We start from the raw sequence: 57671 nt of genomic DNA, 5'->3' as shown, positions 1-57671 counted from the left end.
CGTACCCCGGACCGCGTCCACCAGCAGATCGAGCAGGCGGTCCAACTGCTCGCGCCCGTCGGTCGGCGAAGTCGTGGTGAACATGCCGACAAGGGCGATGACGAGGTCCTCGGCGCGGACGTCGTCGCGCAGTGTCCCCACAGCCGTACCGGCGTCAAGGATGGCCTGAGCCGCGGTGCGGAGTTGTTCGCGCGCAGGTGACGCGGGGCCCTGGTAGGACGCGAGAACCACGCGTAGCGCGTGCGCCGTCTCCCGATTCGTACTGGCGTAGTCGGCGAAGCGGTCCATCCAACTGCGCAGCGCGCGGGCCGGATCCTCCGTGGCGAGCAGGGTTTCGGCGTCGGCACGCAGCTGCGTCAGCTCCTCCTGGTAGATCGCCTCGACCAGCGCCTCCCGGGTGGGGAAGTGGCGGTAGAGCGTCGCGATGCCCACTCCCGTGTCCCGCGCGATCTGTTTCAGGGACACCGGTGCCTCGGACGCGAACGCGACACGCGCGGCGTCGAGCAGGCGGGTGCGGTTGCGGGCGGCGTCCGCGCGGACGGGTTTGGGGGTGTGGTGGCTCGGCATGGTGCGGAGGGACCTCCGTGCGCGGTCCGGCTCCGGACCCTTAAGATTACGATTGTAAGATTAAGGGGGATGGGGTGGCGGCTGCAAGACAGGAGCCGGTGATGTGTTCAGGGTGTCGACCCGGCGCCGCGGAACGTGCGCCGGTAGGCGAGCGGAGAGACGCCGATGGCGGCGTGCAGGTGCTCTCGCAGGGATGTGCCGCCGGCGAAGCCGACCCGGCCGGCGATCTCGTCCACCGGCAGGTCGGTGGTTTCCAGGAGGTGTCGCGCCCGCTCGATGCGCTGCTGGATCAGCCAGCGTCCCGGGCTCGTGCCCACCTCCTCGGTGAAGCGGCGGACAAAGGTGCGCAGGCTCATGTGGGAGTGCTCGGCCAGGTCCGTCAGGGCCATCGGCTCGTGGAGGTTTTCCAGCGCCCACTGGCGCGCGGTGGCCGTACCGCTGGTTGTGGCCTCGGGGACCGGGTGGCGGATGTACTGCGCCTGCCCGCCGTCGCGCCAGGGTGGGACGACGCACATACGGGCCACGTGGTTGGCGACCTCGCTGCCGTGATCCTTGCGGATGATGTGCAGACAGACATCGAGCCCGGAGGCGGCGCCGGCGGAGGTCAGTACATCCCCGTCGTCGATGAACAAGACGTTCGGGTCCAGTGCGACCTTGGGAAACCACGAGCGGAAGAGGTCGGCCACGACCCAGTGGGTGGTGGCCGACCGCCCGTCGAGGAGCCCGGCCGCGGCGAGGACGAAGGCGCCGGTGCAGATCGACACGAGGCGAGTGCCGGGAGCGACCGATCTGAGCGCCTCCACCACGGCCTGTGGCACCTCCGGGGTGACGGCGGTGGTGCTGAAGGGCGGGATGACGACGGTGTCGGCGGTGCTCAGCGTCTCGGGGCCGTGCTCGGTGGTGATCGAGAAGTCGGAGTTGGTGCGGACCGGGCGGCCGTCGACGGTGCAGGTGAGGACCTCGTAGTGGCCCTCTGTCGCCCCGAACACCCGGCTGGGGATGCCCAGTTCGAATGGATATACCCCGTCGACGGCCAGAACGGCGACTCGGTGAACGGATGTCATGGCGTGATCCCGTCGATAGTTGGCATTCATGCCATGGTATCGCTCTGCGGCGGCGGCCACGCTGGACGCACGGCGAACGCCGCCGCCAGGCGCGTGACTCGTCAAAACACCCGCGATTAAACCGAGTTCGGAGAACAGACCCCCGTGAACCCCACAGCACCCGGCCGCCGCAGTGTCCTGGTCGCCGCACTCACGGCCACCGCCCTCACCGCGGTCGCCGCCGCCCCCTCGGCCGTCGCCGGCCCGCTGTCCCGGGCGCCCGAGAGCGCCGGAGCGGCGCGGACCTCCGTCGGCGGACATGGTGACAAAGCCCGCCTCACCTACCAGAAGACGGTCGCCGTCAAGATGATGAGGGGCGTTTTCGAGCAAGGCGACATGTCGGTCGTGGACCGCTTCGTGCGGCCGGACTACATCCAGCACAACCCGCTCGCCCCTGATGGCGCGGAGGCGCTCAAGGCCTTCGGTACCGCTTGGCGGCAGCAGTACCCGGACGCCACGTATGACATCAGGCGTGTCATCTCCGAGGGTGACATGGTGCTCATGCACTCCAGCATCGTCCTGGTTCCCGGCACCCCTGGATTGGCCGCGTTCGACATGTTCCGGTTCCAGGGCGGGAAGATCGCCGAGCACTGGGACGTGCTGCAGGACGTGCCTACGACCACGGCCAACGGCAACGACATGTTCTCCACGATCAGCCGCCCGCGGACCGAGGAGCCGGGCCCCGCGTACCTCACCGCGCGCAACGAGAAGCTGGTCACCGCTTTCGTCGAGCAGTACCTGGTGAAGAAGGACCTGTCTGCCATCGACGCCTACGTAGGCCCCGAGTATCACCAGCACAACCCGTACATCCCCGATGGTGTGGCGGGCGCGAAGGCTGGACTGGGCGCCTACTACGCACAGTTTCCGCAGCTGGTGGCAACACCCCCAAGCGGGTGATCGCCGAGGGTGACCTAGTGGCCGTGCACAGCCACACCGTCAACGTCCCCGGAGAGCGAGGCCAGGCGGTCGTGGACCTCTTCCGGGTGCGCGGCGGCAGGATCGTCGAGCACTGGGACGCCGTACAGGACGTGCCGGAGCACTCCGCCAACGACAACACGATGTTCTGACGTGCGACGAGGAGATATCACATGTCCGATCACAGCGACATCCAGCTGAGTCGGGAAGCGGTCGAGTTCGCGGAGTGGATGGCGGGCTTGGTCGTCCCCGAGCCGGAGCTGGACGCGACGCGCACCCGTGTGGAGAGCGTGCACCTCAGGGCGCGGGAGCCGGAAGGCGTCACGTACCGGGAGGTGGACGCGGGCGGGGTCCTGGGCATCTGGTGTGAGCCGGTCGGCGCCGACACCGGCCAAGTTCTGCTGCACGGTCACGCCGGAGGCTCCGTGCTGTCGTCGGCGTACGTCGACCGGAAGCTCGCCGGCCACATCGCCAAAGCCGCCGGGGCCCCCGTCCTGGTCCTGGACTTCCGGCGGTCGCCGGAACACAAGTACCCCGCCCAACTGGACGACGTGGAGGCCGCCTTCAACTGGCTGGTCTCCGAAGGTTACGCGCCGGGGAACATCATCACGGTCGGCCACTCGATCGGCGGGTTCCTCGCCGTCGCGCTCGCGCTCCGGCTCCGCGACAAGGGGCAGCCGATGCCCGGCGCCATCGTGTCGATCTCCCCCTGGTGTGACCTGGAGATCGGCAACGAGACCATGGAGACCAACGCCGGGACCGACAAGATCCTCAGCAAGAGCCTGCTGGAGTTCTTCCGGGAGTCCTGGGTCGGCGGCACGGGCATCGAGTTCACGGATCCCAGGATCAATCTGAACCGGGCGGATCTGACCGGTCTCCCACCGACCTTGGTGTCATGGGGGACCTACGAGGTGCTGGCCGGCGAGGACGAGGAGTTCGCCGCGCGGGTCAAGGCCGCCGGGATCGACACGGCGACCGTGGTGGTGCCGGGCGGTCAGCACTCGTACGTCTTCGGCGCCGGCCGCGTTCCGGAGGCCGACGCCGCGATCGCGCGGATCGGCGCGTGGGTCCGGGAGAAGACGAAGATCTGACGGCGGGACCGCGAAAACACAGGGCCGGGGCGGCAGCCGCCCCGGCCCTGTGGCGATCAGGAAACCGCTTCGGTGGTCAGAAGACCGGGTTCCGGCCGTCGGTGCCCGCGAGGTACTTCTGAGCGGTGTAGTCCGAAACCCGTCGACCCACGGGTTGAGGGAGTCGACATGGCCGCCACCGAGATCTCGCGTACCGCTGTCTGGGGCCAGGCCGACCGGGCAGTCGGGCGTTGGCCTCCGTGGCCCGGCGGCCCGAAAGGAGGTCCTCCGGACCTTGGCGTGATCCCGTTGGAAGTTGGCATTCATGCCATGGTCTCGGAGAGCGGTCCCTTGCCACGCTGGACGCATGGCCAATACCACCACACCCACCATGCGTGCCATCCGCCAGGAGATCCACGGTTCCCCCGAGGTGCTCAAGGAAGTCGAACTTCCCCGTCCCGAGCCTGGGCTGAGCGAAATCCTGGTCGCCGTCCGAGCCGCCGGTGTCAACCCGACCGACTGGTGGAACCGCGCCCAGCCCAGGACCATCGACCGTCTGCCGCTCGTCCTGGGCTGGGACGTATCCGGAGTGGTCGAGGCCGTCGGTGTCGGCGTCACCCAGTTCAAGCCGGGCGACGAGGTGTTCGGCATGTTGCCGTACCCCCACGGGGTCGGCGCGCACGCCGAGTACGTGACTGCCCCCGCCCGCGCCTTCGCCCACAAGCCCGCCAGCATCGACCATGTCCAGGCCGGCGCCCTCCCGCTCGCCGCGCTCACCGCCTACCAGGCACTCGTCGACACCGCCGACGTCCAGCCGGGACAGCGCGTCCTCATCCACGCGGCCGCCGGTGGGGTCGGTCACCTCGCCGTCCAGATCGCCAAGTCCCGTGGCGCGTACGTCATCGGCACCGCCAGCGCCGGTAAGCACGAGTTCCTGCGCGGCCTCGGCGCGGACGAGGTCGTCGACTACCGCACGGTCGACTTCGCCGAGGCTCTCTCGGACATCGACGTGGTCCTCGACCCGATCTCGCTGGACAGCGCTTCCCGGGCCCGTTCCCTCGCTGTCCTGCGCCCTCGGGGCACTCTCGTCTCGATCCTGCCGGTACCTGTCGACGCCGACGAACTGGCGAGCATCGCCGAGCGGGGCATTCGCTACGAGTCTCTCCTCGTCGAGGCCGACCAGGCGGGCATGCAGGCCATCAGCGCCCTCGTCGAGAGCGGTTCCCTGCGCGCCCACATCGAGGCCACCTTCCCGCTAGCTGAAGCGGCCAAGGCCCACGCCCTCGGTGAGACCGGCCGTACGACGGGCAAGATGGTTCTGACCGTGGAAGGCACCAGGAACACGGAGCTCGCCGTCCGCGTGCTCAGGGCCGCGTTCGAGGGAGGCGACACGGCCGTCATCGACCGTTACGTGCGGCCGGACTATATCCAGCACAACCCGCTGGCCCCCGACGGCCCCGATGCGATGAAGGCTTTCGGCGCCGCCTGGCGGCAGCAGTTCCCGGACGCTGCGTACGACGAACTGCGGGCCGTCTCCGAGGGCGACCTGGTGCTCCTGCACTCCAAGGGAGTCCTGGTCCCCGGCACTCCCGGGCTCGCCGTCTTCGACATCTTCCGTTTCCAGGACGGTCGGATCGCCGAACACTGGGACATCCTTCAGGAGGCGCCGCAGACCACGGCCAATGGCAACGACATGTTCGCCACGCTCAGCCGGCCGGGGGGCGGGACTCCGGGGCAGCGGTGGTTCACCGCGTATAACAAGAAGCTGGTCAGCGACTACGTCGACCAACTCCTGGTCCGCAAGGACCTGACCGCCGTCGACGTCTACCTCGGCCCTGAGTACCACGAGCACAGCCCGAACATCTCCGACGGCGCGACGGGTGTGAGGGCCGGGCTGGGTGCCTGGTTCGAGAAGTTCCCGCAGTTGAGCGTGGTGCCGAAGCGGGCCATCGCGGAGGGCGACCTGGTGGCTGTGCACAGCCACTACGTCGACACGCCCGGCGAGCGTGGACGAGCGGTCATCGATCTGTTCAGGGTGCGCGACGGGAAGATCGTCGAGCACTGGGACGGCTCGCAGGACGTGCCGGAGAAGGCCGCGAACGGCAACACGATGTTCTGACGGCCACGAGGGCCGTAGCGGAAGGACGAGGAGAGACACATGACCGCACTGCGGTACGAGGTGTTCGTCACGCCCGCGATCTCGCAGAGCAGCGGCACCCTGAACCTTCCCGACGGGGAGCCGATGGTGTGGTCGCCCATCTCGACAACCCTGATCTGCGGCGACCGTGACGCCGTCCTCGTCGACCCGCCCTTCACCACCGACACCACGCGCGAGGTGCTGGCCTGGCTGGAGAAGAGCGGCCGGCCCCCCGACCCCGTAGGCCGGTGGCTCGTAGGTGCGCAAAGCGGTCGCCCGCACATGCACGGCAAGGCCCTGGCGGTTAGCCCGGGATCGATCCTGGGCGTGATGAGGAGGCCCCGGTCGGCGTGCTGCCGAACACCACCCGTAGTTCAGGGCCAGCGCGGATGCGACGAAGAACGGGCCCGCCGCTCCCCGGTCGGCGACGGCCGGGGAGCGGCGGGCCCGTCCGCTGTGCTGGTGCGCCCGCGTCCAACGGGCGGCTGTGACCGGCGCGTTCCCGACGGACTGCGGAGGCTCAGGCGGTCAGGTGGTCGGCCAGCTCCGTCAATGAGGCCACCGAGACATCGGCTTTCGGGTCGTTGCTCGGCGGCCGCAGGACAGCCTTCGAGCCGTATTCCTGCGGACGGTGTACGTAGGCGGTACGCAGACCGCACGCCCGGGCCGCGGCGAGGTCGTCGACGTGCGCGGCGGCCATCATGACCTGCTCCGGCTGGAGGCCGAGCAGACGCGCGGCGCCCAGATAGGCCTCGGGGTCGCCCTTGTAGTGCCCGAAGAGCTCTGCGGACAGCACGGTGTCCCAGGGCAGCCCGGCGTGCTTGGCCATGTTCACGAGCAGCGCGACGTGCCCGTTGGACAGGGACGCGATGACGAACCGCTTCTTCAGCCGCTCCAGGCCAGGCACCGAGTCCGGCCAGGGGTCCAGCCGGTGCCAGGCCAGCACGAGCTCGGCGCGCACGCCCTCGGGCGTATCCGGCACCCCGTATTCGGCAAGCAGTTCGTCGAGTGACGCCCGGTGCAACTCGTCGAGGTTCGTCCAGGGCAGCTCGCCACGCCGCACCCGGTCCAGCGATGGGAGGTACTGGCTGCGCCATGCATCGGCGAACGCCTCGGCGTCCACGTCGGAAACCAGCCGACGGATGTCACGTGCGACGCCCGAGCGCCAGTCCACGACAGTGCCGAACACATCGAATACCAGTGCTCGAATATTCATATGATGACCGTAATGCTTTGCCCCTGGTGCACGTCAAGCAGTGTCGTTCACGTACTCGGGGCGCAGGTGTGTGAATCGATCGCGAGTGTTGTGCCGGCGGAGGTGATGTCCGTGAGGCGGCCGGCGGACTCCGTCCTGTGTGTCGCGGCGAGCCGGCGGGCGGGGTGCTCGAGGTCGGGCCCCTCGGTGGCGGCGTTCGCCAACGGGCATCTCCGGAGCGGGGCGGTTCCGGCCCGTTGTCTGCGTGCCGTCGGCACACCCGAGGAGAGCGGTACGGTCACGGCTCGGCCGTGATCTGAAACGGAATACAGCTCATGTGGCGAAGCGAGACCTCAAGATCAACTCATCGGGTCCTCTGTCGCTGACCGGCCGCCGTCTCCGTGGGCCAGTGACGCGAGGATTGCCCCACGGCAGACGTCGAGGATCTCGTCCGTCAACGGAGAGTCGTCCGAACATGCCCGTGACAGCATGATTGCGCCGACCGAGTGGGCCAGCACGTTGATCAGCGTGGCGCGGGTTGTTCGCTGGTCCGTGTCCGGCGACGCGTCGCCTCCGGCCTGAAGGGCCGTCATCAGGCTCTCTATGCCGACTGTGAACTCCGTCTTGATGCCATCGGGTTGACGTGCGGCGTCGCCGCTGAGGGCCGTGATGGTGCAGCCCTCGCCGCGCCCGTCGCGGTGTTCCCGAGAGACGTAGGAGTCGACGAACTCGGCGACGTCAAGGGCTTCTGTCAGTGACGCGGTCCGTGAGAGTCCGTTCGCGGATGCCTCGGCCATCAGGTCGGTCTTGGAGTGGAAGTGCTTGTAGAACCCGCCATGGGTGAACCCGGCCTCTGCCATGAGTTCCGCCACGCCGACACCGTCGTAGCCGCGCTCACGAAACAGCCGGGCGGCTGTCGCGACGATGTGCGCGCGGTTCTGCTCGGCCTGTGCCTTGGTGACCCGCATGTTCGGCCCGTCCCTCCTGCCGGTGCTCGGCTGTTCATCATACTTAGATGTCGATCGACATCTAAGCGGTTGACTTTTTAAATTACGACCATCATTGTAAGGCTCACCGACTACAGAAAGGCGCGGCAGTGAGTGACACGCATGTGACCGCCCCGACTCAGTACATCGAGGTCGACGGAGACCGGTTGGCCTACCGGCGCTGGGGGAAGCCCTCCGGTGTTCCGCTCTTCTTCGTCCAGCACTTCCGCGGGGGCCTGGACCACTGGGATCCGCTGATCACCGACGGCTTGGCAGAGGGCCGTGAGGTCATCCTGTTCAACGGTCGCGGCCTCGCCTCGTCGTCCGGCACGCCACGCAACCGGATCGAGGACATGGCCGACGACATCGCCGCGGTCATCCGGGCGCTGGGGCTGGAGAAGGTCGACCTGCTCGGCTTTTCGATCGGAGGTATGCAGGCTCAGGAGGTCGCACTGCGCCATCCCGAGCTGGTGCGCAAGCTTCTGCTGATCGGCACCGGCCTGCGGGGCGGGGAGGCGGCCGCCGACCCCAAGGCGTTCGCGGAGGTAGCGACGCATCCGGTCCCGACCCTGGAGGACTTCCTCTACCTGTTCTTCGGCCGCTCGGAGGCGGCGCAGGAAGCGGGCAGGGCCTTCTGGGAGCGGCGTCACCAGCGGGTCGACCAGGATCCGCCGAGCTCGCCCGAATTGATGATGGCTCAGGTGGAAGCGGCCGTTGCCTACTCGCCGCTGCGGCCGGGCGAGACGCCCTTCGTCTACCTGAACGCGATCACCCAGCCGACGCTGGTCCTCAACGGCGAGGACGACGTGATGATCCCCACGATTCATTCCTGGCACCTCGCCCAGAACATCCCCAATGCCCAGCTGATCATCTACCCCGATGCCGGGCACGGAGCGCAGTTCCAGTATCCCGAGCGGTTCCTGAAGCACGCTGCCCAGTTCATCGACGAGTAGCGTCAAGGGCGCACGTGCCACTCCTGCGGGCCGTGGTGGTTGGCCATGCCGCCACGGCCGTCCGGGGTGTTCCAGGGCGGGGCTCCGGCCTCGTCGTCGCGCCGGGCAGGTGCAGGGTGCCAGGAGTAGCCGCAGTGGCGGATCGTGAACGCCTTCAGTCGGCACCTCGACCGGACATTCCGGGCCCGCGAACTGCGTGAACTCCTCGGCGGCATGAAGATCCTCACCTTCATCTTCATTGGGCGGGCTCCCGGGGCTCTCGGCACCAGGGCGCGCCGGTTCGTGGAGCCGGAGAAGGTCACGCCCCTCATCGTCATCCTCCTGCTGCCCGGCGCCACCGCCAGTGCCGCGGGCGCGGGATGAGCGCGAAGTCGGTGGCCGTGGGTGCTTGTACGCGGCGATGCGGGATGTCGGCCGCAGCCAGTGCTGGGGTGCCGTCGATTGCCGTCGACGGGGTCCCGGGTCGAGGTCATTATATTATGTTCATAACCTAAAAGGTTCAGGAGCTACTCATGGCAGCGGATCGGCAGGTGGCGCTCGTGACGGGCGCCTCCTCGGGAATCGGCAAGGCGACGGTGCACGCGCTCGCCGAGGCGGGGTTCGACGCGATCGGGACGAGTCGGAAGGCGTCGGGAAGCCCGGCTCGCGGCGGTGTGACGCTCCTCGGACTCGACGTGACCAGCGACGACTCGGTCAACAGTGTCGTCCAGCAGGTGATCGAGGAGTTCGGGCGTATCGACGTCCTGGTCAACAACGCCGGGATCGGGACCAACGGTGCTGCCGAGGAGGTCTCCGTCGCCCAGGCGCAGAGCGTCTTCGATGTGAACGTCTTCGGCCTCATGCGCATGACCAAAGCCGTCCTGCCATACATGCGTGGCCGGGGTTACGGACGCATCGTCAACATCTCCTCCGTGGGTGGGTTCGTCCCCAACCCCTTCATGGCTGTTTACGTCGCCTCCAAGCACGCGGTCGAGGGCTACTCCGAGTCCTTGGACCATGAGGTCCGCGAGTACGGCGTTCGGGTGCTGCGCGTCCAGCCAGGCCCCGTTAACACCCCGTTCGACATGAATATGCTGCACGCGGACACCCCTCTGTCGCTGTACGCGCGCCGACGAGCCGTCTTCGACGAGGTGGTGGAGGAACAGATGCGGAGCGGCGATGATCCCACTGTCATCGCCAAGGCGGTCGTCGCGGCAGCGACCGACCCCAAACCGAAGCTGAGCTATCCCGCCGGCTCGATGGCCGCACGCGTCAGCGTGCTGCGCCGCATCGTCCCCACCCGGGCCTTTGACAAGAGCGTCCGCAAACTCAACCGGATGACCGACTGACAGCCACGTGCGGGAACTCGCCGACGGTGCCTGTGCCCGCGGCGAGTTCCCGCACGGCGCACTCAGCGGGAATGGTTCAGGCGAGGAACTTCCGTCCGCGAGCGTTGACGAGGAACATCAGCCGACTCCGCGCGCTGCACGACGGCGCCGCCCGTCCCGGGCCGTCACGCCCCGGCGGAGGCAGAGGTGTGGCTTGCTCGCAGCGCGACCTTGTCGATCTTGCCGACAGCGTTCTTGGGGATGGCCTCCACCACGATGTACGAGGTGGGACGCTTGTAGCCGGTGAGATGCCGTGCGCAGAGCTTTTGGAGCGCCGCGGGATCGACCGTCACGCCCGGCCGCGGCTGGACGTACGCGACGACCACTTCGCCCCATTTTTCGTCCGGTACCCCGATCACGGCGGCCTCCAGGACGGAGCGATCTCCCGTCAGCACGTCCTCGATCTCCTTGGGGTAGATGTTCTCCCCGCCTCGGATGATCATGTCCTTCGACCGCCCGACCAGGGTCAGGTACCCTCCCTCGTCGAGATGACCGATGTCGCCCGTGTGCAGCCAGCCGTCGATGACGGTTCGCGCCGTCTCCTCGGGACGGCCCAGGTAGCCGCGCATGACGTTGGCGCCGCGCACGATGACCTCGCCGTCCAGTCCCTGTGCCACCTCGGCACCGGCCGCGTCGACGATCCGTATCTCCTGCCCGGGGAAGGGCAGCCCCACGGTTCCGGCGCGTCGGGGTCCCGAGACCGGGTTGATCGTGGAGCCGCAGGTTCCCTCGGAAAGGCCGTACCCCTCGACGAGGGGGAACCCGTACCGCGCCTCGAACCGGGCCAGCAGGTCGGCGGAGGCGGGTGCGGCACCGCAGACCCCGAACCGCAGCGACGACGTGTCCGGCTGAACACTGTCCGGAAGTGCCGCGAGCATCCCGTAGATCGTGGGCACGGCACTGAAGAAGGTGGGTCGCTCCCGCTCGACGAGGTCGAAGAAGGTGCGGGGATCGAACCGGCCGGCGATGACGACACTGGCTCCGACGAGCAGCGGCGTCAGGACGCTGACGATGATGCCGTTGACGTGGAAGAGCGGCAGGATCAGCAGGCAGCGGTCGCTCGGCCCCAACTCCAGGGCCAGGCGCCCCATCTCCACCATGGCGTCGATGTTCGCGTGGTCGAGCATCACCCCCTTGGGCACCCCGGTCGTACCGCTGGTGTAGATGAGCAGGGCCAGAGCGGACGGGTCCGGCTGCGGCGCCTCGTCCCACCCCGGAGCCTGTTCGCGCAGGCCTCCGACGGCGAGCGTGACGAGGCCGGCCACGGCTTCCGTGCCGTCCTCGACCACCAGCAGGCGTGCGCCGGAGTCGACGAGCTGCCGGGCGACCTCGCCGTCGGTCATGCTCGGATTGACCGGGGTGACGGTGGCGCCGAGCCGCCAGGCCGCGAACAGCAGCAGGACGAATTCCACGCGGTTGGTCAGTTTGAGGGCGACGACGTCACCGGGACCGATGCCGAGGTCTCGAAGGTGGTGCGCCGCCGCGCGGACACGGTTCAGCAGTTGGGCGTTGGTAAGCGCCTGGAGCCCGTCCGAGACCGCGGGACCGTCCGGGTCCAGGGCGGCGCGGCGATCGGGCAGTGAAGCGAATTTCATGGCGTGCGTACCTGTTTCGGTGGGCGAGCCGGTCAGGAGGCCGAAGAGGCGGGCAGCGGAGCGAGGTGCCGGGTCAGGAACTCCACCTGGTCGCGCGCCAGGGCTTCGAAGGTCTCGCCGGTGTAGAAGTCGAAGTGGCCCGCGGCGTACCGCTTGACCTCGCCGTGGGGTGCGGTCCGCGCGTACCGGAGTGTCTGTGCGGGAGGCGTGACGGAGTCCGTGTCGCTGACGCAGAAGAGGATCGGCATGACGACCTTCTTCGCCGCTCGGCCGGGCCGGTAGGCGGCGATGGTCGGGATGACCCGCGCCGCGACCTCGTTGCGGAACGTCTTCCCCTTCGGCACGAGCGCCTGGTAACCGGGCAGCGCGTCCGCGGCGTTCATCAACGCGGGCGAACCGGGGGAGGCGGCGATGGGGACCATCACCGGTGCCTTGCCGCGTATCCTGGCCGCCAGATCCCGGGCGAGTACGGGCGTCATCCTCAGTGAGGCCACCGGGCCGAGGGCGAGCGCCGAGGCCAGACCGTCGGTGAACGGACACTGGGCCACGGCCGCGCACAGTTCGGGATGACGCGAGGCCACGGTGATGGCATGCCCCCCGCCGAACGAGCTGCCCCACACCGCGATGCGTGAACGGTCCACGTCACGGCGGGCCTTGACCCAGTCGAGGGCGGAATCCCAGTCGGTGAGCTGGCGCTTGATCGACAGCAACTGGCGAGGGTGGCCGCCGCTGTCGCCGAAGTGCCGGTAGGTGAAGGCCAGGGCGGCGATGCCCGCCTGGGCGAAACGCTCGGCGAAGGCGTCCAGGCGCATGTCACGGGTGGCACCGAGGCCGTGGCCGAGGATGACGACCGGCGGCGAGGCGACGCCGGAGGGGAGGTAGAGCCATCCGGCGCAGGAGCTGTCACCGGAGGGGAACGAGACGTCGTGACGGACGAAGGGAAGCCGCGTGGTCATGGCCGGCTCACCTTCCGGTCGGTCGTCGAGCGGGGCCCGGGCACGGTGCCGGACGTGAGCGCCTCGGCGTAGGTGTCCGGCCGGTACAGCGGAAGCTCCCCCGTCGCGTCCGTCGTGTCCATGTAGTCGAGCATCAACTCCTGGCCCTCCCGCGACAGAACTCTGGTGAAGAACTCGGTGCGTTCGACGTGCAAGCCGTCCGCCAGGGACATCGAGCCGCCGAAGTACACCGACCTCTTGGCGGCGGCGACCGAACCCTTCGGCCGGGCGCCGAAGTGCCGGGCGAGTTCGACCGCCCGCGTGACCACCTCGCCCTGCGGAACGACCTCGTCCACCGCCCCGTTGGCGAGAGCCTGAGCAGGGGTGAACGGTTTGCCTTCGAGGATCGCGACGAGAGACCGGTGGGTGCCGATCAGGCGGGTCAGCCGCTGGGTGCCGCCACCGCCCGGAATGATGCCGAGAAGGATCTCCGGCTGGCCGATGAAGAACTCTCCGTCGGCCATCACCCGCAGATCGCACGCCCAGGCGAACTCCGCACCGAGGCCCAGAGCCGAGCCGTTGAGGGCGGCGACGAAGAGCACCCCGCTGGCGTTCATCTTGAGGAAGGTCGTGTGCAGGGCTTCCAACTGGAGTGCTCCCCGCAACGGGGTCCTGCGCGCCACAGGCTCCAGGACCCGGGCCCGGTCCACACCCTTCGCCACACGAACGACGGCGGCGGCACCGCGTCGGCCTACGGTAGGGCTCGCGGCGCCCTCCTCCTGAAGCCACCGGACCTCGGCGTGGCTCACGAACCGCTCTGGGTGCGCGCCCGTGAACACGACGGCACGGACGCCGGGATCGCGGTCGACCCGGTCCACCAGCTCCTTGAGCCGGTCGGCGATGTCGGGGCCGAACACGCCGTGCGGCCCGCCGTCGACCCGGACGGTCAGGACGGCTCCGTCGTCCTGGATCTCAAGATGGCCCTTTTCGGGTTTTCTCATGGAATCTGCTCCCGTGCTGAATCCGTGGTGAGGGGAGGGCGGTACGAAGGGAACGGCGTGTGCCCAGGCGGGCGGGGATCGCCGCGGAGGTGCCTCGACCCGCCTGCCGCTGTGGGGCGCCGGTTCGGCGGGGATACGACCGTGAGCGGTCCCGTGACCTGCGTCGGCTTTGGTGCGTGAGGCCCGGGCCTGCTGTGATGAGCGCCCCGAGGGCTGCTGCAGTGCTCGCGACGCCGTGCAACTCGTGATGTGTATCCTGGCGTGGAGAACTCGTATAACCAAGTTATTTTGTGTGTGGCAACCGTCACTCCGGTCGGCGTTACGCCTCCGGTGAGAGGTCGGTTGCGGAGGCGGGTGGATACATGGGAGACGCGTCAAGAGCGTCGGCGCCCCCGGGGGTGCCGCAACGGCTCATCAGCGCCACGATCGGCCTCCTGGCCGAGCAGGGGCCTTCGGCCATCAAGGCGCGTACGGTGGCGGCCGCCAGCGGCCTGTCGACGATGGTGGTCTACAGCCACTTCGGGGGCATCCCCGAGCTCGTCCGGGCCGTTGCGGATCACGGGTTCGAGGAGCTCGGCAAGGCTTTCTCCCAGGTGCCGGTGACCGACGATGCCGTCGCGGATCTCTTTGTCATGGCGTTGACCTGCCGACGGGTCGCCGGTGAGAACCCTCACCTGTACGACCTGATGTTCGGGCTGTCCACTCGTGCCACCTACCGACCGCTGTCGGATGCCGACCTCCGGTTCAGCGGACGCTCGCCGGCCTTCCGCAAGGCCTACGCGGTCGTCACCGAAGCGTGCGCACGGCTCGTGGGTTCCGGCCGGGTGGCGCAGCAGGACCCCGACGTCGTGACGGCCCAGCTCTGGAGTTACGTCCACGGCTACATCACCCTCGAATTGGCCGAGCACTTCACCGAGTTCGAGGACCCGGTGGTGCAGGTACTGCTGCCGATGGGCGTGGGTTTCGCCGTAGGGCTGGGTGACGAACGGGAGCGCGCGCTGGCCTCGCACGAGGAAGGACTGCGTTCTTTCGGCTCGATGGCAGGGAGTTGACGGAGGATCAGTCCGCTATGCGTCTCAAGTGCCCGGCCGGGAAGGTCCGGTACTCCTGGTGGGGCTGTCGACGCCAGGTACCAGCTGGTCATGCCGGCCCAGTGCCTCCACCTCGCGTTCGAGGGTGGGCACGGCTCGGGCCGCGAAACGCCGCGCCCAGGGCCATGCGAGTGGTGAATTGACGGCTGCCTTCGCCCAGTTGGCCGCGGCGATCGCACGTGGCACGTACACCCTGCTGCGCCGGCGGACGACTCCGTCGACGATCGCCGCGGCTGCCTGGTGGACGCTCGTGGTGACGTTGCCCGGGTACGGCAGCCGTCTGCGCAGGTCCTGGAAGGAGGGGAGGTCGCCCTCGGCGCCCCGGACGATGTCCGTGTCGATCCAGGAGGGGTGCACCAGACCGACCGTGACGCCGAGATGGGCCACCTCCTGGCGGTAGGCCAGGGCCAGCATCTCCACCCCGGCCTTACTCGCGCCGTAAGCGGCCATCGAGGCCAGCGGCATGAAGGCCAGCGCGGAGGACACGACCATCGCATGGCCGCGGCTGCGCTCCAGGTGGGGCGTCGCGTACTTCAGGGTCCGGAAGACACCGTTGAGGTTGATGTCCAGAACCCGCTCGAACGACGCGTCGTCCGTCTGCCGTACGGTCCCGTAGGCCGCGACCCCCGCGTTGGCGACGATGATGTCGATGCCGCCCATGGTCTGCGCACAGTCGTCGATCGCCGACTTCAGGGCGGCCCCGTCGCGTACGTCGGCCGTCCGCCAGGACGCGTCAGGGCCCAGGGTGTGGGCGAGCTCGCGCAATCGATCGGGTTCGAGTCCGAGGAGGGCCAGTCGGGCGCCGCGGGCGGCGGCGACCCGTGCCACCTCGGCCCCGATCCCGCGCGCGGCTCCCGTGACGACCAGCCTTCGGCCTGCCAGGTCTTGTTTCATGGCCCGTAACATAACTTCGTTATTGGGGGAGCGCAATAGGTGGTAGGTGCCGGGGCCGAGGGGGGAAGTGTGCGGGTGTGCCCTGCTCGGCCGCCGTCGGCCCGGGGCGGGCGGAGAGCGGTCCGACGGGGCGAGCGGCGGACCGTTGCTCCGAGGAGTGCCCTCGGGGCCGAGGAGTGCCCTCGGGTATCAGGCCACCGGTGTGGCCGGCGGGGTCACGCGGCGGGCGTCGCCTCCCTGGACGGCGTCCCGGGCGCCGGCGGCGGCTTCGTGGGGTACCCCGAGGGGGATCGCGCTGACCTCGGACAGGTGTGCGAACTGCTTCGGTGTGAGCCGGACGTCCAAGGCGGCCAGGTACTCGTCCAGCTGGGCGGGGTTCCGCGGGCCGATGATCGGCACGTATGAGACGGACGCCTGGGCGGCACGCTCGCGGAGCCACGACACCGACACCTGGGCGGGGGTCGCGCCGGTCTCCTCGGCGACGGCCAGAACGGCGTCGACCACGGCGGTCTTCTGTTCGGTGCTCTCGGTGTGGATGACCGCCTTGAGGTCGGTCAGCCGCCCTTCGGCGCTGCGGCGGTACTTGCCGGTGAGCAGTCCGCCGCCGAGCGGGGACCACAGGGCGGCGCCGAGTCCCAGGCTCTCGGCCATCGGCAGCAGCTCACGGTCGGCGGTCCGCTCGACGAGGCTGTACTCGACCTGGATGCCCGTGACCGGTGCCCAGTTCTTCAGGTCGGCGAGGGTGACAGCGCGGGAGACCCGCCATGCGGGGAAGTTGGAGAGAGCGACGTGGAGGATCTTGCCGGACGTGACGAGGTCGTCCAGTCCCCGCAGGATCTCCTCCATGGGGGTGAGGTCGTCGGGGAAGTGGACCCAGTACAGGTCGACGTAGTCCGTCCCGAGGCGCCTCAGGCTCGCCTCCAGTGACGCGACCATGTTCTTGCGGCTGTTGCCCGTCCGGGAGATGCCCGGTTGCGGGGCGGCCCCGTTGGTGAACTTGGTGGCCAGGACGAAGTGGTCACGGTCGGCGGCGACGAACTTCCCCACCAGCTCCTCCGACTCGCCGAACTGGTAGCTGTCCGCCGTGTCGAGAAACGTGCCGCCGGCCTCGGCGAACCCGTCGAAAATCTGGCGTGCCTCGTCCGGCTCGGCGCCGGCGCCCCAGCGGGTGCCGAAGTTCCCCGTCCCGAGTGCGTACTCGGATACGCGCAGTCCTGTCCGTCGTCCGAAGGTCGTGTAACGCATCAGATCTCCTTCGTGCTGATGACCCGTCGAGGTCGAGATGAGCGGTGGTGGGTGAGGCGCCAGGCGGGACGGCGGCCCGGCCGAGGCCATCGGGGGCCGCCGGGCGCGGTGCAGCCGATGCGCCGATCCGCGTGCGGCGTGATGCCGGACGTGGCAGGTGTCGCTAAGTAAGACGATCGGTGTACTTGATGCTTCACCATAGCTGCCGCGATCGCCCATGTAAAACGATCGGTATCCTTGAGGGCGTGAACGAACCCACCGCTGTACGCCGACGTCAAGGCCGCGGTGCCCGGGAGCGAATCCTCCGAGCGGCGACTGAGCTGTTCACGGCACAGGGGATCAACGCGACCGGGATCGAGCAGCTGTCGACCGTCGCCGAAGTGTCCAAACGCACGCTCTACCAGCACTTCCGCAGCAAGGACGAGCTCGTCGTGGCGTATCTGCGGTCGTTGGACGACGCCCCCCAGCCCGTCGCCCCCGAGCAGCCCACACTGGCGGCGGCGAGCCCGCGGGAGCAGCTTCTGGCCGTCTTCGACTGGAAACCAGCGGAGACCATGGCCCCGTTCCGGGGATGCCCGTTCTTGAACGTCAGCGTCGAAGTGCCGGACCCCGGCCATCCCGCCCACGAGCTGGCCGCCGCGAAGAAGAAGAGGTGTGCCCGCCGCCTCGCCGACATCGCGCGGCAGGCCGGGGTCGCCGACCCGGAAACCCTCGGTGAGCAACTGGCACTGCTCTTCGACGGTGCGGCCGCGCGTGGCCTCGCGCTGAACAATCGTCATGTCATGGCGTACGCGCGATCCATCGCAGAGACGTTGGTGGATGCCGCCCTCGCCGACGCCGGTCGAGGGTCTCCGTGACGAGGTTGGTTGTCCCGTGCGTGACGTCGTCGCGATTCCGTGGTGGATGACGGGGCGGGTCGATCTCCTTGAAGCCATGGACGGGTCGGATGCCGGTGCCGGGCCGAACGGTTTTCAGCCGCGGAGGGGCTGGAAGAGGGTTTGGAGGTTGTCCGGTCAGCTGCGGCATGCTCCGGTTCCGAGACCGTACGACAGGCATCGGCCGCCGCCTGCGTATGTGCTTGCGTCCCCTCCCCGCGCGACGAAGCGGGCGTCCACTACCCAAACGGACAGTCGTGCTTGTCCGGGCAGGTCAGAGCCCTACGCCTGTGGGGCGCGGTTCACGGACGACCCGGAGCCGCACCGTCGTCAGCGGCGCCACGGTCCCCGGTCACCCCTCTCTCTGCCGTCCCACTCCCAAGATCACGACTGGATGCGGCCGCCGCGACAGCGCGTCCCGGTACACGTCATGCCGTGGAGACAGCCGAAGCCGGGGCGTCGGCCTGCCGGTCCGCGGCCAGCCGGGACTGCCCGGCCAGGAGCATGAGAGCGCTGACCGTAAGCCCCACCACGCCGCACCCCGCCGCCCGACTCGGACCACCGTGTTCCAGGACGAGCCCGACGGCGGCAGACCCGAGCGCCATGCCCGAGGTCATCAGCGTGACGAGCCAGGCGAACGCCTCCGTGACGGTGCCCGCCGGGGCGAGCTCTCCGACCAGGACGAAGGAGACGGTCAGCACGGGTGCGGGGAACAGCCCGGTCAGCACCAATAGGCCGGCCATCAAGGGGGACCGAGCAACAGGCACAGGAGCGCGTAGCCCGGTGCCAGGCAGACGGTCAGCAGCAGAGCCCGCCGCGCGGCGGGAGCGCCCAGTGGCGTACGGCGCCGTAGACGAGGGCACTGAAGGCATTGAGGGCTAGGAGTGCCGGAGCACCCCTGGGCACGCGGGGTTCCTCCGCGTGGGCCACGACGACGACATCGAGCGTGCCGAGCGCGACGCCCCGCGGGTGAGGCTGACCAGCAGGACGACGAGTTGAGTGCTGTCGCCGGGCCGCCACGGATCAAGTGTCGTGTTGGTGGCACGAGTTGAGTCAGCCATGGCTGACTCACGCTCTTCCCGACTTGCCCTGGGTTGTCGAGACTCTCAGTTCAGGATGCTGCGGGGGAGGTCGAAATGGCTGTTCGACGTGGACGAATGTCGGCTGGTCGTCGTCGGCGGATAGCAGAGGCGAAGCCCATAGTGCTCGGCAGTGGCGGGATGCTGATCGTGCTGGTGGTGTTCTGGTCGGCGGTGCTGCCCTACGTCGTAGGAGGCGCGCTCCTTGGCGGCACTGGAGCGGTGAGTTGGTGGCTGTGGCGTACGGACCGGATGGTGCGTGCCCGAGACCGCCGTTGGCGGCAGGGAGATGCGGTGGCGGCGGGGCGGCGAACCCTGGCCGAAGTAGATGCGATGACCGGGACGGAGTTCGAGGAGCTGGTTGCCGCGCTGTGCCGCCGTGACGGGTGCACGGGGGTCCGGCGGGTGGGCGGTGCGCACGACAACGGTGCTGATGTCGTCGGTCGGCTTCCTGACGGCCGGACGATGGTGATCCAATGCAAGCGGTATGCCCCCAGCAGTACCATCGCCAGCCGTGAGTTACGTGACCTGCTGGGAGCGAAGGTGCACTTCCGGGCCGACGTGGCGGTGTTCGTGACGACCACACGGTTCAGCCGCCCCTCGGAAAGGTTCGCGGTGGAGCATGGCATTCTCGCCGTCCATCGCGATCATCTCGGCTTGTGGAACAACGGGGCGTACCTGTGGTCGTTGAGCCGTGTGAATGGTCGCGGTCAGGGGGACTCCCGTCACCGGGCGCGTTGGAAGCAGGTCTACGGGAAGTGATCGATCCCGCGGGTCCGGGTCACCCGCGTCGACTACCTCTGCTGACGTGTGATCGGTGCTGAGTGCCCGTGTGCAGTGCTGCCGGTCGCCCGTCGAACGGGTCCATCGGGTGGCCGAGTCGGGTGAGCAGGATGGCGCTGTGTGTCCGGAAATGGCCTCAGCTGGGGTCTGCCGTATTGCCTGACTTGTGGCGGCCATGGACTCTGGAAGGCTTGCCAGGGTGGCAGGCGTTTGGGGGATGTGATGGCCCGCCCAGCGGTACGCGATGGCAGTGATCCCAAGGCCATTCGCGATACTCGTGTGTTGGTCGACTGTCTGCAGGAGCTGGTGCGAGGTGCCTACCGGCCCGTCAGGAACTGTGCCAAGTATTCAGAGGTGGTGTGGTTCGCGGATGTGCCCGAAGGGCTCGTCCGCCGCTCTCAGGATGCCGACTCTCGGATCATGGTGGTCAAGCACCGTCCGCCACTTGAAGCACCACGGTTGCCCGCGATCCTCCACGGCCGCGTGTCGGTCGAGGCCGCTGCCACCGCTGCTGCGGAGGCTCCCGAGCTGATTGACGGCACGTCAATCGACGACGAACAGGCGGAAGTGCCTGCTGACCAGGGCGAGAATCCCAAGGCGCTGGAGATCGGTACTGCGGAGCTACGCAAGACCTACGAGGCCTGGGCCGGCCGATGGAGGCGGTGGGCGCAGGAGGAGCTGGCGGCCGAGCCGCAGCGCCGTCTGCATCAGCAGCTGTACCGGATGGCCAAGAAGATCCAGCAGGACGGTGACACGTTTGAGGTCGTCCTGGCAGTAGGGCTCTTGCAGATGGGGGCCGAGCGAGCTTCGGCTCGGGTGCGCAGGCACATCGTCACTGCCCCCGTTACCCTCACGGTTGACTCGAATTCGGTCAACATAACGGTGTCCCTGGTGCCGGGGCAGTCCGGCCGTCTGGAAGACACGGAGTTCCTCAGCGAGTCCGATGGCTACACCTCGGAGCTGCTGGGGGTCGTGCGCTCCGATGTCGATGACGTCGCCTTCCACCCGCTGTCGGACCGGGCGAAGGAAGCCTTGCGCTCCTGGTCACAGCGAGCCTTCGGAGTCGAACGAACGCTTCCGTTCGACCCGGGCAGGGAGCATCGCGACTTCACCGCAGATCCGCAGGCGCGCTCACTGCATCACGCGCCGGCGCTCATCCTGCGCGAGCACGGCCAGCGTTCGGTACTCGGCTTCTTCGAAGGCATCGCCCGAGCCTTGAAACGCCCAGGAACTCAAGCTCCCTTGGGATTGGCTCAGCTGCTGTACGACCTTGAACCGGCAGAGCGTATGGCCTGGCGGAGCAGGAGCGGCTCCGTCCCTCCGGCACTGGGCCCGGAACCGTTGTTCCCGATGGTCACGAACGCTGCCCAGCTGGATGTCCTGGACAGACTGCAGCACGACACCAGTGTGGTGGTCCAGGGACCGCCGGGGACCGGAAAGACCCACACGATCAGCAACCTCATCGCAGCGCTCCTCGCGGACGGGAAGCGAGTCCTGGTCACCAGCGAAAAGGGCCAGGCGTTGAAGGTGCTGCGAGACCAGCTGCCCGCCAGGCTGCGCAGCATGTGCGTCATCCAGCGTGACCATTGGCAGGGCGGCAGCAGCGACCTGCGCCAGTCGCTCGGAGCTCTGGCCCACCTGAGCGCCACCACGAATCCCGAGCGGCTTCAGCAGCGCATCGAGGCCCAGCAGACCCAGCGGCACCAGCTCATGGCTGAACAGGCCAAGCTGCGTGAGCGCCTGCGGGCGGTGCGAGAAGTCGAGTGGTACGAGCACCCCGAGATCGCGCCGGGATACCGTGGCCGACTCGACGAGATCGTGCAGGCAGTCGAGCACGGCACAGCTGAATACCAGTGGCTGCCACCCCTGCCCGCCCAGCCGGAGCAACTGCCGCCGTTGACCACGGATGAGGCTCAGCGGCTCTGGCTGCTGGTCACCATGCATGGCCCGGGAATCCTCGACACGCACATCCACCACTGCCCCGATCCCGCCACTCTGCCGAACCCCACGGATGTCGCCGGCCGCATCAGCGAGCTGGAAGCAGCCGAGGAAGCCCTTGGGCCCGAGCCCGTCACGCCATTGGCCCAGACGCTGGCTGACCACGGCGACGCGGAACTCACGGTCCTGGAAACGCTGCTCGACCAAGCCCAGCACGCTCTGCAGAGTGTGGGTCTGTCCGCGGATCCTGCGTCATGGCACGAAGAGACGTGGTCCACCCGTGCACTTCAGGACGGCATCGCATGCCGATGGCAGCAAATGTGGGACAGCATCCGAAACGCCTCACTGCGTGCCCAGCAGACACAGCAGGAGATAGCGGCAGCCTCCTTCCCCGAGGTGGAAATACCGCAGCTTTCCGAAAGCGAGGAGAAAGAGCTCCTGATCAGCGGCCGCAACGTGGAGCAGTACGTCCTGAAGGGCGGGCAGTTGAACAAGCACTGGCCCCGGCCGGCCGTTCTCAAACAAGCCCGTGTCCTGCTGGAACAGTGCCGTGTGGAAGGCATGGCTCCCAACGGCCGAGAGCAGATCACTGCGGTGGTTCGCCATCTGGAGATGCGCGCCCACGCCCTTACCCTGCGCGGGCGATGGGCAGGCGTCGGATCGACCGTCGGACAAGGCACGGCCGAGTTGCTGGTAGCCGAACTCCTCGACAGAGCAGCTGTCTTGCAGGCCGTCGACACGTGCGTCGAAGTAATCCGCCAAGTCCACACAACCCTGCTGGCTAACGGCATCCCGGCATCGGTCACCACCTCTGAACAATGGCAGGACATCCGCCACGCCACGGTACGGGCCCGGCAGCTGTCGCAGGTCAGGAAGGCAGCCCGGCAGCTCGACGAGCTCCTTGCCGGCCTTCCTCAGCCACAGCCACACGCTGTTGAGGAACTCCAGCATGCGGCTGATGCGGCAGCTGCGCGCGACGCGCAGGCCTACGCACTCGCAATGGACGCATTGGCTGCGGCATTCCAGCGCGAGGCGGACCGGCGCGAGACCGGCAAACTCTTCCAGCGCCTCAGCGAAGCCCATCCAGAGCTGGCACAGGCATTTGCTGCCGAACCCCTCGGGGTGCACTGGCGCGCCCGGTTCACCGCATTGCCACAGGCGTGGGCATGGCGGCAAGCGCAGGACTTCCTCGACACGTATCTGCTTCCCGGGCGAGAGGAGCAGTTGGAAGGGGAGCTGGCACAGGTCGAAGCCCGACTCCACGATCTGGTGGAGCAGCTTGTCTGTGACCGTGCGGCCCTGCACTGTGTAAGGCGGATGACCACGAAGCACAAGCAGGCCCTGGCCGCCTACGCCACCGCTATCGCCAACGCCGGTCAAGGAACAACGGAGTACGGCAAACGCCATCAACGCCACGCGCGTTCAGCCATGCAGACAGCTCAGGGCGCGGTACCGGCATGGGTCATGCCGCTGAGGCAGGTAGCTGAAACGATCAGCCCGGAACCGGACTCCTTCGATGTGGTGATCGTCGACGAAGCAAGCCAGGTCGGTCTGAACGGCCTGCTGTTGCTCTGGCTCGCCCCGCGGATCATCGTCGTCGGAGACGACCGCCAGTGCGCGCCCGCCTACACCGGCAGCAAGCACGACCGGATCACCCAGATCTTTGACGAACGCATGGCCGCGCTCGAACCCTGGCAGCGCGAAGGCTTCGACCCCAAGTCCAACCTCTATGAACTGCTGTCATCTCGCTTCACCGAGGTGATCCGCCTCACCGAGCACTTCCGCTGCATGCCCGAGATCATCAAGTGGTCCTCGATGCAGTTCTATCCCGACAACCAGCTCATCCTGCTACGTCAGCACGGCTCGGACCGGCTTCCCCCACTGAAGGTGGTCCACGTTCCCGAGGGCCACTGCGAAGGGCGCAGGGACAAGCTGATCAACCGGCCAGAAGCAGAGGCTGTCGTTGACCAACTCCACCGCCTCACCCAGGACCCGGCCTACGCCGACCGCACCATGGGCGTCATCATCCTGCGCCAAGGCGATCAGACGCGGCTCGTCCAGGACCTCGTTGACCAGCGCATCGACATGCCCGCCCGTGAACGCCACAACATCCAGATCGGGACCCCCGAAGAATTCCAAGGCGACCAACGCGACGTCATCCTGCTGTCGATGGTCGTTGACGGCCGCAACGTCATTGCCGCGACCGGCCGCCAACACGAGCGACGCTTCAACGTCGCAGCCAGCCGAGCCCGTGACCAGATGTGGCTCTTCCACTCCATGACCACCGACCAGCTCAGCAGCAAGGACCTGCGACACTCCCTGCTCACCTACATGCAAAGCCCGCCCCCGCCCTACAGCCACGCCCACCAACCGGCCAACGTCAGCCCAGACCAACTCTGTGCGCCCTTCCAGTCACTCTTCGAACAGCGCGTCTTCCTGCGCATCAAGGAACGCGGCTACGACGTCGTGCCGCAGTGGGAAGTCAACGGCAAATTCATCGACCTCGTCGTCACCGGAGACCACGGGCGCCTCGCCGTCGAATGCGACGGAAGCCCCTACCACTCCGACAGGCAGCAGATCCACGACGACGCCGAGCGGGAACGGGAACTGCGACGTGCCGGCTGGACATTCTGGCGCGTACGCAGCAGCGCCTTCGCGCTCTCACCGGAAGAAGCCCTGGCCCCCCTGTGGAAACGCCTGACCGACCTCGGCATCCACCCGCGTGCCACGCCCGGGACATCCAGGGAGGACACCGAACCTCACGCGCCATGGACTCCGGCCGGACTGGCCGAAGCCGAGCCCGACGACGAAGACATGGACCCCTACGACGGCGAACCGGACGACGACAGCAAGGCAGCCTGACATGGAGAACTTCGACGACAGCACACTCGACGAACTCGCCGCCATGATCTGCGGCGATGAGCCCGGCATGAAACGACGACGTGGCTGGGAGCTGGCGCTCTTCCTCCGGCGGGCTGGCTTGGAAGACGTCCCCGATCATGACGGCAGTCCGCGCCAGCGCTGGATCCTGGACCTCCTGCGCGAACGGAAGGAGGACGACACCGGAGAAGTCGAACGCGTTGTCCTGCGCCTGGCCGACCGACGGGAGTACCAGCAGCAGCCTAGCGAGTACGGCCCCGTCATCGAACGCCTCCAGGAAGTCCTAGCCCTGGAAGGCCGCCGCATCGACTACCGCAACGGCCAGCCCGTCCTCGTTGAGTACGACCCCGACAACCCGCCACGCCCCCAGCGAGTGGAACTCAAAGTAGCCATCACCGACATCGTCACCGACCCGGACCTGGCTCGCGCCGTTCAACTACGCCTCGATGAAGCACGCATTTGCCAAGAACACGGCGCCTACACTTCCGCGGTCATCATGCTCGGCAGCCTCCTCGAAGGCGTCCTGGTCCACGCAGCCGAAGCCAGGCGAGCAGACGTCCCGTTCCCCAAGCCACTACGCGCTGCAGGGTTGCAGGATCTTGTTCAGCACGCCCACACCAATGGGTGGATCGACCAGGACGCGAAGATGGCCTCGGAGTTGCTGCGGACCTACCGCAACCTGGTCCATCCTCTTGCGGAGAAGCGAGCCAAGCACAGCGCAGACTTCGACACAGCCGATCTGTGCTGGTCGACGGTCAACGCTGTGCTCAACGACCTAGCGGCAAGCAAACCCCAATAGATAGCGGGCCTGCGCCGTCCGGATCTGCTGCAGGTTTGGGTGACATCTTGACCTGCCCCACCTCTCAGGTTCCATTTCTGGTGGCTAACTGACGGCCTTCACGAAAGGCTGCCGGACATGCCCAGCGCCTGCCCCGCTGAGTTCCGCGCCCGCGCCATCGTGTTGGTGCGGGCAGGAAAAGAACAGAAGCAGACCGCCGTTGACCTCGGCATCCATCCGGTCACGTTGTCGAAGTGGTTGCGCCAGGACGACATCGGCAACGGACGGCGCCCTGGCATGGTCTCGGAGGAGTCCGCAGAGCTGCGTGCAGCGCGGCGACGGATCCGCGAGCTGGAAGCCGAGCTTGAGATCGTCCGCAAGGCCGCCAAGTTCCTCGGCGAGGACAAGCCGGCCCCAAGAGGCTCTACCCGGTGATCGACCGTCTCGTCGATGCCGGGGCACCGGTCGATCGATGCTGCCGGATCCTCGGGGTCGCCCGGCAGAACTACTACAAGCACAAACGCACCCCCACCACAGCGCGGCAGCTGCGACGGGAGTGGCTGACCGGGCTGATCCGCGAGGTCCACGTCGCGTCACGCGGCACCTACGGCTACCGCCGCATACATGCCGAGCTCACCCTGGGCATGGGCATGAGCATCCAGGTGTGCTCGAGGACCGTGTCGGTGCTGATGACACAGGCCGGGATCTACGGACTGCCCGGACCGGTGCGGATCAAGCGCCTGCGGGGTGTCGTCACTGCCGAGGACCTGGTCAACCGCAAGTTCCATCGGCTGCGTCCCAACGAGCTGTGGGTCTCCGACATCACGCAACACCGCACCAGGGAAGGGTGGGTGTACTGCGCGGCGGTCCTGGACGCGTTCAGCCGCAAGATCGTGGGCTGGTCGATCGACTCCCGACAGGACGCCACCCTTGTGGTCAACGCGTTGGACATGGCCCTCCGCAACCAGCGCCCCGAACCAGGCGGGATAGTGCACGCCGATCACGGCACCCAGTTCACCTCCTGGGTCCTCGGGGAAAGGATCCGCTCCGCCGGGCTCCTGCCATCGTTCGGCACCGTCGGGGACGGCCTCCATGACCAGGGCATTCCCATCGGAGCAATCTCTTGACACACGGCATTCACGAGATCGCTGACAGAACCGCTTTCAACGAGCGCCATCAGCATTTCGTGGATTGCCCCCCACTACCCGAGAAGTGCAACAGCACTGTTGCTGCCACCTGCGGAACCGATGCCCTCCTGGCCTGGGGCGTCACAGTGAACTCGACGGAGCGCATCAGCTCTGATTTTGCGGCAGAACCGGCAGCTTGTAGGCGATCGCCCACCGGGGGGCGCGGGAGCCGGATCCGGCTGCCTGCTGGTCGGCGGCGAGGTCCGCTTTGATGACGATGCCGTCGATGCCGAACGGAAGCTCCGCACGCGTCGCGGCGATCTCCTTGACCCGGGCCAGGACCGCTTCGGGGTCGTGGGCGACCACGTCCGGGACGGCGGTCCGGCCGCTGGTGTGCACGCCGAGCTCGGTGGCCAGATGCATCAGGTCGCTGTGGGCGGAGGTGGTCAGCCGCTCGGCAAGGGCCGGCTCGGTGTCGGATACGGGCAGCAGGCCGTAGCCGAAGAACGTCATCGGGACCGTGTAGGCGCGCTCCTTGGCTCGTAGCGTGCCGGCGGCCGCGTTGCGGGGATTGGCGAACGGCCCTCCGCCGTGAGCCGTGCGCACTTCGTTGGCGTGCTCGAACTGGGCAGTGGTCATGAGGACTTCGCCGCGCACCTCGACGGTGGCCGGCTCGGCCAGTGTCTCGGGCAGCCCCTCTATGGTGCCGATCGCGTGCGAGACGTCCTCTCCGGCAGTGCCGTCCCCACGGGTGACCAGTTGGGTGAGGCGTCCGCCGCGGTAGCGGGCGGCGATCGCCAGCCCGTCCAGCTTGGGCCCCACGCTGAACTGTGTGACCTCACGCCCGATGCGACGGGCCAAAGACGCCGTCCAGGCGGTGAACTCCTCCGGGGAGAACACGTTGTCGAGGCTGAGCATCGGCACCGTATGCGGAACGTCGCCCTCGACCGCGCCACCGGCGACCTTCCCGGTGGGGGACCCGGGCAGCACCTGGTCCGGGTGCTCGGCCTCCCACGTGGCGATCCCGCGCACGAGCAGGTCGTAGGCGTCGTCGTCCAGCGGTGAGGTGCCGCCTGCGTAGTAGGCAGCCGCCGCACCCACGGCATCCTCGACCGCCTGTGCGTAGGCGGCGGCATCCACGATCACTGCTGCAGAAGTCGTCATGTCCGGCATCATGCCGCCCACCACTGACAATGGGCCCGGCCGCGCTGGTCACCCGTACGGGGTCTCGGCTGCCGTCGCCCTGACGGCTCGGCCCGTTTGCGCTGTCAGCTCGTGCGGGGACGGATCAGTCCGCTCTCGTAGGCGAGGATGGTGGCCTGGACCCGGTCGCGCAGGCCGAGCTTGGACAGCAGGCCGTTCACGTGGGTCTTCACGGTGCCCGTGGTCACGCCGAGTTCGGCTCCGATCTCGGCGTTGGTGAGGCCCGAGGCGATCTTCAGCAGTACTTCCCGTTCCCTCGGGGTGAGGTGCTCGAAGACCCCGGTCACCGTGGGAACTTGCCGGGCGCCCTGGGCGAAGGTGCGGATGAGGCGACGGGTCACGGTGGGGGCCAGGATGCCGTCGCCCGAGGCGACGACGCGGATCGCGGTCAGCAGATCTTCGGGCTGGGCGTCCTTCAGCAGGAACCCGGACGCTCCGGCGCGCAGGGCCTCGTACACGTACTCGTCGAGGTCGAAGGTGGTGAGCACGAGCACCCGCGGCCCGTTCTCCGGCGCGGTGATCAGGCGGGTCGCGGTGAGTCCGTCCATGCCCGGCATCCGGATGTCCATCAGGACGAGGTCGGGAGCCTCGGCGGTGGCGAGCGACACCGCCGTCGCTCCGTCTCCGGCCTCGCCGACGACGATGAGGTCGGGTTCGGCGTCCACGATGGCGGCGAAGCCCGCCCTGACCACGGCCTGGTCGTCGACGACGATCACGCGTACGGCGACGGGGACACCTCCTGGACGGGGGCCGGAGCGGGTCCGGCCGGCAACGACACCCGTACCTTACCGATCGGTTCGAACGCGATGCGGCCCTCGCCCGCGGCGACCTGCACACGCAGGCGTTCGGCGACCGGGCCGGCGCCGGCGAGCGGTACGCCCGTCAGCGTGATGTGCACGGTGCCACGGCGCCGCCTCAGGGTCACCCGGGCCGGCCCGTGGTCGCCCGCGCCGAGTGCCGCTTCGACGATCCGGTACGTCGAGACGTGCACGGACGGCGGCAGGTCCCGCGCGGCTTCCGGCAGGCCCCGCAACCGCACGTCGCGGCCGGCGGCGCGCAGGGTGCGGCACAGCGTGTCGAGGTCGGCGGCGGTCGGGGACGGAGCGAGGCGGCCCTCAAGGTCCGCGCCGTCGCCGAGGCTGTGCAGCATGTCCCGCATGGCGGCGAGGGCCGCCCTGGCCGTGGCGGCCACGTCGTCGAGCCTTCCCTGCCGGGCCAGTTCGACGAGCGAGGCCGTGTGGTGCAGTACGGCCTCGCGCAACGTGACCGCCAGCCGGTGCCGTTCGGCCTCGGCGGCCCGCTCCGCATGCCACATCGAGCGGGCGAGCGCGAAGTCGTCGTTCGCCAGAAGGCGCAGGCGTCGGCGTCGTACGACGAGGCCGGCGCCGCACACGGCGGCGAAGACGGGAGCCAGCAGGACGCCCAGGACGACCACCATCACGACGGTGAGCCCGCCGATCGGATCGCCCTCGAACGAGCCGTCGGCAGCGGCCGTTGCCGTGACCACCGAGGCCGTGCCGAAGGTCCCCGCGATCGCAGCGGGCCAGGTGCGGGAGGGCCCCTGCCCGTACGCGGCGACCGCGTACACGGCGAGCAGCTCCACGAACGTGCCCATGACGAGGAACTGCGACACCCGTGACGGCAGGGGCAGCACGGCGACGGTCACGGGCCACAGCCAGGCCGTGGCCAGCACGGCGGCATAGGAGGCCAGCGGGGCACGTCTGCGCCACACCAGAGGCAGCGCGTGCAGGACCAGCAGCACCGTCACGGCGATCAGCTCCGGTACCGAGTCGCGCCTGGTCCGTTCCGACCAGTCCTCCGTGGCCGCGAGGGCGGTGACCACCGGCAGGACCATCGCGGTCAGGGCCAGGGCGGGATCGGCGAGCCGCTGCTCGCGCAGGATGTCGCGCCGCCATACGGGCCGGGGCGGCTGCCGGGGCCCGGCGGTGTCGGGCAGGGTCGCGCGGACCAGCCAACCGCCGTCGGGGCTCGGGCCGGCGGTCAGCTCACCGCCGGCCGATGCGGCCCGTTCCCGCATGCCGGCCACGCCGCGTCCGGCGCCGAGACCGCCGGCGTCGTGCGGTGCGGAGGTGCGCGGCGGCGCGTTCTCCACGGTCAGTTCCAGCACGCCGTTCTCCCGGCGGACGAGCACCCGGGCGGCGGCGCCGGGAGCGTGCCGCAGGGCGTTGGTGAGGGCCTCGCGGACGATGCCGTGGATCGCCTCGGCCACGGGGCCGGTCAGGTCGTCGGGGAGGTGGGCTGCGACGGGTCGGCCCAACCGGCCGAATCCCGCGACCAGTTCCTCGATCTCCGCGCTCGTGGCCTCCGGGCCCGGACGGTCGGTGTCCCGCAGGAGACCGACGAGCCGCTGCAGCGCCGCCACGGTCTCGATGCCCGTGCGTTCCGCGAACGACAGTGCCTCGGCGGCCAGCTCCGGCCTGCTGTCCTTGAGTCTGCGCGCGGCGTCGACGGTGACGACGACCGAGGTGAGGTGATGGGCACTCACGTCGTGCAGTTCGCGCGCGAGTCGCCGGCGTTCGTGGTCCCCCGCCGTCCGACGGGCGTGCTCCGCTCCGGCCAGCCGGCGGGCCGCGGAGAGCCGCCCGCCGAGCCACTGGCGCCGCGCTTCGCCGAGTCCCGCGCACAGGACGTACACGGACAGGGCGATCGCCATCGTCAGGAGCGAGACGCGGAGGCCGTCCTGCACGGCGGCCAGCCCCCACTCGACGCCCACGGCCCCGGTGACGGCCCGGACCGTCACCGGTACGGGGCAGCGGGCGGCGACGGAGTACACGGCGACCAGCGTGCCGAGGCCGAGGTAGCCGTCCGGCCAGGCGACCGTGCCCAGGACGAAGGCGACCAGCGTCCCGGCCAGCGCCCGCACGGGGGCCTGCCGGCGCCGGCCCAGCGCGGCCGTCTCCACGGAGAGGGCGCACACGGCGCCGATCAGGCCCGGCAGTCCGGGCGCACCGTCCGGGCCCAGCACCGGCAACCCCGGCCACAGCAGGGCACTTTGTGCGGTGGCCAGCACCAGGGGCAGAAGCCAGTTGCGTATCGTCTCCATCTCGCCGACGAGCGTAGAGGGCGGCCCGAACGCCGGGCACCGGCCCTGGGGTGGAGGCCGAACCCCACCCAGCGATAGAGGCGCCGTTCGTGCCGCAGGACGACGGCAGGGCCGGATGCCACCGGAGAAGGTGATGCCATGACGATGCCACCGCTGCCCGAACCCCTGCCCCACCACCGACTGGCCCGGCTCTCGGTGCGCCACCGCTGGTGGCGCCCGCTGGTGGGGACGTTGGTCGTGGCCGTGGTCTACATGATCGCCGTGGGCGTCCTCTACGTCGTCCTCGAGGAGTTGGGCTCCCGGAAGGGGTACCCCGAGGGCCCCGACGGAGCGGTGGAGTTCGGTCCCGTGTCGGGCACCGCCGTGGACCTGCTGCTCCTCGCCGTGGCGACCCCCGTCGTGCTGCTGGCCGTGCGCTGGATCGGGCAGCGGCCGGCGGGCACGGTCTCGTCCGTGACCGGGAGGCTCAGATGGCGCTGGCTGATCCTGTGCATGCTGACGGCCCTGCCGATCGTCGCCCTGGCGATGGGCGGCATGTTCCTGCTGCCCGCCGACGGCGACGAGGAGTTCCGGTGGGCGGGATGGGCGGTCTTCGGGCCCGCGCTCGCCATGCTCGTCGTACTGGTTCCCGTGCAGGCGGCCGCCGAGGAGTACGTCTTCCGGGGCTGGCTGACGCAGGCCGTCGGCGCCTTCGTGCGCTCGCCCTGGTTCGCGTTCCTGCCCCAGGCCGTCCTGTTCGCCGCCGCCCACGGCTGGGGCACTCCCTGGGGATTCACCGACCTCGTGGTGTTCGGGGTCGCGGCGGGCTGGCTGACCTGGCGGTCGGGCGGTCTGGAGGCGTCCATCGGGCTGCACACGGTCAACAACCTCCTTGCCTTCGCCGGCTCGGCGGCCACCGTCGACGGGCTCAGGAGCGACGAGACCGCGGCGGACGCGTCCTGGCCGCTGGTCGCTCTCGACGTCACGAGCATCGCGCTGTACACGGCGGCCGTGGTGTGGCTGCTGCGCCGCCGCCCACAGGCCCGGACCGCCCCCGCACCGCTCCCGCCCGGCCCGCCACCCGCCTTCGCCACCCCGTACGCACCCGTCACGGGCACTCCCGCGACACCGCCCTGGGCAGGCCGACCGACACCCGGCACACCTGTTCCGCCCCCGTATCCCGGCACACCTGTTCCGCCCCCGTATCCCGGCACACCCGTTCCGCCCCCGTACCCCGGCGCCGAAGCGGGCGCCGCCGACCAGCCGTGAGCGGCCCCTGCCGGTGCGCGCATCGGCACCGGGCCGTGCGGAACCGCAGGGCCCGGACCGCGACCGCATCCGGTCGATAGCCTGCTGACACGACCGACGTGCGCAACAGTGAGGTGAGAGATGCGGTTCACCACCCGGCCCACCCTTCAAGGCACCTTCGGCATGGTGTCCTCCACCCACTGGCTGGCCTCCCAGTCGGCGATGGCGGTCCTGGAGGGCGGCGGCAACGCCTTCGACGCGGCCGTGGCCGGCGCGTTCGTGCTGCACGTGGTGGAGCCGCACCTGAACGGGCCCGCCGGCGAGGTGCCGATCCTGCTCGCCCCGGCGGGCGGCGAGGTGCGCGTGCTGTGCGGTCAGGGCGTGGCCCCGGCGGGCGCGACGGTCGCGCACTACCGGGGGCTCGGGCTGGACCTCGTACCCGGCACCGGACCGCTCGCGGCCGCCGTGCCCGGTGCCTTCGACGCCTGGCTGCTGCTCCTGCGCGACCACGGCACCAAGTCCCTCGACGACGTCCTGAAGTACGCCATCGGGTACGCCGAGCACGGGCACGCGCCCGTGGAGAACGTCGGCGCGACCGTGGAGAGCGTCCGGGAGCTGTTCGAGACCGAGTGGACCTCCTCGGCCCAGGTGTACCTGCCGGGCGGCAGGGCACCCCGGCCCGGGGAGCTGCTGCGCAATCCCGCGCTCGCCGCCACCTGGAAGCGGCTGCTCGCCGAGACGGCCGGGGCCGGCGACCGGGAGGCGCGGATCGACGCCGCGCGCGAGGTGTGGCGCTCCGGCTTCATCGCCGAGGCGCTGGTACGGCAGTCCCGGCGGCCCACCCTGGACACCAGCGGCGAACGGCACACCGGCACCCTCACCGAGGCCGACCTGGCCGGCCGGTCGGCGAGCTACGAGGCGCCGGTGACGTACGACTGGAACGGCTGGACCGTGTGCAAGGCCGGCCCCTGGAGCCAGGGCCCCGCCCTCCTCCAGCAGCTCGCCCTGCTCCCGCCCGAGCTGCCCGCCCACGGCTCGGCCGACTACGTCCACCTGCTCGTCGAGGGCTGCAAGCTCGCCATGGCCGACCGCGAGGCCTGGTACGGGGACGCGGCCGAGGTGCCGCTCGCCGAGCTGCTGTCGGACGGCTACAACGCCGGGCGGCGGGCCCTGGTCGGCGCCAAGGCGTCGTACGAGCTGCGCCCCGGCAGCCCCGGCGGACGCACCCCGCGCCTTCCCGAACAGGCACGCGCGCGCGTGGAGGCCGCTCAGGGCACCGGCTTCGACCCGATGGGTGCGGGCGAGCCGACCGTCGCCGAGCACCGTGTCGCCGCCGACGGCAGCACCCGGGGCGACACCTGCCACCTGGACGTCGTCGACCGCTGGGGCAACATGATCGCGGCCACGCCGAGCGGCGGCTGGCTGCAGTCCAACCCCGTCGTGCCGGAGCTGGGCTTCCCGCTCGGCACCCGGCTGCAGATGGCCTGGCTGGAGGAGGGGCTGCCGAACTCCCTCACCCCCGGCCGCCGCCCCCGCACCACCCTCACCCCGTCCCTGGCGCTGGGCGACGGCGTCCCGGTGCTGGCGTTCGGCACGCCCGGGGGCGACCAGCAGGACCAGTGGCAGCTGCACTTCCTCCTCGCCGCCGTCCTGCGCGCCCCGGTCCGCGGCGGCCTCGACCTGCAGGGCGCCATCGACGCCCCGAACTGGCACAACGACAGCTTCCCCAGCTCCTTCTACCCGCGCGGCCGCCGCCCCGGCAGCGTGACCGTGGAGTCCCGCATGGACGCGGACGTGGTCGAGGAGCTGCGGCGGCGCGGCCACGACGTCACCGTCGGCCCCGGCTGGTCGGAGGGCCGCCTGTGCGCGGTGGCCCGGGACCCGGAGACCGGCGTCCTGTCGGCCGCGGCGAATCCGCGCGGGATGCAGGGGTACGCGGTGGGCCGCTGACGAGCGGTCCGGCACCGGTTCTTCATCCCGATTCCACCCGGCATCCACCGGACGGGCGGGGATTGTCAGTGGTGCGTGTTCTCATGGGGGGCATGACGCAAGACACGGAAACCATCGACGAGTTTCTCACCCGCTGCTCGGGCGACGTGGAGGAAGCGGTCCGCAAGGCGGCCGCTGCCGAGATCCTGCCCCGCTTCCGCCGCCTCGCCGACCACGAGGTGGACCAGAAGAGCGGACCGCACGACCTGGTGACCGACGCCGACCGGCTCGCCGAGCGCCAGCTCACCGAAGCCCTCGGGGCGCTGCTGCCCGGCTCGGTGGTGGTCGGCGAGGAGGCGGTGCACGCCAACCCGGCGACGTACGAGGCGATCCAGGGCGAGGCGCCCGTCTGGATCATCGACCCGGTCGACGGCACCCGGCAGTTCGTGCACGGCGACGACGGCTTCTGCACCCTGGTCGCACTCGCCCACCGGGGCACGGTCCTGGCCTCCTGGACCTACGCCCCCGCCCGCGACCAGCTCGCCACGGCCGTCCGCGGCCGGGGCGCCTTCCTCGACGGCGAGCGGTTGTTCGCGGGCCCGCCCGCACCCGGCCGCGACCTCACCGTCGCCACGTCCCACCCCGACTTCACCACCGACGAGCAGAAGCACGCGCTGCGCGCCCTGTGGACCGACGGCCTCGCCCCGCGCCCCTGCGGCTCGGCGGGCCTGGAGTATCTCGCCATAGCCCGGGGCGAGTTGGACGCGGTCGCGTTCTCCTGGGAGGCCGCCTGGGACCACGCGGCGGGCCTGCTCCTGGTCGAGGAGGCGGGCGGCGCCCACCTCACCCTCACCGGCGAGCCGTTCCGTGTGACCGGCGCCAACGCGCTGCCGTTCACCGCCGCCCGGGACGCCGCCACCGCCCGCCGGATCGTGGACGTGCTGCGTACGGGCGCCTGAGCCACCCGGCGCCGGGGAGTGTCGGTCCCCCGGCATATCCTGAACCTGAGTGGCCATCGGCTGACGAAGGGGTCCGAAGGTGCCGTCGATGCTCGATGCGGTCGTGGTGGGTGCGGGACCGAACGGACTGACCGCTGCCGTGGAGCTGGCCCGCCGGGGCTTCTCGGTGGCCCTGTTCGAGGCGCGGTCCACCGTCGGCGGCGGCGCCCGCACCGAGGAGCTGACCCTGCCCGGCTTCCGGCACGACCCGTGCTCGGCCGCCCACCCCCTCGGCATCAACTCGCCCGCGTTCCGCGCGCTGCCCCTGGACCGCTACGGCCTGCAGTGGCTGCACGCCGACCTGCCCATGGCGCACCCGTTCCCGGACGGCACGGCGGCCGTGCTGGCCCGTTCCGTCGCCGAGACGGCCGCCTCCTTCGGCCCGCGCGACGCGGGCGCGTACCGCAGGCTGGTCCGGCCGTTCCTGCCCAAGTGGGACACGCTCGCCCGGGACTTCATGTCCCTGCCGCTGACCGCGCTGCCGCGCGACCCGGTCACCCTCGCCCGCTTCGGCCTGGCCGGGCTGCCGCCCTCCACGGTGCTGATGCGCCGCTTCCACGACGAGCGGTTCAAGGCCCTCTTCTCCGGCCTCGTCGCCCATGTCATGGCCCCGCTGAACGGTCTGGCCACCGGTGCCATCGGCCTGGTCTTCGCGCTGGCCGCGCACGCCCGCGGCTGGCCCGTGGCCCGCGGCGGCTCCCAGGCGATCTCCGACGCCCTCGCCGCCTACTTCCAGGACCTCGGCGGCGCCGTGCACACCGACTACGAGGTCAAGCGCCTGGACGACCTGCCGCCCGCGCGCGCCTACGTCTTCGACACCTCACCCGCCGCGCTCGCCCGCATCGCCGGCTTCGGCGGCTACTACGACCACTACCGCTACGGCCCCAGCGTCTTCAAGATCGACTACGCGCTGGACGGCCCGGTCCCGTGGACCGCCCCCGAGGCCCGGGTCGCCGGTACCGTGCAGATCGGCGCGAGCAAGGCCGAGATCGGCACCGCCCTGCGGGCCGCGTCCCGCGAGGGCCGCGCCCCCGACAAGCCGTTCCTGATCACCGTCCAGCCCAGCGTCGCCGACCCCAGCCGCGCCCCCGAGGGCAAGCACGTCTTCTGGGCGTACGGCCACGTCCCCAACGCCTGGACCGGCGACCTCACGGACGCCATAGAACGCCAGCTGGAGCGCTTCGCGCCCGGCTTCCGCGACCGGATCCTCGCCCGCGCCACCGCGGGCCCGGCCGAGATGGCCGCGCGCAACGCCAACTACGTCGGCGGCGACATCGCCTGCGGCGCGGCCTCAGGACTCCAGCTCCTGCTGCGCCCCAGACTGTCCCTGTTCCCGTACCACACCCCCCATCCGGCCGTCTTCATCTGTTCCTCGGCCACCCCGCCGGGACCCGGCGTGCACGGCATGTCGGGGCACAACGCGGCGAAGGCCGTGTGGAGAAGACTGAGGCAGACATGACCACCATCACCCTCGTCCAGGGCGATATCACCCGGCAGAGTGCCGACGCGATCGTCAACGCGGCCAACTCCTCCCTGCTCGGCGGCGGAGGTGTGGACGGCGCGATCCACCGCCGCGGCGGCCCCGCGATCCTGGAGGACTGCCGCAGGCTCCGCGCCTCCCACTACGGCAAGGGCCTGCCCACGGGCCGGGCGGTCGCCACCACGGCGGGCAACCTGGACGCCCGCTGGGTCATCCACACGGTGGGTCCGCGCTTCACCCGCGAGGAGGACCGCTCGGAGTTGCTGGCCTCGTGTTACCGGGAGTCGCTGCGCGTGGCGGACGAACTCGGCGCCCGCACGGTCGCCTTTCCGGCGGTCTCCGCGGGCATCTACGGCTGGCCGATGGACGACGCCGCCCGGATCGCCGTCGAGACGGTGCGGGCGACGGAGACGTCGGTCGAGGAGGTCAGGTTCGTCCTCTTCGACGAGCCGGCGTACGAGGCGTTCGCCCGGCAGGTCGGCTGACGGAACGCGGTTGCCGCCAGGCGCCGGACCGTACGGGCTGAACAGAGTCGCCCTGTTATCGTGCGCCGATGTCATCGATCAAGCAGTTCCAAGTCACCTTCGACTGCGCGGAACCTGAGCGCGTCGCTCGGTTTTGGTGCGAGGTGTTGGGGTACGTCGTACCGCCGCCACCGAAGGGGTTTGCCACTTGGGACGATTTCGATCGCTCGCGGCCGCCTGAGGATCAGGGTTCATGGTTCGCCTGCAGTGATCCCTCAGGTGTGGGCCCGCGACTGTTCTTTCAGCGCGTTCCCGAAGGCAAGGTCGTCAAGAACCGGGTGCATCTTTGCGTGCGGGTCGGCACCGGCCTCGTGGGGGAAGAGCGTCTCGCCGCGCTCGAAGCCGAGTGCGCACGGCTGGTCCCGCTCGGCGCGGTACGCGTGCGGCTGCTGTATGACGGCAACGATTCGTGCATCGTGATGCAGGACATCGAGGGCAATGAGTTCTGTCTCGACTGAGCGTCCTCCGAGCCGGCGAGGTCGTGAAGTCGGGTGATGCCAGGACAGGCAGGCGAAGGGGGAGTGGCCTGCCTGCCCTGGCTCGCGATACCCGCCCGCTGGTCAGGGGCAGGAGGGATATCGCCGGCCCTGGGGAGGGGTCATCCCCTACAGCGCAGCGGGCGGCCAGGGTGTCACCCGGGGGCAGGAGGCCGGGGCGGTGTCAGTCGCTTCCTGTGTGCAGCAGGGTGCCTTCGGCGCGTTCGCCGTGTTCGCGCAGCGCGATCCGGGCCAGCTTCGTCAGCATCATGCCGTTGCGGATCCGGACGATGTAGTCGACGGGGAGTCCGTGCATCCGGGTGCCGGGGCCGCGGAGGGGGTGCCAGTCGAGGACGAAGAGGGTGTGCTCGCCCCAGGGGATCAGGTTCATGGCGATGCGGGCCGCGCCGAAGGGATCCGCCTTCGCCTCCAGTTCCAGGCGGTGCCGCGGCTCGCAGACGCGGACGACGCAGGTGTCGTCGAGCGTCAACGGGCCGGCGCCGACCCGGACCCGCAGGCGCGCGCCCACGGCCGGCCAGTGCGGGTCCGCCGCGAGGACCTGTTGGGTGCCGGTCACCCACTCCCCGTAGCGATGGCCGTCGGAGAGCAGGCTCCAGACCTCGGACGGCGAGCTCAGGATCAGACGACGGTTCCGGGCCACGCCGACCACGCTCCTTCTGGAGGATGGGGACAAGGGAGGCGCCCTCCCGACACTAGCGGCGCGGTACACCACGGGCATCCGGAGGCACAGTGCTTGACGCCGTCCTCGTTACCGGTGATCAGGCAGCCGCCGACGCGGCCGTAATAGGCGTACCCAGCCGTACTCTCTCAAGTCGGGCCAGATGGCGGTGCTCCGGTCGATCAGCCCGGTCCACTGCGCCATGAACGTGCAACCCCGAACACCGGTAGGCCGGTGGCGCGGCCGGTCAGGGATGCCGCGCGGGGTCGCGGACATGCTCGTACGGTGAAAGGCTCGAAAAAGGACGCCCTTGTCATCCGTACGGGCGTGTGCCTGAGGAGGTTGAACCGATGACCACCGCCGCAGAGATCATGCATTCCGGGGCCCAGTGGATTCCGGCGACCGAGACCCTCGACCGGGCCGCGCAGTTGATGGCGCGCCTGAACGTGGGTGCGCTGCCCGTCAGCGACGCCAACGAACGACTGTGCGGCATCGTCACGGACCGTGACATCGTCGTGCAGTGCGTGGCCAAGGGTCGTGACCCGTCGAAGGTGACGTGCGGAGACCTGGCCCAGGGCACGCCGCGCTGGATCGCCGCGGACGCGACCGTGGAGCAGGTGCTGGACCAGATGGAGACGCACCAGATACGCCGGCTGCCGGTGATCGAGAACAAGAAGCTCGTCGGCATCATCAGCGAGGCCGATCTGTCCAGGCACCTGACGGACCGCCAGATCCACGACTTCGTCGAGAAGGTCTACGCCTGACGCCGACCGGGCTCAGCCCAGGAGCAGGCGCTTCTGGCTCTCGAACTCCTCTTCCGTCAGCACATTTTGTGCCTTCAGGTCGGCCAGCTGCTTGAGCTGGTCGATCCTGTGGGTCATCTCGTCGGGAGCGGCGGGCTGCGGTGCGGGAGGAGCGGGCGGCGGCGCCTGCTCCTGCGGCTGCTCGTAGGCCGGCCGCTGCTGCTGTTCGTAGTCCTGCTGCGCCCATCGCCCCGCCTGCCGCCGCGAGACGCGGTTGGACACGGCGGTGGCGGTTCCGGCGACGACGGCGGTGCGTGCGACGCCCCGAAGCAGTCCAGGCATGTTCGGTCATCTCCCAGGGGTCGGTCCGCCCGTTCGGGCGACCGGTGTCGGTACGGCTGTTTCAGGCGACTGCGGAGCCGCCGAGGGGAGCCGTCTACTCCGTGGCGTCCAGGGACGCCAGCAGGGCCTGCACCGGGATACGGCCGCTCGCCACGAGCTGGGCGCCGCTGCGCCTGAGCGCGCGGGCCAGGGGAGCGGCCCACACGTTCTCGTACACCAGCACCGCGGCCGAGTTGCCGGGCTCCAGCGCATTGCCGGCCTCGTCCAGGTCGCCCTGGTCCAGCACTCCGGCCGAGGCGCCCTCGAAGACGGTCAGATCGACCTCGTCACCGAGGTCCCGCAACTCCAGTGCGACGACCGAGCCGTCGGTCTCCTTGCGGAGGAAGGCGAGGTCGATGATCCGGACGAGGCCGCGCTCGACCAGATCCACCAGCAGGGGGAACGCCTCGCCCGTCATACGGTTGCCGGGGAACTCGATGACCAGGTAGTCGACGGGGCCCATTTCTTCGATGTCGTTCATGGCCACTCCTCGGGAACGGGGGCCGTCCGCGCAGCTCGTTGGCAGCGCCCCCGCGTCGGCGGTCGTCAGCCCTCCCGGCCATTCCAGCACGCGCCCCAGTGCCTCGCACATCCGCGCACGACGCCCTCTCCGCCCCGGCCTCCGGGTGCCGCCGGGTGCCCCGGCCGCCACTCTGGTCGGAGGGATCGGAAGGAGAGGAGCGCCGAAGGGACATGAGCTACGCCATGCGACGGTCGTACCGCCGAAGCGCGCTCCCGGGACCCTGATGGCGCGGCGCGGGCACGGCAAGCGGCGTCCCGGGCCGGGGTGGTGGAAGCGACGGACCACCGCGCTCACCACCCGGGCGAAGTCGCTGCACCGAGACGCGGAGATCCGGTTCCCCGTCGTCACACATCTCGCGGACCGCATGGTGTCCGTGAACATCTTCGACTCCGCCACCCGGCTGGCCGCGCAGTGCTTCCTGACCGCCGTCCCGCTGCTGTTCGTGGTCGCGGCCTATGCTCCGAAGCCGCTCAGGCAGCAGCTGTCCAATTCCGTGCACTCGCTGCTGGGCCTGACGGGTGCCGCCCAGACCCAGTTGGAGCAGGCGCTCCAGCCGACCACACAGGATCTCCGGCAGGCCACGGGCATCGTCGGCGGACTGATGGTGCTGCTGTCGGCCACCGCTGTCAGCCGGGCGATGCAACGGCTGTGCAAACGCGCCTGGGAGATCCCCAGGGCGGGCACCCGCGTCGCCCCCTGGCGCTGGGTGGCCTGGCTGGTCCTGTGGCTCGGCGCGCTGCTCGTCCAGGGTCCGATGCGCGACGGGTTCGGCCTGGGCCCCTGGCTGGGCATCCCCCTCATCCTGATCACCGCGGTGGGCCTGTGGTGGTGGACGCAGCATCTGCTGCTCGGCGGCCGGATCCCCTGGATGCCCCTGCTGCCGGGCGCCGTCATCACGGCGGTCGTCGTGACCGTCCTGACGAGCACCGCGCCGCTGTACATGCCCCGGGCCCTCAACCGGGCCCTGGCCGAGTACGGCTCCCTCGGTTCCGTGTTCCTGCTGCTGTCCTGGCTGATCGTGGTCTGCGTCGCGGTCGCCATCAGCATCAGCGTGGGCGCCGTCGCCGCACAGGAGCCCGCGCTGGCGAAGCGCCTGGGCAGCCCGCCGCCGCGGTGGAGCCGGGAGATCTAGGGGCTGTCCGACCCTTCCGGCCCGCCCTCCGAGCGGACGACCGGAATGTGACAACAGGCTCTAAGGCGTCCTCCATTCGGCCTGCCCAGCGCGCGGGGTGCCCGTGGGGCTGACGCAATGGGGGTTCAGGCACCCACACCGCGCCGGAGGCACAGTGACCGAGCCGCCCGCCCCGCACCCCCCGAGCCCGGACCACGAGCCCACGGCCGGCGGCGCAGCAGGGGCGCGTCGGAGCGGGGGCGGGGCGGCCGCGCGCGCCGCGCGCGGCACCGCCTCGGCCGTACTGATCGTGCTGACCTGCATCCTCGTGCCCGTCGCCCTGCTCGCGGTCTGGGTGGAGGACATCGCCCTCGACACCGACCGGTACGTGTCCACGGTCGCCCCGCTGGCCACGGAACCCGCCATCCAGGACGCGGCGGTCCACCGGATCACCGAGGCCGTGGGCGCCCGGGTGGACGGCCCGCAGGTCGCCTCCGACATCGCGACCTGGCTGCAGTCCCAGGGGCTGCCGCCCCGCGCCGCCGACGCGCTCAAGAGCCTGGGGCCGCAGATCGACTCCGCCGTGAACCAGGCGGTGACGAAGATCGCCACCCGTGTGGTCGAGAGCGACCTCTTCGCGACGACCTGGCGGACCGCCAACCGCGCCGCCCACCAGGCTGTCGTGCACGCCCTGACCGGCGAGGGCCGGGGTGCCTTCGGGGTCAGTGACGGCGAGGTCACCCTGAACGTCGGTACGGCCGTCGACGAGGTGAAGAAGGAGCTGGTCGACGCGGGTCTGAAACCCGCCGAGAAGATCCCGGACGTGGACAAGCAGATGGTGCTCTTCCACTCCGACCAGCTCGCCAAGGCCCGTAAGGGCGCGCACCTGCTCGACATCGTCGGGAACTGGTTCCCCGTCCTCGTCGTCGTCCTCGGCGCCCTGGGAGTCTTCCTGGCCCGTGACCGACGCCGGGCCCTGGCACGCACCGCCCTGGGTGCCGCCTTCGCCTGCCTGGTGGTGGCCGTCGCGCTGGTCGTGGCCCGCCGCTACTACCTGGACCACCTGCCGCCCCAGGTGCAGTCGAAGGCCGCCGCCGCGGCCGTCTTCGACACCCTGCTCCGGTTTCTGAAGGTCAGCCTGCGGACGGCCGTCGTCCTGGGCGTGGTCATCGCGCTGGGTGCCTACCTCGTCGGGCCGGGCCGCCTGCCCGTGGCCGTCCGGGGCGCCTCCGAGAACACCGCGGACTCCGCGGCCCGGTGGGCGGCCGCCCACCACGTCCGCGCCGGGCGCGCCGGCACCTGGGCGCTGGCCTACCGCCGGGGCCTCACCCTCGCCGCACTGCTGGTCGTCGCGCTCGTCTTCGCGCTCTGGAACCACCCGACCGTGCTCACCATCCTGCTCCTGGTCGTCGTCCTGCTCGCCGTCCTGGCCGTGCTCGCGCTGCTCGCCGCGGGCGGCCGCACCGAGCGGGATGCTACTCGTCCGGCGGAGGGTCCGTCCGCTGACCGGTCTTGACGGGAAGCGCGGGGCCGCTGGCGGTCGCGCCGAGCGGGAGGCGATCCGACTGGCGCCGAATGTGTCCGCCGACCGGCCCTGACCCGAAGCGCGGGTGGGCTGTCGCCGGCTGTACTGAGCGGGAGGCGACCCGACTGGCGCCGGATTCGTCCGCCGACCGGCCTTGACGGGGAGCGGTGGGCTGCTGGCAACCGTACCGTGCGGGAGGCGACCCGACTGGCACCGGATCCGTCCGCCGACGGGCCCTGACCCACAGTGCGGGCGGGTTGCGGGCGGTCGCGCGGTGTGGGACGTGACCCGTCCGGCGCCGGATCCGTCCGCCGGCCGGCCGTGATGAGAACCGGGGGCGAGCTGCTGGCGGCCGTACCGAGGGGGACGTGACCCGCCTGGCGCCGCATCCACCCGCCGACCGGTCCCGACCCACAGCGCCGGCGGGCCGCCGGCGGCCGTACCAAGCGCGACGCGCCCCGACCGCCGCCGCATTAACCCGCCGACCAGCCCTGCCCCACAGCGCGGGCGGTCCCCCGGCCGCCGCACCGAGCAGGACGCGCCCCGACCGGCGCCGCATCCACCCGCCGACCAGCCCTCCCCCACAGCGCCGGCGGCCCGCCCGACCCGCGTGAACTGCGCAGGATCGCGAAGGCTGCGATGCTGATCGAGTGGAGCGTCGTCCAGTGCTTCACGGAGCGTGGTGGTGACCCAGTGGCCACGAGCAACGGGAACACGCGCGGACCGGCCGTCGCTGCCGCCGATCCGCTGGGCGAGCCGTTTCTGCAGACGCGGCTCGCGCCGCCGGGCAGGCCGGCCACCTTCCTGCGCCGCTCTCGGCTGCTCGAACACCTCGACCAGGCCCTCGACACGCCGCTGACGATGGTCAACGGCTCGGCCGGGGCGGGCAAGACCCTGCTGGTCGCGGACTGGGCCGCCGGGCTCGGGCAGCCGGTCGCCTGGTTCACCAACGAGGCGGGGGACCAGGGCGCCGGCGTGTTCTGGGCCTATGTGCTGCACGCCCTGCAGGCCGCCGGCGTACCGCTCTGCGCCGACATCGGCTGCCCCGCGGACGCGAGCCGGGTGGACCACAAGCTGCTGGCACGGCTGGCGGACGAACTGAGCGGCCATGACCGGCCCGCGATCCTCGTGCTGGACGAGTTCGACCGTCAGACCGCGCCCCAGACCGCGGAGCAGCTGGAGTTCGTCCTGCACCACGCCGGGCCCGGACTGCGGCTGATCCTGGTCACCCGTACCGAACCGCTGCTGCCGCTGCACCGCTACCGGGCGGCCGCGGCGATGACCGAGATCCGCGACGCCGAGCTGGCCTTCACCCCCGACGAGGCGGCCGACCTTCTGGAGCTGCACGGCCTGCGGCTTCCGGCCGAGGCCACCCGCGCCCTGGTGGAGCGCACCCGGGGCTGGGCCGCAGGACTGCGCCTGTGCGCCATGGCCGCCCGGGAGAGCGAGGATCCCGAGGCGTACCTCAGGGAGTTCGAGGCCGGCCGGAGCGCGGTCGCCGACTTCCTCCTCGCCGAGGTGCTGAAACGGCAGACGGCCCGCACCCAGGACCTCCTGCTGCGGGTCAGCGTCGTGGACCGCTTCTGCCCGGCGCTCGCGGAGGCGCTCACGGGCCGCAGCGGTCTCGAACCGGTGCTGGCCGGGCTGTACCGGCAGAACGCGTTCGTCGAGGACGTCGGGCACTCGTGGTACCGGCTGCATCCGCTGTTCGGTGAGATCCTCCGGGCCCATCTGCGGGCGCGCCACCCGGGCCTCGAACCGGAACTCCACCGGCGGGCCGGGCAGTGGCTGCGGGCCACCGGGGCCCTGCCGGAGGCGCTGGCGCACGGCGCCGCCGCGGGCGACTGGGAGTTCACCGCCGGCGCCTTCGTCGACGACCTCGCGATCGGGCAGCTCTTCACCGGCCTGCGCGCGGACGACCTCGCCGAACTGTTCGCCCGGATGGGGCCCGAGGTCACGGGCGCGGCGCCGGATGTCGTACGGGCCGCCCGCGACCTGGCCGAGCACGATCTCGAACGCGGCCTGAACCATCTGCGCCTCGCCGAGGAACACCTGGCCGAGGAGGCGCTCGATCCCGCGCTCCGGTTGAGCTGCGTACTGCTGGAATCCCTGGCGGCCCGGCTGACCGGCTCTCCCTCCCGGGCCGAGAAGGCCGTGGCCACGGCGGAGGAACTGCGCCACGAGGTCCCGGCCCACCTGCTGGACAAGCACCCCGAACTCACCGCCCTGCTGCTCACCCATCTGGGGTCGGCCCGGCTGTGGGCCGGCAGCTTCGACGAGGCGCGGGCCGCCCTGTCCGAGGTGGCCGGCTGCCCCAGCGGCGTCGCGACCGCCCTGCCCCGCCAGGACTCCCTCGGACACCTGGCGCTGATCGACTACCTGAACGGCTGGCTCGGCAGGGCCGAGCGCAAGGCGCTGGCGGCCCTCAGCGAGACCGAGCAGTTCGGTCTGCACCGGCCCCCCGGCGCGGATCTCGGGCGGCTGGTGCTGGCCGCGGTGGCCGTCGACCGCGACGACCTCGGGCAGGCCCAGGCCCTCCTGGAGGAGGCGGCCGACTCCGCGCCCGCCGCGCTCGACCCGGTGACAGCGGCGGGCAGATCCCTCGTGGCGGCCCGGCTGCTGCTGGCGCGGGGCGACCCACGGGCCGCCGCGGCGGCCGCCGACCCCGCCGTCCCGGCCGACGTGGCCTCCCCGTGGGCCGAGGTCCACACGGCCCTGGTCACCTCCGCCGCCCATCTGGCCGAGGGCCGGCCGGACACCGCCGCGAAGGTGCTGGACGACGTGCCCTACGGCACCGAGCCGGCGTACGCGGCGGAGCTGGCGTGGGCCCAGCTCGCCGCGGGCAACCGGGACGCGGCGCTCGACCTGGTGGACCACCTGCGCACCCGGAGCCGTACCGGCCCCGGGGTGAGCGTCTGTGCCGCGCTGGTGCGCGCCCGCGCCGCGCAGGAGGCCGGGGACGAGGCCACCGCCCGCAAGCTGCTCGCCCGGGCCCTGCTGGAGGCCCGGCGGGAGCGGCTGAGACGCCCGTTCCTCGATGCCGGACCGCGTCTGAGGCACCTGCTGGACACCCCGCCGCTGCAGAGCCTCGCCGCGGGCTGGCTCACCCCCGGCGGCCCCGCTCCACGCGCGCCCGAGGAGCGTGCGCCGCTGGTTGTCGAGGAGCTGAGCGGACGCGAGCGCGAAGTGCTGGTCCGGCTGGCCCAGATGATGTCCACGGAGGAGATCGCCGCCGACCTGTACGTCTCCGTGAACACCGTGAAGACCCACCTCAAGAGCGTCTACCGGAAGCTCGGCGTGAACCGGCGCGGCGAGGCGGTACGGCGGGCCCGTGAGCGCGGGCTGATGTGAGGCGAGGTGGCGGCGTGGCACATTGGCGAGCCCTGATGGTGCTCGGGACGGCCCAGTTCCTGATGGTCCTGGACACGTCCGTCATGAACGTCTCCATCAGCCAACTGGTCGAGGACTTCCACACCGAGGTCACCTCGATCCAGGCCGTCATCACGCTGTACGCGCTGGTGATGGCCGCATTCATGATCATCGGGGGCAGGCTCGGCGACATCCACGGCCGCCGTCGCCTGTTCCTGCTCGGCCTGGTCGTCTACGGCATCGGGTCCGCCCTGACCGCCCTGGCGCCCACTCTGTGGGTCCTCGCGCTGGGCTGGTCCGTCATCGAGGGCCTCGGCGCCGCGATGGTGCTGCCGGCCATGGCGGCCCTGGTCGCCGAGTCCTACCGGGGCAGGGACCGGGCGGTCGCCTACGGCGTGATCGGCGGGCTGGCCGGTGCCGGCATCGCCGTCGGCCCGCTGCTGGGCGGCTGGGTGACGACGTATCTGACCTGGCGGCTGGTCTTCGCCGGCGAGGTCGTGGTCGTCGTCGCCGTCCTGTGCTGCCACCGGGTGATCGGCGAGGCCGCGCGGACCGGACCGCCGCCCCGGCTGGACGGCGTCGGTGCGGTGCTGTCGGCGGCCGGACTGGGGCTGGGCGTGCTCGGGGTGCTGCAGAGCAGCACCTGGGGCTGGGTGAAGCCGCGTAACCCGCCCTTCACCGTCCTCGGCTTCGCACCCACCCTCTTCGTCGTCGCCGCCGGGGTGGCCGTCCTGGCCCTCTTCGTGCACCGGGACCGCCGACGCGAGGCCACGGGCGCCGACCCCCTGGTGCACCTGTCCCTGTTCCACGTACCGCCCCTGCGGTCCGGTCTGCTGACCCTGCTGAGCCAGAACCTGATCCTTCTGGGCCTCTTCTTCGCCATCCCGCTGTATCTGCAGGTGGTGCAGGGCTTCGACGCCTTCCAGACGGGGCTGCGGCTGCTGCCGGTGTCCGTCACGATGCTCGTCACCTCCCTGACCGCCGCCCGCCTCGGCCGGACCGCTGGGCCGCGCCGGGTCGTACGGCTGGCGCTGCTGATGCTGGCGGCGGCCATCTTGTGGCTGCTGGCCACCATCGATCCGGTCATCGACGACGCGCAGTTCGCCGGGGCCATGGCGGTGCTCGGCATCGGCATGGGACTGCTCGCCTCGCAGCTGGGCAACGTCGTCCAGTCCAGCGTGGGCGAGGCGGAACGCAGCGAGGTCGGCGGCCTGCAGTTCACGGCGCAGAACCTCGGCTCGGCGCTGGGCACCGCGTTCATCGGGTCGATCCTCATCGGCGCGCTGGCGCACGCGTTCACGGCGCAGGTGCAGGACAACCCCCGGCTGTCGGACGAGGCGCGACAGCAGACCGGTGTCGCCCTGGAGGCGGGCGTCAGCTTCGTGCCCACCGACCAGGTGCGCTCGGCGGCCCAGCAGGCCGGACTGCCGCCGTCGGAGGTCGACGCCGTCACGGAGTCGTACGCCGAGGCACAGCTCGACGGCCTCAAGGCGGCGATCCTCGCCACCGGCGGGATCACCCTCGCGAGTCTCCTCGTCACACCCCACCTGCCGACCGCGCCGGCCCGGCGCCCCCGGCCGTCGCAGGGCGGCGCCCCGGCCGACGCCACCGAGTGAGTGCGAAAGGCGACGGCGATGTCCTCGACCGACGACACCACAGTGCGGGCGGGCCGTACCGCGCGCCGAGCCCACGCCGACTACACGGGCGCGGTCTACGGGTCGATGCTCGCCGCGTCCGTGGTGATCGGCGCCGGCAGCCTCGGTCACTTCCCCCGGCTGCAACTGGTGGTGCTGCTGGTGCTCACCGGCCTCGTCTTCTGGGTCGGGCACGTCCATGCGCAGCTGTTCGGCGCCCGCCTCGCGCAACGGCCCCTGGACCGCCCGACGATCCTGCGGGTGTGCCGTGAGGAGTGGCCGATCGTCGAGGCGGCCGTCCCGCCCGCCCTCGCCGTCGCCGTGAGCCCGCTGCTGGGCCTGGACGTCGAGGGTGCCGTCTGGCTGGCGGTCGCGGTGGCCGTGGCCGGGCAGGTGGGGTGGTCCGCGGCCGGGGCACGGCAGGCGGGGGCCTCCTGGCGGCTGGTGTCGGCCACCGCCACGATCAATCTGCTGCTCGGCCTGGTGATCATCTCGTTCAAGATCGCCCTCACGCACTGAACCCGGCCCCCGGATCACCTGCGCCGGGTGAGGCCGCGCGACGCCGTGCGGAGCAGCATCGCAAGAAGACCGCAGCAGGCCCGCGGCGGGAGAACGGCACATGCGCTACGAGATCCGTATCGATGGACTCATGTCGGAGACGCTCACCAAGGCCTTCCCGGAGCTGGACCACGTGAGGATGTCCGGGCAGACGGTGCTGTTCGGGCGCGTCATCGACGAGGCGCATCTCTACGGTCTGCTGACCCGCTTCCAGTCGCTGGGGCTGCGGGTCGTCGAGATGCGGCAACTGCCCGAGTGACCCTCACGGATCTCCGCAGTGACGCTCACGGATCCGCCGTAGTCACCTTCGCCGCTCCACTCTCACAGCTCCGCCACCTTGATCCGGCCCGAGCGCGCCGCCTCGCCCAGTGCCGCGAAGTCCCGCTCGTTCTGGTCCGCGTACGCCTGCGCGAAACCGGTCAGGGCACGGTCGAAGCGGTCGCCGCCGCCCAGGTACGCGGCGAGGGCGACGGGATCTCCGGAGCGGGCGTGGGCCCGGGCCAGCGAGGCCCCGCACACCTGGCCGAACAGGTTCAGCAGAGCCGGCTCCATGGTGTCCGGCCGGGCGATGCCCTTCCAGTCGCGCAGCTGGCGTACGTAGAAGTCCCGGTCACGCCCGTCGAAGCCCACCACATGCGTCCAGCCCAGGAAGATGTCGCTGGTGGTCTGGATGAGCCGCTGCCCGGTGACCACCCTGCGGCCCTGGTTGTCGTACCGTTCGCCGCCCGTGTGCGCCGCGAGCACCGACTCCTGCGCCTCCTTGGCCTGCAGCAGCAGCGGATCGTCGTCGTCCCGGCCGAGCAGGAGCAGGATCCAGCACCGGGTGCCGACGCTGCCGACGCCCACCACCTTCCGGGCCAGGTCCACCAGCCGGTAGCGGCGCAGCAGGTGCCGGCGGTCCCAGGGCAGGGTGCGCGCGTACCCCTCCAGCAGCGTCTGCAGCTCCTTGTCCTCGCCCTCCCGGGTGGTCCGGTCCTGCAGATCCCGCAGCGGGATGATCAGCGGCGGGTCCGCGGCGATCCGCCGGCCCTCGGGCGTGCGCCGGGTGAGCTGGGCAAAGGCCTGCAGCGAGGTGCGGGTGCGGGCGCGCGCGGTCGCCTCGGCGGTACGGCGCCTGCCCTTCTTGTCCATCGCGTAGGCCAGCAGCGCGCGCATCTGGTCGGCGTCGTCCTGGGCGTACCAGACGTCCAGCGTGCGCATGCCGGCGAACTCCCGCATCCGCTCCCGGTAGGCCCGTACGCACGTGCGCACCGCGTCGTCCTGCTCCCTGGCCGCGAAACCGTTGGCGCGGGCCGCGATGACGAAGCTGGCCGCCAGCCGTTTGACGTCCCACTCGAACGGCCCCGGAAAGGTCTCGTCGAAGTCGTTGATGTCGAAGACCAGATGGCGTTCCGGCGAGGCCAGCAGCCGGAAGTTCAGCAGATGGGCGTCTCCGCACAACTGCACCCGGAGCCCGGTGTCGGGCAGCGGGCCGAGGTCCGTCGCCATGACCGCGGCCGCGCCCCGGTAGAAGCGGAACGGGGATTCGAGCATGCGGCCGTAGCGGATCGGCACCAACTCGGGCAGCCGCGTGGCCGACTGCCGCTCCAGCACCTCGATCACATCGGGCCGGTCCGGCGCCGGCGCGAACACGCCATGGCCCGAACGCGGGGCACGCGTACGGGCGTTGCGGCCGTGGGCCGCTCGGTCGGCCAGTGCCGCAGAGCCGGTGAGGGCGTTCGGTGCGGTCATGATCCAGCCTCCTGGTCCGGCGGCCCGCCGTCCGCTCCCGGAACCGGCTGCCGCGGCGGCGGGAGGACCGCGGGCCGTCCGCCCGTGGACCCACCCCACCGCCCCGGCCGGGTGCAGGGATCACCCGTGGTGGGTGACCCGGCGCACCGGCCGGGCGCGGCACGCTGTCCCGGTGAGGGGTTGCACACGCCGCCCCCGCCGGCGGTCCGGAGGCGACCCGTTCGATCGCGCGAGGAGGAGCCATGACCGAGTCGCGTGGTCCGGCACCGCGTACCGGACCGCCACACCTGTCCGCCGGGACGGCAGCCGGCCCCGGGGACGCCCTGACGGCGCTCGCCGGGTCGTGGACCTGGATCCTGTGGTCGGCCGTGGTCACGTTCGTACCGGGTGTGCTGATCCTCGTCTGGCCGGACGAGACGCTGCACGTCCTGGCCGTGGTCATCGGCCTCTACCTGCTGCTCGCCGGCGCGCTCCGGTTCGTCATGGCCTTCGCCCGCGAGGGACACGGCGAACGGCTCGCCGGACTGCTGATCGCGGTCCTCTACGTCCTGGCCGGCGTGCTCTGCCTGCGCAACCCGCTGCAGACCATCACCGCGCTGTCGCTGATCGTCGGGCTCGCCTGGCTGGCGTCCGGCATCGTGACCCTCTACACGGCGATCGCGGCCGAGGACCTCCCGCACCGTGGTGTCGTCCTGGCCGCGGCGGTGCTCGGCATCGTCGCCGGGATCGTGGTGCTGGCCCTGCCCACCGAGTCGGCCCGGGTGCTGACCCGGCTGCTCGGTCTGTGGCTCGTGCTGCTGGGCCTGGTCGAGCTGGCGGTCGCCTTCTCGTGGCGGCACGCGCTGCGCAGAAGCGGCGTGCTGCCGGGCACCTCCGACTCGGCGGAGTGAGCGGACGAGCCCTGTGGGTGAGCCGACGAGCCCTGCGGGGTGAGCCGATGAGCCCTGCGGGGTGAGCCGACGAGCCGCCTCACCGCCGTCGTCACCCCCCGCCGTCACCCGCCACGATCACCCGCCTCGGGTGAGGCCGCTCCGCCCTCGCCGTGTGCACGCTGAAAACGGCAGAGACCGGCCTGGAGGAGCTTTACCGGGCCGGTGCCCCGGACGGAGGAGAGAGCATGAGCGCGCAGAACTACCTCGCGTACGACTATCCGCTGCTGAGCGCCTTCTGGACGATGCTGTGGTTCTTCCTGTGGATCCTCTGGTTCGTCCTGCTGTTCCGGATCATCGTCGACATCTTCCGGGACGATGACCTGAGCGGCTGGGCCAAGGCCGGCTGGACGCTCTTCGTGATCTGTCTGCCCTTCCTGGGCGTCCTCGTCTACGTGATCGCCCGCGGCAAGGGCATGGGGAAGCGGGAGATCGCGCAGGCACGGGCACAGCAGCAGGCCTTCGACTCCTACGTCCGGGAGACCGCGAAGAGCGGCGCCCCGACCAGCAGCGTCGACGAACTGGCCAAGCTCTCCGAGATCCGGGCCCGCGGCGACATCACCGACGACGAGTACCGCAGGGCCAAGGAGCTGGTCCTCAGCGGCGCCGGACCGGCACAGCGCCCCGGCTCCACACCCACCTCGTCCGGACACTGAGCACGACCCACGGATACGAATCGAGGCAGCCTCATGGCCGCGACACATCCCACACGCCCCACCCAGACGACGCGCGCGGCACGCACGCACACCGCCAAGCAGCAGTGGGCGGGCGGCCTGACGGCCTTCGCGGGCGTCATGCTCCTGCTCGCCGGACTGCTCGGTGTGTTCCGGGGCATCATGGCGATCGCCCATGACAACGTCTTCGTCACGACCCCCAACTACGTCTTCAAGTTCGACCTCACCAGCTGGGGCTGGATCCACCTGGTCCTCGGCGCGCTCGCCGTCGTCGTCAGCTTCGGCCTGGTCCGGCCGGCGCCCTGGGCACGCGTCGCCGGTGTGGGCATCGCCGGGCTGGTGATCATCGCCAACTTCCTGTCCCTGCCCTACGCCCCGGTCTGGTCGGTCGTGATGATCGCGCTGTCCGGCTTCATCATCTGGGCCCTGTGCGTGGTCCAGGGGGAAGAGTCCGCCACCGGTTCATAGAGTTCGCCACCAGCTCATGGAGAGAACCCGCAGCTCCCGGCGGTAGGAGAATCATGGACCGCTATCCGCCCATCGCCGACCACGGCATGGTCGGCGACCTCCAGACAGCGGCCCTGGTGTCGTCCGACGGAACCGTCGACTGGTGGTGCACTCCCCGCTTCGACTCGCCCAGCGTGTTCGCCTCGCTCCTCGACAGCGAGCGCGGCGGACACTGCCGGCTGGCGGCGGATCTCCCGGACGGGAACGGCGACGGCATGTCCGTCCGGCAGCTGTATCTGTCCGACACGGCCGTCCTGATCACCCGGTTCATGGGACCCGGCGGCGTCGGCGAGGTCGCCGACTTCATGCCACCCGTCGACGCCCCGGCGCCCACCGACCGGCACCGCCTGATCAGGGTGGCCCGGGTCGTGCGGGGCAGCCTGCCCTTCGCCTTCGCCTGCCGGCCGCGCTTCGACTACGGCCGCGCCCCGCACACGCTCGGCCTCCTCGACGACCACGCGGCCGTCCTGCGTGGCCCGGGCCAGGATCTGCACGTCCGGTCCACCCCCGGGATCCTCCTGCGGGCCGACGGCGACGACGTCACCGCCCACTTCACCCTCTCCGCCGGACAGGCCGCCGCCGTCGTCCTGACCACCACGGCGGAGGGCGGCCAGGCCCCGCCCGCGCCGTCCCTGTACGACATCGCCGAGGACGTGGAGAAGTGCCGCCAGTTCTGGCTGACATGGCTGCGCTCCTGCACGTACCGCGGACGCTGGCAGGACATGGTCAACCGCTCGGCGATCACCCTCAAGCTGCTCACCTACGCGCCGACGGGTGCACCCATCGCCGCGGCCACCATGGGACTGCCCGAGCAGATCGGCGGCGAGCGTAACTGGGACTACCGCTACACCTGGGTCCGGGACGCCTCGCTGTCCGTCGGGGCCCTGATCGAGCTGGGCTTCGAGGCGGAGGCGTTCGCCTTCCGCCGCTGGCTGCGCGACCGGGTCGAGGCGGGCGGCACCGCCTCGGGCGACCCGCTGCAGATCATGTACCGGGTGGACGGCGACCCCCACCTGACCGAGGAGATCCTCGACCACCTGGAGGGCTACCGGGGATCACGGCCGGTACGGGCGGGCAACGCGGCCGCCGACCAGCTCCAGCTCGACATCTACGGCGAGGCCTGCGACGCCCTGGCGGTCGGCGGGGACATCGGGGCGGTGCGCGGCTGGAAGGCGCTGAACAGCGTTCTGGACTGGCTGGCCGACCACTGGGACCGGCCGGACGAGGGCATCTGGGAGACCCGCGGAGGCCGGCAGAACTTCACCTACAGCCGGCTGATGACCTGGGTGGCGTTCGACCGGGGCATCCGCGCGGCCACCCGGTTCTCCCGCCCCGCCGACGTCGCGCGCTGGGCGGCCGCCCGGGACGGGGTCTTCCGCCAGATCACCGAGCGGGGCTGGCACGAGAAGCGGCAGGCGTTCGTGCAGCACTTCGACACCGACGTCCTGGACGCCTCGCTGCTGCTCATGCCGCGGGTCGGTTTCCTCTCCCCGCACGACCCGGACTGGATCAGCACCCTGGACGCCATGGACGAGGAACTGGTCAGCGACAGCCTGGTCTACCGGTACGACCCCGCGGCCTCGCCCGACGGACTGCGCGGCTCCGAGGGCACGTTCAACCTGTGCAGCTTCTTCTACGTCGAGGCGCTCGCCCGCAGTGGCCGGCTCCACCAGGCCCGGCACGCCTTCGACAAGATGCTCACCTACGCCAACCATGTCGGCCTGTTCGCCGAGGAGATCGGGCCCTCGGGCGAGCAACTCGGCAACTTCCCGCAGGCGTTCACCCATCTCTCCCTGGTCACCGCGGCCATGGCGCTCGACGAGGAGCTGGGCCGGGCCACGACACGGCCCGAGACCGGCGGCACCCGGCACCCCGTCGTGCACGGCCTCACGGCGCCCCTCGAAACCACGGGCGGGGGCACCGGAGGTGGCTGACCGGGCAGGGCCGACGCAGGCGCCGCCGGGGCAGCGGCGGGTACTCGCCGCGCTGGCCCTCGCCCAGTTCATCTGCAGCTTCGCCGGCTCCAACATGAACGTGATGATCAACGACATCAGCAAGGACCTGGACACCACCGTCCAGGGCGTCCAAGTGGCCATCACCGTCTTCCTGCTGGTCATGGCCGCGCTGATGATCCCCGGCGGCAAACTGACCGACCGCTACGGCCGCAAGCGGTGCTTCGTCGTCGGTCTCGTCGTCTACGCCGTCGGCGCGCTGCTGAGCGCGGCGGCACCGGGACTCGGCGTCCTCATCCTGGGCAACTCCATCCTCGAAGGAGTCGGCACCGCCCTGCTCATCCCGCCCGTCTACATCCTCACCACACTGCTCTACCGCGACCTGACCTCCCGCGCCCGGGCGTTCGGGATCATCATGGCGCTGGGCGGCATCGGGGCCGCGGCGGGACCGCTGATCGGCGGGCTCATCACGACCGCCATCAGCTGGCGCGCGGCCTTCGTGTTCCAGGCGCTGGTCATCGCGGTGATCGTCTGGCTGAGCCGCCGTATCGAGGACCCCCTGCCCCCCGACCCGACCCGCTCCTTCGACACCACCGGAGCGATCCTGTCCGCGGCGGGCCTGGTCCTGGTCGTCATGGGCATCCTGGCGGCGGACAACAACATCTGGCTGATGATCGCCCTGATCGTCCTCGGCGTCCTCGTCCTCGCGTGGTTCTTCCGCTCGGCGCGGGCCAAGGAAGAGGCAGGCCAGGAACCGCTGCTCTCGCTCAGCCTGTTCCGCAACCGCACCTCCAACCTCGGACTGGTCACGCAGAACGTGCAGTGGCTGCTGCTGATGGGAACGTCCTTCACGGTGGCCGCCTACCTCCAGGTCGTCCGCGGCTACGACGCCATCCAGACCGGAGTGATCTTCACGGCGGCCACGCTCGGCCTGCTCGCGTCGTCGCTGTCCGCCGAGGCCCTGGCGCGCCGGCGGTCCCAGCGGACGCTGATCATGACTGGCTTCGTGGTCTCTGTCGTGGGCGTGGCGGTACTGGTCGGCCTGGTCGGCGGCTACTCCACCGCCTGGGCCTTCGTCCCCGGGCTCCTCCTGATCGGGCTCGGCCTGGGCGTGATGCTGACCCCGTCGGTGAACGTCGTCCAGTCGGCCTTCCCGGAGGAACAGCAGGGCGAGATCTCCGGCCTGTCCCGCAGTGTGTCCAACCTCGGCTCGTCCTTCGGCACGGCGATCGCCGGCACCATCCTGGTCTCCGGCCTGAGCAAGGGCGCGTACGCCGCCGCGATGATCACGCTGGCGGTGATCGGCCTCGGCGGCCTTGCCGCGGCGGCGCTCCTCCCACGGAAGCCGGGCGGCCCGGCGACCCGCGACACCCCTGCCACGGCACCGGGGACCCACGCCTAGGGCTCCGCCGGACAGGACCCGGACCCGCTCCCGGGTGCGCTGCCCAGGTGCGCGCGTGGCATCATCGGCCGAGGTAAGGACCGTAGCCGTACGTAGCCGATGACGCCCGTATGCGGTCGCAGGCAGTCGTACAAGGAGCACGATGAACCCCACCGCCACCGTCCCGCCCGCGGTGGGCACCTCGCTGCTGGACGACTTCTCCCTGGAGATGACCGGCAAGGACGTGCCGAAGCTGGAGGAGGCGCACGCGGGCATACCCCGGGGCACGCGGATCAACGTCACCTTCCTCGCCGGCGAGGACCCCGGCATGCGGTTCGCGGCCGCCCGCGCGGTCAAACGGCTCGGCTTCGTCCCCGTCCCGCACATCTCCGCCCGCCGGCTGCCCTCGCAGCGGCACCTGGAGGAGTTCCTGGCCGGCCTGGCCGCGGACGGCACCGCCGAGAACGTCTTCGTCGTCGGCGGCGACCCGGCCCGCCCCGAGGGCCCGTACGAGGACGCCCTCGCCGTCATCCGCACGGGGCTGCTCCAGCGGCACGGCGTACGGCACGTCGGCATCAGCGGCTATCCGGAGGGCCACCCGGCGATCACCGAGCACTCCCTGTGGTCGGCGCTCGGCGACAAGAGCGCGGTGCTCGGGGCGCAGCGGATCGCGGGCGACGTCATCACGCAGTTCGGCTTCGACGCCGACCGGGTGCTCGGCTGGGTGGAGGACGTCCGCGCCCGGGGCGTCGGCCTGCCCGTCCGCATCGGCGTCCCCGGCCCGGCCGGTGTGCGCCGGCTGATGACCTACGCCACCCGCTTCGGCGTCGGCACCAGCGCCTCCATCGCCCGCAAGTACGGCTTCTCGCTGACCAACCTCATGGGCACGGCCGGCCCCGACCGCTTCCTGCACGCGCTCGCCCAGGGGTACGACCCCGCGCGGCACGGCGAGGTGAAGGTGCACTTCTACACCTTCGGCGGCCTGCGGGCCACCGTGGAGTGGATCGCCCGCTTCCGGCGGGGAGACCGGGAGGGCTGACACGGGGCGGGCTCTCGCTTTCTGTTCGGTATTTCGGCGGCATGCCGGTGGGTCGGTGGCCAGTTCTGATCGGTGGGCGCGTGGCGCGGCCGGGCGCCCGGGACCCGGCAACCTCCCTGCTTGTTGCTCTTGCGCTGCTCATGCCATAGCTCTATAACGTCTCCTGCAGGTATCGGCGGGGATGGCCGGAAATGGCAGTAGCCGCCGACCAGGGGGGATCCTCGGCTCCGCCGCGATCGGCACCAGTGCCCGCAGACCGACGGAGACCGAACCATGACCGACGACGCCTATCGCGCTGCCCTGACCCGGCTGGCCGTAGACCCGACCTTCCGTGCCGAACTCGACGGCGACACCGACGCGGTGGCGCGAAGACTCGGCCTGTCGCCCGCGCAGGTCGCCGAACTCCGCTCCCTCCGCGTCGAGTCCGGCACCGACGGGGGACCGGCCGCACTCGACCCACGGCTGTCCAAGTCGTCCCTGTTCTTCGGCAGCGCGGCGCATGCGCTGGCGCACCACGACGTCCCGGCGGACCACGCCGTTCCGGCCGACCACTCCGTTCCGGCGGACCATGTCTCCGCCGACCACTCGTCCGACCTGTCCGGTCCCGCCGAGGGCCAGGAGGACGACAGCGGCCACGCGGTGGCCTCGACCGGTTCCCACAGCCTGCTGGGCGGCCCCCTGCTGGACCAGTCGCCTGCCGAAGTGGCCGGCGGGCCGGGTGAGTTCGGTGGCTTCGGCGATTTCGGTGACTTCGGCGGGTTCGGCGAGCACGGGAACGAGGGGCCGGGCGCGGACTTCGCCGGCGGAGCCGAGGGAGGCTTCGGCGACTTCGGCGCCGGGGGCGACGGCGGGTTCGGCGGCGGCGACGGGGGCGGCTTCGGCGGGTTCGGCGGGGCTGACGGTGGCTTCGGCGGCGGTGCCGATGGCGGGTTCGGTGGAGCGGACGGCGGCTTCGGGGACGGTGGGCTGGGCTCCGGTGGGTTCGGCGGCCATGGCGGCTTCGGGGACGGCGGCTTCGGCGACGGTGGCGCCGGTTCCGGTGGGTTCGGCGACGGTGGGTTCGGTGACGGCGGCGTCGGTTCCGGTGGGTTCGGCGACCTGGGCGGACACGGCGGCTTCGGCGGGGAGGGCGGCGGCGACGCCGGTCACTTCGGCCACGGCGGCATCTACGACCGCGACGGCGACGGCGGCGGTGACAGCGGCGGCGGTGGCGGTGAGGGCGGCGGCGAGAGTGGTGGTGACTCGGAGAACGGTCGCCGTCCCAGTGGCGGTGGTGAGCCCGGCGGCGGTGGTGAAGGCGGCGGCGGTGGTGGTGAAGGCGGCGACGGGGGCGGCGGTGGATCGGAGAACGGTCGGCGCCCGAGCGGTGGTGGTGAGCCCGGCGGCGGTGGTGAAGGCGGCGGCGGTGGTGGTGAAGGCGGCGACGGGGGCGGCGGTGGATCGGAGAACGGTCGGCGCCCGAGTGGTGGCGGTGAGCCCGGCGGCGGTGGTGGTGAAGGCGGCGACGGGGGCGGCGGTGG

General features: G+C 70.6%; 47 protein-coding genes and 4 pseudogenes (1 of these 51 running past the window's edge). 34 read left to right on the top strand and 17 right to left on the bottom strand.

What is annotated here, in order from left to right; genetic code table 11:
- Both BEK98_RS03775 and BEK98_RS03770 read right to left on the bottom strand, forming a co-directional pair.
- A protein-coding gene (locus BEK98_RS03775; RefSeq protein ID WP_094214914.1) for a TetR/AcrR family transcriptional regulator crosses the window boundary here: on the bottom strand, positions 1–567 show its 5' portion. It extends 39 nt beyond the left edge of the window; only the first 567 of its 606 coding nucleotides appear in the window; its start codon is at positions 565–567; its stop codon lies off the left edge, out of view.
- A 107-nt stretch (positions 568–674) separates the two neighbouring features.
- Positions 675–1631 carry a GlxA family transcriptional regulator gene (locus tag BEK98_RS03770; protein WP_094214913.1) on the bottom strand — a complete coding sequence of 319 codons (957 nt, stop codon included), beginning with the start codon at positions 1629–1631 and terminating at the stop codon, positions 675–677.
- 144 nt (positions 1632–1775) lie between these two features.
- Between BEK98_RS03770 and BEK98_RS03765 the strand changes: the two genes are divergently transcribed.
- The 5 genes and pseudogenes from BEK98_RS03765 to BEK98_RS49525 all read left to right on the top strand — a co-directional run bounded on the left by BEK98_RS03765 (position 1776) and on the right by BEK98_RS49525 (position 5774).
- A complete protein-coding gene (locus tag BEK98_RS03765; protein ID WP_244201731.1) occupies positions 1776–2567 on the top strand; it encodes a nuclear transport factor 2 family protein in 792 nt (263 codons plus the stop codon).
- 23 nt (positions 2568–2590) lie between these two features.
- The gene (locus BEK98_RS49810; RefSeq protein ID WP_244201730.1) at positions 2591–2737 is read left to right on the top strand and encodes a nuclear transport factor 2 family protein; all 147 of its coding nucleotides are present in this window, start codon (positions 2591–2593) and stop codon (positions 2735–2737) included.
- Positions 2738–2758: 21 nt separating this feature from the next.
- A complete protein-coding gene (locus tag BEK98_RS03760) occupies positions 2759–3676 on the top strand; it encodes an alpha/beta hydrolase (protein WP_244201729.1) in 918 nt (305 codons plus the stop codon).
- Between the two features lie 370 nt (positions 3677–4046).
- Positions 4047–4985, top strand: a pseudogene (locus BEK98_RS48870) (NADP-dependent oxidoreductase); the annotation flags it as partial.
- A complete protein-coding gene (locus tag BEK98_RS49525) occupies positions 4968–5774 on the top strand; it encodes a nuclear transport factor 2 family protein (protein WP_208643002.1) in 807 nt (268 codons plus the stop codon). The pseudogene BEK98_RS48870 and the gene BEK98_RS49525, both read left to right, overlap by 18 nt.
- Before the next feature lie 538 nt (positions 5775–6312).
- Here the strand turns inward: BEK98_RS49525 and BEK98_RS03750 are convergent.
- Both BEK98_RS03750 and BEK98_RS03745 read right to left on the bottom strand, forming a co-directional pair.
- Complete coding sequence (locus BEK98_RS03750; protein WP_094214911.1) at positions 6313–7008, bottom strand: haloacid dehalogenase type II; 696 nt, start codon at positions 7006–7008, stop codon at positions 6313–6315.
- A 338-nt stretch (positions 7009–7346) separates the two neighbouring features.
- Positions 7347–7955, bottom strand: a complete 609-nt coding sequence (locus BEK98_RS03745; RefSeq protein ID WP_094214910.1) for a TetR/AcrR family transcriptional regulator — start codon at positions 7953–7955, stop codon at positions 7347–7349.
- Positions 7956–8083: 128 nt separating this feature from the next.
- Between BEK98_RS03745 and BEK98_RS03740 the strand changes: the two genes are divergently transcribed.
- From BEK98_RS03740 to BEK98_RS03730, 3 genes are all read left to right on the top strand, one after another.
- Positions 8084–8926 (top strand): alpha/beta fold hydrolase, encoded by an 843-nt coding sequence (locus BEK98_RS03740; RefSeq protein ID WP_094214909.1) that lies wholly within the window; start codon positions 8084–8086, stop codon positions 8924–8926.
- Positions 8927–9070: 144 nt separating this feature from the next.
- The gene (locus BEK98_RS03735) at positions 9071–9289 is read left to right on the top strand and encodes a hypothetical protein (RefSeq protein WP_094214908.1); all 219 of its coding nucleotides are present in this window, start codon (positions 9071–9073) and stop codon (positions 9287–9289) included.
- A gap of 149 nt (positions 9290–9438) precedes the next feature.
- A complete protein-coding gene (locus BEK98_RS03730) occupies positions 9439–10254 on the top strand; it encodes an oxidoreductase (RefSeq protein ID WP_094214907.1) in 816 nt (271 codons plus the stop codon).
- A gap of 164 nt (positions 10255–10418) precedes the next feature.
- Here BEK98_RS03730 and BEK98_RS03725 read toward each other — a convergent pair whose 3' ends face one another.
- From BEK98_RS03725 to BEK98_RS03715, 3 genes are read right to left on the bottom strand one after another with little or no spacing between them, the layout of a single operon-like run.
- Positions 10419–11888: a class I adenylate-forming enzyme family protein gene (locus tag BEK98_RS03725; RefSeq protein WP_094214906.1), complete on the bottom strand. Its 1470-nt coding sequence runs from the start codon at positions 11886–11888 to the stop codon at positions 10419–10421.
- A 32-nt stretch (positions 11889–11920) separates the two neighbouring features.
- The gene (locus BEK98_RS03720; RefSeq protein ID WP_094214905.1) at positions 11921–12844 is read right to left on the bottom strand and encodes an alpha/beta hydrolase; all 924 of its coding nucleotides are present in this window, start codon (positions 12842–12844) and stop codon (positions 11921–11923) included.
- Positions 12841–13824, bottom strand: coding sequence for an enoyl-CoA hydratase/isomerase family protein (locus tag BEK98_RS03715; RefSeq protein ID WP_094214904.1), 984 nt, complete (start codon positions 13822–13824; stop codon positions 12841–12843). Before BEK98_RS03715 ends, BEK98_RS03720 begins: the two co-directional genes overlap by 4 nt.
- 398 nt (positions 13825–14222) lie before the next feature.
- On the opposite strand from BEK98_RS03715, the gene BEK98_RS03710 reads away from it, so the two are divergent.
- Entirely contained in the window at positions 14223–14876 is a 654-nt protein-coding gene (locus BEK98_RS03710; RefSeq protein ID WP_244201728.1) for a TetR/AcrR family transcriptional regulator, read from the top strand.
- A gap of 24 nt (positions 14877–14900) precedes the next feature.
- Here the strand turns inward: BEK98_RS03710 and BEK98_RS03705 are convergent, their stop codons facing one another.
- Both BEK98_RS03705 and BEK98_RS03700 read right to left on the bottom strand, forming a co-directional pair.
- Entirely contained in the window at positions 14901–15809 is a 909-nt protein-coding gene (locus BEK98_RS03705; RefSeq protein ID WP_094214902.1) for a short-chain dehydrogenase/reductase, read from the bottom strand.
- 189 nt (positions 15810–15998) lie between these two features.
- On the bottom strand, positions 15999–17054 hold the full coding sequence (locus tag BEK98_RS03700) for an aldo/keto reductase (RefSeq protein WP_094214901.1): 1056 nt from the start codon (positions 17052–17054) through the stop codon (positions 15999–16001).
- A 245-nt stretch (positions 17055–17299) separates the two neighbouring features.
- On the opposite strand from BEK98_RS03700, the gene BEK98_RS03695 reads away from it, so the two are divergent.
- On the top strand, positions 17300–17911 hold the full coding sequence (locus tag BEK98_RS03695; protein ID WP_244201727.1) for a TetR/AcrR family transcriptional regulator: 612 nt from the start codon (positions 17300–17302) through the stop codon (positions 17909–17911).
- 446 nt (positions 17912–18357) lie between these two features.
- On the opposite strand, the gene BEK98_RS03690 is transcribed toward BEK98_RS03695, so the two are convergent.
- The gene (locus BEK98_RS03690; protein ID WP_094214900.1) at positions 18358–18672 is read right to left on the bottom strand and encodes a hypothetical protein; all 315 of its coding nucleotides are present in this window, start codon (positions 18670–18672) and stop codon (positions 18358–18360) included.
- Positions 18673–19149: 477 nt separating this feature from the next.
- On the opposite strand from BEK98_RS03690, the gene BEK98_RS03685 reads away from it, so the two are divergent.
- From BEK98_RS03685 to BEK98_RS03670, 4 genes and pseudogenes are all read left to right on the top strand, one after another.
- A complete protein-coding gene (locus tag BEK98_RS03685) occupies positions 19150–19770 on the top strand; it encodes a restriction endonuclease (protein WP_244201726.1) in 621 nt (206 codons plus the stop codon).
- A gap of 300 nt (positions 19771–20070) precedes the next feature.
- Positions 20071–24591, top strand: a complete 4521-nt coding sequence (locus tag BEK98_RS03680) for an AAA domain-containing protein (RefSeq protein ID WP_244201745.1) — start codon at positions 20071–20073, stop codon at positions 24589–24591.
- Position 24592: 1 nt separating this feature from the next.
- Complete coding sequence (locus BEK98_RS03675) at positions 24593–25408, top strand: hypothetical protein (protein WP_094214898.1); 816 nt, start codon at positions 24593–24595, stop codon at positions 25406–25408.
- A 117-nt stretch (positions 25409–25525) separates the two neighbouring features.
- Positions 25526–26478: pseudogene (locus BEK98_RS03670) on the top strand (IS3 family transposase); the annotation flags it as partial.
- Between the two features lie 219 nt (positions 26479–26697).
- Here the strand turns inward: BEK98_RS03670 and BEK98_RS03665 are convergent.
- From BEK98_RS03665 to BEK98_RS03655, 3 genes and pseudogenes are all read right to left on the bottom strand, one after another.
- Positions 26698–27678: pseudogene (locus BEK98_RS03665) on the bottom strand (NAD-dependent DNA ligase LigA); the annotation flags it as partial.
- A 104-nt stretch (positions 27679–27782) separates the two neighbouring features.
- Positions 27783–28433 (bottom strand): response regulator, encoded by a 651-nt coding sequence (locus BEK98_RS03660; RefSeq protein WP_094214897.1) that lies wholly within the window; start codon positions 28431–28433, stop codon positions 27783–27785.
- On the bottom strand, positions 28430–30781 hold the full coding sequence (locus tag BEK98_RS03655) for an ATP-binding protein (RefSeq protein WP_094214896.1): 2352 nt from the start codon (positions 30779–30781) through the stop codon (positions 28430–28432). Before BEK98_RS03655 ends, BEK98_RS03660 begins: the two co-directional genes overlap by 4 nt.
- A gap of 138 nt (positions 30782–30919) precedes the next feature.
- On the opposite strand from BEK98_RS03655, the gene BEK98_RS03650 reads away from it, so the two are divergent.
- The 6 genes from BEK98_RS03650 (at position 30920) to BEK98_RS03625 (ending at position 37397) form a co-directional block, all read left to right on the top strand.
- Positions 30920–32029 (top strand): CPBP family intramembrane glutamic endopeptidase, encoded by a 1110-nt coding sequence (locus BEK98_RS03650; RefSeq protein WP_094214895.1) that lies wholly within the window; start codon positions 30920–30922, stop codon positions 32027–32029.
- 120 nt (positions 32030–32149) lie between these two features.
- Positions 32150–33958 carry a gamma-glutamyltransferase family protein gene (locus BEK98_RS03645; protein WP_094214894.1) on the top strand — a complete coding sequence of 603 codons (1809 nt, stop codon included), beginning with the start codon at positions 32150–32152 and terminating at the stop codon, positions 33956–33958.
- Positions 33959–34050: 92 nt separating this feature from the next.
- Positions 34051–34896 (top strand): inositol monophosphatase family protein, encoded by an 846-nt coding sequence (locus tag BEK98_RS03640; RefSeq protein ID WP_094214893.1) that lies wholly within the window; start codon positions 34051–34053, stop codon positions 34894–34896.
- A gap of 88 nt (positions 34897–34984) precedes the next feature.
- The gene (locus tag BEK98_RS03635; protein WP_094214892.1) at positions 34985–36394 is read left to right on the top strand and encodes a phytoene desaturase family protein; all 1410 of its coding nucleotides are present in this window, start codon (positions 34985–34987) and stop codon (positions 36392–36394) included.
- A complete protein-coding gene (locus BEK98_RS03630) occupies positions 36391–36900 on the top strand; it encodes an O-acetyl-ADP-ribose deacetylase (protein WP_094214891.1) in 510 nt (169 codons plus the stop codon). The genes BEK98_RS03635 and BEK98_RS03630 overlap by 4 nt, the downstream gene beginning before the upstream one ends.
- 68 nt (positions 36901–36968) lie before the next feature.
- Complete coding sequence (locus tag BEK98_RS03625; RefSeq protein ID WP_094214890.1) at positions 36969–37397, top strand: VOC family protein; 429 nt, start codon at positions 36969–36971, stop codon at positions 37395–37397.
- A gap of 202 nt (positions 37398–37599) precedes the next feature.
- Here the strand turns inward: BEK98_RS03625 and BEK98_RS03620 are convergent, their stop codons facing one another.
- Positions 37600–38076: an SRPBCC family protein gene (locus BEK98_RS03620; protein ID WP_094215051.1), complete on the bottom strand. Its 477-nt coding sequence runs from the start codon at positions 38074–38076 to the stop codon at positions 37600–37602.
- Positions 38077–38444: 368 nt separating this feature from the next.
- Between BEK98_RS03620 and BEK98_RS03615 the strand changes: the two genes are divergently transcribed.
- On the top strand, positions 38445–38858 hold the full coding sequence (locus BEK98_RS03615; protein WP_094214889.1) for a CBS domain-containing protein: 414 nt from the start codon (positions 38445–38447) through the stop codon (positions 38856–38858).
- Between the two features lie 12 nt (positions 38859–38870).
- On the opposite strand, the gene BEK98_RS03610 is transcribed toward BEK98_RS03615, so the two are convergent.
- The gene (locus tag BEK98_RS03610; RefSeq protein ID WP_094214888.1) at positions 38871–39179 is read right to left on the bottom strand and encodes an SHOCT domain-containing protein; all 309 of its coding nucleotides are present in this window, start codon (positions 39177–39179) and stop codon (positions 38871–38873) included.
- A gap of 94 nt (positions 39180–39273) precedes the next feature.
- The gene (locus tag BEK98_RS03605; RefSeq protein WP_244201725.1) at positions 39274–39699 is read right to left on the bottom strand and encodes a DUF6325 family protein; all 426 of its coding nucleotides are present in this window, start codon (positions 39697–39699) and stop codon (positions 39274–39276) included.
- Between the two features lie 265 nt (positions 39700–39964).
- Here BEK98_RS03605 and BEK98_RS03600 point away from each other — a divergent pair, with 265 nt between their 5' ends.
- The 6 genes from BEK98_RS03600 to BEK98_RS03575 all read left to right on the top strand — a co-directional run bounded on the left by BEK98_RS03600 (position 39965) and on the right by BEK98_RS03575 (position 48197).
- Positions 39965–40873 carry a YhjD/YihY/BrkB family envelope integrity protein gene (locus BEK98_RS03600; RefSeq protein WP_094214887.1) on the top strand — a complete coding sequence of 303 codons (909 nt, stop codon included), beginning with the start codon at positions 39965–39967 and terminating at the stop codon, positions 40871–40873.
- A gap of 154 nt (positions 40874–41027) precedes the next feature.
- Positions 41028–42368, top strand: a complete 1341-nt coding sequence (locus BEK98_RS03595; protein WP_094214886.1) for an SDR family oxidoreductase — start codon at positions 41028–41030, stop codon at positions 42366–42368.
- Between the two features lie 648 nt (positions 42369–43016).
- Positions 43017–45728, top strand: coding sequence for a winged helix-turn-helix domain-containing protein (locus BEK98_RS03590; RefSeq protein WP_208642993.1), 2712 nt, complete (start codon positions 43017–43019; stop codon positions 45726–45728).
- 14 nt (positions 45729–45742) lie between these two features.
- On the top strand, positions 45743–47362 hold the full coding sequence (locus tag BEK98_RS03585; RefSeq protein WP_094214885.1) for an MFS transporter: 1620 nt from the start codon (positions 45743–45745) through the stop codon (positions 47360–47362).
- Positions 47363–47380: 18 nt separating this feature from the next.
- Positions 47381–47899 carry a hypothetical protein gene (locus BEK98_RS03580; protein WP_094214884.1) on the top strand — a complete coding sequence of 173 codons (519 nt, stop codon included), beginning with the start codon at positions 47381–47383 and terminating at the stop codon, positions 47897–47899.
- Between the two features lie 100 nt (positions 47900–47999).
- Complete coding sequence (locus BEK98_RS03575) at positions 48000–48197, top strand: hypothetical protein (protein WP_094214883.1); 198 nt, start codon at positions 48000–48002, stop codon at positions 48195–48197.
- A gap of 62 nt (positions 48198–48259) precedes the next feature.
- Here BEK98_RS03575 and BEK98_RS03570 read toward each other — a convergent pair whose 3' ends face one another.
- Positions 48260–49669 carry a DUF2252 domain-containing protein gene (locus BEK98_RS03570; protein ID WP_094214882.1) on the bottom strand — a complete coding sequence of 470 codons (1410 nt, stop codon included), beginning with the start codon at positions 49667–49669 and terminating at the stop codon, positions 48260–48262.
- Positions 49670–49911: 242 nt separating this feature from the next.
- On the opposite strand from BEK98_RS03570, the gene BEK98_RS03565 reads away from it, so the two are divergent.
- The 7 genes and pseudogenes from BEK98_RS03565 to BEK98_RS50800 all read left to right on the top strand — a co-directional run.
- Positions 49912–50559 (top strand): HdeD family acid-resistance protein, encoded by a 648-nt coding sequence (locus BEK98_RS03565; protein ID WP_094214881.1) that lies wholly within the window; start codon positions 49912–49914, stop codon positions 50557–50559.
- A 227-nt stretch (positions 50560–50786) separates the two neighbouring features.
- Positions 50787–51254: an SHOCT domain-containing protein gene (locus BEK98_RS03560; protein WP_094214880.1), complete on the top strand. Its 468-nt coding sequence runs from the start codon at positions 50787–50789 to the stop codon at positions 51252–51254.
- 33 nt (positions 51255–51287) lie between these two features.
- Positions 51288–51740, top strand: coding sequence for a DUF7144 family membrane protein (locus BEK98_RS03555; RefSeq protein WP_094214879.1), 453 nt, complete (start codon positions 51288–51290; stop codon positions 51738–51740).
- A gap of 53 nt (positions 51741–51793) precedes the next feature.
- Entirely contained in the window at positions 51794–53713 is a 1920-nt protein-coding gene (locus tag BEK98_RS03550) for a glycoside hydrolase family 15 protein (protein ID WP_094214878.1), read from the top strand.
- The gene (locus BEK98_RS03545; protein WP_208642992.1) at positions 53706–55133 is read left to right on the top strand and encodes an MFS transporter; all 1428 of its coding nucleotides are present in this window, start codon (positions 53706–53708) and stop codon (positions 55131–55133) included. Before BEK98_RS03550 ends, BEK98_RS03545 begins: the two co-directional genes overlap by 8 nt.
- A 142-nt stretch (positions 55134–55275) precedes the next feature.
- Positions 55276–56151, top strand: coding sequence for a methylenetetrahydrofolate reductase (locus BEK98_RS03540; protein WP_208642991.1), 876 nt, complete (start codon positions 55276–55278; stop codon positions 56149–56151).
- 273 nt (positions 56152–56424) lie between these two features.
- Positions 56425–57671, top strand: a pseudogene (locus BEK98_RS50800) (hypothetical protein); the annotation flags it as partial.

The sequence above is a fragment of the Streptomyces diastatochromogenes genome (genome assembly GCF_002242805.1).
GTDB classification, from domain to species: Bacteria; Actinomycetota; Actinomycetes; order Streptomycetales; family Streptomycetaceae; genus Streptomyces; species Streptomyces diastatochromogenes.
Note: the sequence above shows the minus strand (reverse complement) of the source record. Positions and strands in the feature narration are given on the sequence as shown.

Excerpts from the sequence above, each read along its gene's own strand:
- BEK98_RS03685 (WP_244201726.1), top strand. The coding sequence starts at position 19,150 with ATGCTGATCGTGCTGGTGGTGTTCTGGTCGGCGGTGCTGCCCTACGTC.
- BEK98_RS03565 (WP_094214881.1), top strand. The coding sequence starts at position 49,912 with ATGACCGAGTCGCGTGGTCCGGCACCGCGTACCGGACCGCCACACCTG.
- BEK98_RS03560 (WP_094214880.1), top strand. The coding sequence starts at position 50,787 with ATGAGCGCGCAGAACTACCTCGCGTACGACTATCCGCTGCTGAGCGCC.
- BEK98_RS03550 (WP_094214878.1), top strand. The coding sequence starts at position 51,794 with ATGGACCGCTATCCGCCCATCGCCGACCACGGCATGGTCGGCGACCTC.
- BEK98_RS03605 (WP_244201725.1), bottom strand. The coding sequence starts at position 39,699 with ATGAACGACATCGAAGAAATGGGCCCCGTCGACTACCTGGTCATCGAG.
- BEK98_RS03645 (WP_094214894.1), top strand. The coding sequence starts at position 32,150 with ATGCGGTTCACCACCCGGCCCACCCTTCAAGGCACCTTCGGCATGGTG.
- BEK98_RS03720 (WP_094214905.1), bottom strand. The coding sequence starts at position 12,844 with ATGACCACGCGGCTTCCCTTCGTCCGTCACGACGTCTCGTTCCCCTCC.
- BEK98_RS03600 (WP_094214887.1), top strand. The coding sequence starts at position 39,965 with ATGGCGCGGCGCGGGCACGGCAAGCGGCGTCCCGGGCCGGGGTGGTGG.
- BEK98_RS03635 (WP_094214892.1), top strand. The coding sequence starts at position 34,985 with ATGCTCGATGCGGTCGTGGTGGGTGCGGGACCGAACGGACTGACCGCT.
- BEK98_RS03555 (WP_094214879.1), top strand. The coding sequence starts at position 51,288 with ATGGCCGCGACACATCCCACACGCCCCACCCAGACGACGCGCGCGGCA.
- BEK98_RS03570 (WP_094214882.1), bottom strand. The coding sequence starts at position 49,669 with ATGACCGCACCGAACGCCCTCACCGGCTCTGCGGCACTGGCCGACCGA.
- BEK98_RS03610 (WP_094214888.1), bottom strand. The coding sequence starts at position 39,179 with ATGCCTGGACTGCTTCGGGGCGTCGCACGCACCGCCGTCGTCGCCGGA.
- BEK98_RS03690 (WP_094214900.1), bottom strand. The coding sequence starts at position 18,672 with ATGGCCGGCCTATTGGTGCTGACCGGGCTGTTCCCCGCACCCGTGCTG.
- BEK98_RS03700 (WP_094214901.1), bottom strand. The coding sequence starts at position 17,054 with ATGCGTTACACGACCTTCGGACGACGGACAGGACTGCGCGTATCCGAG.
- BEK98_RS03575 (WP_094214883.1), top strand. The coding sequence starts at position 48,000 with ATGCGCTACGAGATCCGTATCGATGGACTCATGTCGGAGACGCTCACC.
- BEK98_RS03625 (WP_094214890.1), top strand. The coding sequence starts at position 36,969 with ATGTCATCGATCAAGCAGTTCCAAGTCACCTTCGACTGCGCGGAACCT.
- BEK98_RS03580 (WP_094214884.1), top strand. The coding sequence starts at position 47,381 with ATGTCCTCGACCGACGACACCACAGTGCGGGCGGGCCGTACCGCGCGC.
- BEK98_RS03725 (WP_094214906.1), bottom strand. The coding sequence starts at position 11,888 with ATGAAATTCGCTTCACTGCCCGATCGCCGCGCCGCCCTGGACCCGGAC.
- BEK98_RS03540 (WP_208642991.1), top strand. The coding sequence starts at position 55,276 with ATGAACCCCACCGCCACCGTCCCGCCCGCGGTGGGCACCTCGCTGCTG.
- BEK98_RS03655 (WP_094214896.1), bottom strand. The coding sequence starts at position 30,781 with ATGGAGACGATACGCAACTGGCTTCTGCCCCTGGTGCTGGCCACCGCA.
- BEK98_RS03675 (WP_094214898.1), top strand. The coding sequence starts at position 24,593 with ATGGAGAACTTCGACGACAGCACACTCGACGAACTCGCCGCCATGATC.
- BEK98_RS03615 (WP_094214889.1), top strand. The coding sequence starts at position 38,445 with ATGACCACCGCCGCAGAGATCATGCATTCCGGGGCCCAGTGGATTCCG.
- BEK98_RS03650 (WP_094214895.1), top strand. The coding sequence starts at position 30,920 with ATGACGATGCCACCGCTGCCCGAACCCCTGCCCCACCACCGACTGGCC.
- BEK98_RS03750 (WP_094214911.1), bottom strand. The coding sequence starts at position 7,008 with ATGAATATTCGAGCACTGGTATTCGATGTGTTCGGCACTGTCGTGGAC.
- BEK98_RS03705 (WP_094214902.1), bottom strand. The coding sequence starts at position 15,809 with ATGAAACAAGACCTGGCAGGCCGAAGGCTGGTCGTCACGGGAGCCGCG.
- BEK98_RS03730 (WP_094214907.1), top strand. The coding sequence starts at position 9,439 with ATGGCAGCGGATCGGCAGGTGGCGCTCGTGACGGGCGCCTCCTCGGGA.
- BEK98_RS03590 (WP_208642993.1), top strand. The coding sequence starts at position 43,017 with ATGCTGATCGAGTGGAGCGTCGTCCAGTGCTTCACGGAGCGTGGTGGT.
- BEK98_RS03640 (WP_094214893.1), top strand. The coding sequence starts at position 34,051 with ATGACGCAAGACACGGAAACCATCGACGAGTTTCTCACCCGCTGCTCG.
- BEK98_RS03745 (WP_094214910.1), bottom strand. The coding sequence starts at position 7,955 with ATGCGGGTCACCAAGGCACAGGCCGAGCAGAACCGCGCGCACATCGTC.
- BEK98_RS03760 (WP_244201729.1), top strand. The coding sequence starts at position 2,759 with ATGTCCGATCACAGCGACATCCAGCTGAGTCGGGAAGCGGTCGAGTTC.
- BEK98_RS49525 (WP_208643002.1), top strand. The coding sequence starts at position 4,968 with ATGGTTCTGACCGTGGAAGGCACCAGGAACACGGAGCTCGCCGTCCGC.
- BEK98_RS03770 (WP_094214913.1), bottom strand. The coding sequence starts at position 1,631 with ATGACATCCGTTCACCGAGTCGCCGTTCTGGCCGTCGACGGGGTATAT.
- BEK98_RS03630 (WP_094214891.1), top strand. The coding sequence starts at position 36,391 with ATGACCACCATCACCCTCGTCCAGGGCGATATCACCCGGCAGAGTGCC.
- BEK98_RS03715 (WP_094214904.1), bottom strand. The coding sequence starts at position 13,824 with ATGAGAAAACCCGAAAAGGGCCATCTTGAGATCCAGGACGACGGAGCC.